Source organism: Phenylobacterium montanum (genome assembly GCF_018135625.1).
Classification (GTDB): Bacteria; Pseudomonadota; Alphaproteobacteria; order Caulobacterales; family Caulobacteraceae; genus Poindextera; species Poindextera montana.
Window position 1 is genome coordinate 3,366,158 of record NZ_CP073078.1, and the last position, 54,642, is coordinate 3,420,799.

Genomic DNA, 54,642 nt, shown 5'->3' on the forward strand with positions numbered 1-54,642 from the left:
CGGCGGGCGCGGTCCACGATCGCCGCGCGGGGCGGGGGCCGGGTTCAGCGCGGAATAGCGGACGGTCTCGCCCTGGCGCGGCGGGCGGTCGCCGAACCGGCCGCCGCCTTCCGGGCGGCCGCCTTCGCGCGGACCACGGGGCGGATAGCCGCCCTCGGGACGCGGGCCACGGGGGCCTTCGGGGCGGGGACCGCGATCAGGACGCGGGCCGCCTTCGGGGCGAGGCCCACGGCCGGCGACTTCGCCGCGCTGACCGAAATTGACGTTCTGCTGCGGGCGCTCGGGCCGGTAGGTGGTGGTCGAGCTGCGATCGTCACGGCGGTCGTCGCGGCGCGGCTGGTCACGGCCTTCCTGCCGCGGCGGGGCGGCGGAGGCGCGAACCGGTTCGGCCGGGCGCGGTTCCGGCGCCCGCTGCGGCGGCGGCTCAGGGGCGCGAGCCACCACGGGCGCCGGGCGCGGGGCCTCGGCGACGGGCGCAGGGGCCTGGGGCGCGGCAGGCGCAGGCTGAGCCGGCTGGGCGGCGGCCTGGGCGGCGCGCTCGGCGGCTTCCGCCTCGCGGCGACGGGCCTCGTCGGCGCGCCGGCGGGCGTCTTCCTCGGCGCGTCGAGCGGCGTCGCGGCGCTCCTGCTCGGCGCGGGCGGTTTCCAGCACGCGCTGGCGGGCGCGCAGCTCTTCCTGGCTGAGGTTCAGGCCGCCCTGGCCGCCGGCGGGGGCGGCCGGACGCGGGGCCTGGGGCTCACGCGGCCGGACATCCAGGGCGCCGCGCTTCTCGGCGGGCGAGGGGCCGGCAAGATTCGTCGGCGCCGGCGCATCCACGCGCCGCCGCTTGGTCTCGACCACCACGGTCTTGGACCGGCCGTGGCTGAAGCTCTGCTTGACCGTCCCGGCATTGACCGCGCCCTGCCTGGGTTTCAGGGTCAGGGGCGCACGTCCGCTGGTGTTGCGGCCATTTTCGTCGTCGTTCGCGTCGCTCATCCGCTCGCTTTACTGACATGCCGAGCCCGGTGGCGCGGCCTGTCCCTACCGTTGCAAATCCATAGCAGAACAGGCCATCGGCAGCCGAGGCGCCTGGCCCGTTCTCAAGGCTCCTCGCGCCAACTCTCAGGAAGGAGCGGACGGAAGCCAGAAAGACGCTCGACATCGATTGTCCAGCTCTTCGCGCCTCGTCCCGCAAGGAAGGCGAGGTGTATCACATTTCCAAGCCCCAAGGCCAAACTCAATTCTTGCGAATCGAACACGCCCAGAAGCCGGGGCGGGTGACCGGACCTGCGGCCGGCCTGCAAAAGCTTGCGCCGCCCGTCCGCAGCGCCGTCCGAGGCGTCGATCAGCCAGGCGGCCTTGCCCGCCAAAATCGCCTGAGAAACCCCGTCGAACCCCGAAATAAGCTCGCCAGCCCGCCGCGCAAGCCCCAGGCCCTGCAGAATCCGAAGCTTGAGCAGGGATTCAACCTGATCGGCCAGGTCCGCCGGCGCGGAGAGCTTGGTCTTGGCCGCCCGCGAGAAGCCGCCCTTCTTCGCCGCCGCCTCCACCGAAGCCCGATCCGCCGCGACCCACAGCCCCCGCCCCGGCAGCTTGCGCGCCAGGTCCGGAACCACCGAACCGTCCGGCCCGGCCACGAACCGCACCAGCCGCGCCTCGTCCATCACCTGGCCCGAAACCAGGTCCCGCCGCTGGCGGCTCGCCTCGGCGTGGGTGGCGGGGGATGGGGCGTCGGTCGTGGGGTGGCTCCATAGAAAAGCCCCTCCCCCTTGCGGGGAGGGGTTGGGGTTAGGGTGTCGGCGCGAGCTTTCGGGGTTGGAGGTTCACCCCCATCCCCTGCCCTTCCCCCACAAAGGGGAAGGGGTTCGGAAGGCTCAGCCCTCTTCGGCTTCGGCCTCGGCTTCTTCCGCCAGCTCCTCGCCTTCTTCCAGATATTCCTCTTCCGGCGCCGGCTCGACCCAGCCCATGGCCACGCGGGCGTTCATGATCAGGGCCTCGGCCGCCTCGGCCGACAGGCTGAAGCTTTCCAGGATGCCGGATTCGCGCACCCGCTCGCCATTCTTGACCTCGAACCAGCCGCGCAAGTCGTCAGGCACCAGGCCGGCCAGGTCCTCGACGGTCTTCACATCGCCTTCGCCCAGGGCCACGGCGATCGGCAGGGTCACGCCTTCGATCTCGAGCACGCCGTCCTCGACGCCCAGGGCCTTGCGCTTCTCGTCCAGTTCGGCGGCTTCCTTTTCCAGGAAGTCGCGGGCGCGGGCCTGCAGCTCCTCGGCGGTGTCCTCGCCGAAGCCTTCGATCGAGGCGATCTCGTCCGCCTCGACATAGGCCACGTCCTCGACGGTGGCGAAACCTTCGGTGACCAGCAGCTGGGCGATGACCTCGTCCACGTCCAGGGCTTCCTGGAACAGGGCGGTGCGCTCGGCGAACTCGCGCTGGCGGCGCTCGCTCTCCTGGCTTTCGGTCATGATGTCGATCTGCCAGCCGGTCAGCTGGCTGGCCAGGCGCACGTTCTGGCCGCGGCGGCCGATGGCCAGAGACAGCTGCTCGTCGGGCACGACGACCTCGACCCGCTCGTCCTCCTCGTCCATCACCACCTTGGTGACTTCGGCGGGCGCAAGCGCGTTCACCAGGAAGGTGGCCTCGTCCGGCGACCAGGAGATGATGTCGATCTTCTCGCCCTGCAGCTCGGCCACCACCGCCTGAACGCGGCTGCCGCGCATGCCGACGCAGGCGCCGACCGGGTCGATGGAGCTGTCGTTGGACACCACCGCCATCTTGGCGCGGCTGCCCGGGTCGCGGGCGATGGCGCGGATCTCGATCACCCCGTCATAGACTTCCGGCACTTCCTGGGCGAACAGCTTGGCCATGAAGCCGCCGTGGGCGCGGGAGAGCATGATCTGCGGGCCCTTGGCCTCGCGGCGGACGTCGTAGATGTAGCTGCGGATGCGGTCGCCGACCTGGAAATTCTCGCGCGGGATCGCCTGGTCGCGGCGCACGATGCCTTCGCCGCGGCCCAGGTCGACGATGATGTTGCCGTATTCGACCCGCTTGACCACGCCGTTGACGATCTCGCCCACGCGGTCCTTGAATTCCTCGTGCTGCCGCTCGCGCTCGGCCTCGCGCACCTTGCCGGTGACCACCTGGCGGGCCATCTGGGTCTGCACCCGGCCGATCTCGAACGGCGGCAGGATTTCTTCGTAGACCTTGCCGACAAAAGCGTCCTTGTCGTCGCGCTTGGCGTCAGACAGGCTCTTGAAGGCGTAATCGTTCTCGATCGGCTCTTCGTCGTCGACCACGGTGACGAAGCGCTTGATCACCGTCTCGCCGCTCTTGGGGTCCATGTGCACGCGGATGTCGTGCTCAGCGCCGTAGCGGGCGCGGGCGGCCTTCTGGATCGCCTCCTCGATCGCCTCGATCACCACTTCGCGCTCGATCGACTTCTCCCGCGCGACCGCCTCGGCGATCTGCAAGAGTTCCTGGCGGTTGGCGGAAACGCCGGTCAGGGCCATGGGGTCTACTCCTCGTCCGCGTCCGAAGACGCCTGTTCGTGTTCCAGCCGCGCCTGGCGTTGCTCGGCGCCGCGTTTCATCAACTCGTCGTTCAGCACCAGCTTGGCGTCGATGATCCAGGCGAAGGGGACCAGGGCGGTCTCCTCCTCGCCTTCCAGGTTGATGGCGACATTGTCGCCCTCGATCCCGGCCAGCTCGCCCTTGAAGCGCTTGCGGCCGTCGGCCAAGCGGTCCAGCTCCAGCCGCGCCTCCAGGCCCTCATAGGCCTCGAAGTCCTTCAGACGGGTCAGGGGGCGGTCGATGCCGGGACTGGAGACTTCCAGCAGGTAGTCGCCGGAGATGGGATCGGCCGCGTCGAGCACTTCCGACAGGGCGCGCGACAAACGGGCGCAGTCGTCGACGTTCATTTCGCCGTGAGCGTCCTCGGCCATCACCTGCAGCCGGCGCGACTGGGTCCCGCCCATCAGGCGCAGGCGCACGATCTCATAGCCCGCCGCCTCGGCCACCGGGTCGAGCAGTTCCAGCAAACTCCGGTCTTCCTGCGTCTTGCCGCGCAAGGGTCCCTCGAAAATCCAACAAAAAAGCGGCGGGCCTTCCGGCCGCCGCTCGAAAGCGCCATCCAGCGCAAACGATCGATGTGAGAGGGTTTATAGACGGGCCCGGAGCGTTTGTCAGCCCCTTTGCGGCATTCGCGGAGCATCTCGTTTTCCGCCCTTGGATTTTCCCTAGGCTGCTTGAAGGCGGGCTTTTGCAGTTGTCCGCCCCGCTCGATCCGGCGAATCGCCGGCGACTACATCCGAACTGGAGAGGTCAGAGCGAACGCCGCTGTGACCTGTGTCACTATTGCGTCCAGCAAGCTTTACCATGAATGTCGGCTCGGGCGGGCCATTGGGGTCCGACGGGGGCATGACATGATTTCAAGCTATTGCGCGGCCGGGCATGGCCGCGGTCGGCACGTGGCCGTCTCGAAGTCGGCTTGGCTGTTCGGACTGCTGGCGATGCTGGCTCTGGCGCTGTTCGCAGGCGCCGCCCGCGCCGGGGCTTTTGTGGATGCGGCGCTTCCAGATCTGAAGCCTGAGCAGAAGGTTGCGGTGAAGACCCCTCAGCCGGTGCAGCTGCTGTTCCAGTTCCAGACCAAGGGCGCCCCCAACGCCAAGGCGACCAAGTTCGTCCAGCAGCAGGTGGTCGACACCGTCAAGAGCAGCGGTCTGTTCTCTGAGGTCAGCGACGCCCCGACCGCCAATGGCGCCCTGCTCAGCGTGACCATCAACGATGCGCCTTCGCCGCAAGAGATGGACGAGGCCAAGGCCAAGGGTTTCGTCACCGGCGCGACCTTCTTCGTGGTCGGCAGCACGGTGCGCGAGGACTACATCTGCACGATCGACTACGTGCCCGGGCCCAATGCGCCGAAGATCAGCGCTTCGGCCAAGCACGCGATCTATATCCAGCTCGGCATGATCAACAGCGCGCCGCCCAACGCTGTAAAAGTGGATGGCGGGACCAGGGGCGCGGTCATGACCATGGTCCGCCAGATCGTCTCCAACCCGCTGAATGTCGTGGCCGCCGATCCGGGCTTCCAGCCGGCCGCCGCCGCCAGCACGCCGGCGACACCTGCGATTCCGGCCCCGGTTGCGACGCCTGACCAGGCCCCGGCCGCGCCGGCCCAGCAAGCTGCGCCGACGACGACGCCAGCCGCCCCCGCTCCGACCTCTCAGGCGGCGCCGGGGGCGACGCCTTCGGTGGCGCACTGATGCGTCGGACTCGCCTCGGGTTGCTGCTGACGGCTGCGCTGTGCGCCTCCGGATGCGCCATGACGCCCCTGCCGCCGCCCACCGCCAGCCTGGACAACGTCCAGGCGTTGCGCAGCGCCGGCTTGGCGCCGATGCGGACCGGGACCTTCGTTGCTGGCCCCGGCCGACCAACCGAGATGGACCACTCCATCGCGGTCCGCGCCGGCGTCCAGCCGGCGCCCGGCGGTTCGTTCGCCAAGTATCTGGGCGATACCTTGCAGGCCGAGCTGAAGGGCGCCGGTCGGCTCGATCCCAACGCCACCCTGGTCGTCAGCGGCGTCGTGACCGACACCCACGTCGACAGCGCCATGCCGACCGCCCATGCGGCGCTGGCGGCCAAGTTCACCCTGGTGCGCGACGGACGGCCGGTGTTCGAGAAGACCCTCCGGGTCGAGGATCACTGGGACTCCGACTTCATGGGCGCCGTAGCCATCCCGGATGCGTTCAATCACTATACGGGCCTGTTTCCCAAGCTGATCGGGGCGTTGCTGGCGGACGCCGACTTCAGGGCCGCCGCTAAGGCGGGATGATCAGAGGTCTTCAGATCCGGCCAAACTCCAGGAACACCGGCGCGCAGTCGCCCAGCGCCTTGGTCTCGTAGCGCGTGGTCAAATGGTCGGCCGGCGGCAGGCGCCAGTCGTCCGCCCGCTCCGCCAGCCATCGGAAGTCCTTCGACTTCAGCATCCGCTCCAGGGTCCAGGCGGCGTAGTCCTTCCAGTCGGTGGCGAAGCGCAGGCGACCGCCGCTCTTCAGGGCGCGGGCGAGGGCGGCGATGGTCTCTTCCTGGATCAGGCGGCGCTTGTGGTGGCGGGTCTTGGGCCAGGGGTCGGGGAACAGGATGAAGGCGCGGTCGAGGCTGGCGGGGGCGATCTGGGCCAGCACCTCCCGCGCATCGCCCTGATGGATGCGGACATTGGCAAGGCCCATCTCGTCCACATGGCGCAGCGCGCTGGCGACTCCGTTGAGGAACGGCTCCACGCCCAGGATCAGCACCTCCGGCCGGCGGGCGGCCTGGCCGGCCATGTGCTCGCCGCCGCCGAAGCCGATCTCGAGCCACGCCTCCGCGGCGCCAGTCTTCAACGAGCGGGGATCGAACGGGCCATCGGGGATGGCGATGTTTGGCGCCAGCGTTTCCAACAGCGCCGCCTGGCGCGGCTTGATCGGCCGGGCCTTGATGCGGCCATAGGAGCGCAGGACGCCGTGGGTCGGGTCGTCGGCGGTCATGGAACAGGTCTAACCACGAAGAACACAAAGCGCACGAAGAGCGCAGCGTAACCGCAGGCGCTTTTCCTTCGTGTTCTTCGTGAGCTTCGTGGTTCCTATTTTTCTCAGACCAGCCCCTTCAGTTCGCCGACCAGGTCCGTGGCTTCCCAGGAGAAGCCGCCGTCCGCGTCGGGGGTGCGGCCGAAGTGGCCGTAGGCGGCAGTGCGGGCGTAGATCGGGCGGTTCAGCTTCAGGTGCTCGCGGATCGCCCGCGGGGTGGCGCCGCCGATCAGTTCGGGCAGCACCTTTTCCAGCTTGGCCGGGTCGACGCGGTCGGAACCATGGAGGTCTACGTAGAAGCTCAAGGGCTTGGAAACCCCGATGGCGTAGCCGATCTGGATGGTGCAGCGATCGGCCAGGCCCGCGGCGACCACGTTCTTGGCCAAGTAGCGGCAGGCATAGGCGGCCGAGCGGTCGACCTTGGTCGGATCCTTGCCCGAGAAGGCGCCGCCGCCGTGCGGCGCCGCGCCGCCGTAGGTGTCGACGATGATCTTGCGGCCCGTCAGGCCGGCGTCGCCATCGGGCCCGCCGATGACGAAGTTGCCGGTGGGGTTCACGTGCCACTCGGTCTCGGGCGTGATGAAGCTCTCCGGCAGCACGGCACGGATATAGGGCTCGACCAGGGCATGGACGTCAGCCGGGGTGAAGCCTTCCTTGTGCTGGGTCGACAGCACGATGGAGGTGGCGCGCACCGGCTTGCCGTTCTGATACAGCAGGGTGACCTGGCTCTTGGCGTCCGGCTCCAACTCGGGGCGCTCGCCGGAATGGCGGGCGGCGGCCAGGCTCTTCAGGATATTGTGCGAATATTGCAGGGTCGCCGGCATCAGCTCCGGCGTCTCGTTGGTGGCGTAGCCGAACATGATCCCCTGGTCGCCCGCGCCCTCGTCCTTGTTCGAGGAGGCGTCGACACCCATGGCGATGTCGGCCGACTGCTCGTGCAGGAAGCAGTCGTAGGAGGCGTTCTTCCAGTGGAAGCCCTCCTGCTCGTAGCCGATGTCCTTGACCGCCGCGCGGACCTTGTCCTCCAGCCCCTCGATCACCCCGTGCGGCCCGCGAACCTCGCCGGCCAGCACGATGCGGTTGGTGGTCACCAGGGTCTCGCACGCCACCCGCGCATAGGGATCGGCGCCCAGGAACGCATCGACCACGGTGTCGGAGATACGGTCCGCGACCTTGTCCGGATGGCCTTCCGACACGGACTCGCTGGTGAACAGGTAGGAGGTACGGGCCAAGGGGACAGCTCCATGCGTGCGACGCCGCGCGCACCACTGCGCCCGGCGGTCCTGAATAGCGCCGGACCATATAAAGATATCTTTATATCCGCAAGTGACTGTCGGCCCTGGCGGCGCACAATCTCCAGCGCACGGCGCCAAAGCCGACGGCCGCGGTCATTCTGCGCCGATCAAAGTACCGCAGCGTCGCCTTCGTCGTTCTCGGCCAGCGAGCGGATCAGATCCACCAGGCGGCGGCGCACCCGCCGCTGAGGAATCTTGGGGAACAGGTTGGCCAGATCAGCGCCTTCCTGGGTCATCAGGAAGTCGTGAGCATAGCCTTGACCCACCGTCCCGGACGCCTCGCCGCGCCCCGCGGACGGGTCGCCCAGCCCATCGAAGAACCATCCGATCGGCACACGTAAGGTCCTGGCGATCTCATACAACTTGGAGGCGCTAATGCGATTCGCGCCCCGCTCGTATTTCTGCACCTGCTGAAAGGTCAGTCCCAACGTTTCCGCCAGCTTTTCCTGACTGATCTTCAGTTCCTTGCGCCTTAATCGCACCTGCAAGCCGACATGAACATCAATCGGGTTGGGTGAGCGGTCGCTTTCCATCCTATCATTCATCGCGCGACGGTCTTTCCGTTCTTGGGGTCTTGGGCGCCCGTGAATCGAATAGTTGAGCCAGTCGCTTCGACCTGTCGACCTAAATTCCTGATCTTTGCCCCAGATTGCGACGGTAAGATGCGGCGGCGGCCGCGACTGACACCGTTAGCATCATCCAGTACAGAGATCCGCCGTGTCTGAAGTAAGGGGTCGAAGTGAGCGCGGCCGGCAGCAACGTATCGGTCACCCCCATCTCGTCCTGGCCCAGTCTCGAGCCTGGAACGATGCGGCCATAGGCGTCTATGACCGCCGACACGCCGGTCGGCGTGGCCCTGACCAGGGGCAGGCCCTCTTCGATCGCGCGATAGCTGGCCAGGTTCAGATGCTGGACTGGGCCGTAGGTGTGGCCGAACCAGGCGTCGTTAGAGACATTGACGATCCAGCGCGCTCGCCCGCCCTCGGCCGCGCCTTCGCGGGTGAAGCCGGGGAACAGGCTCTCGTAGCAGATCAAGGGCTGGACCGGCGGCGCCCCCGCCGGGCGCAGGGGATGCGGCCTTGGGCCGGCGGTGAAGCCGTCGCCGACATGGACCAGGCTCTTGAAGCCGATGCGGCCCATCAGGCTGTCCATCGGCATGTACTCGCCGAACGGCACCAGGCGGAATTTGTCGTAGACCCCAGTGACCGCCAGGCCGTCGCGGCCCTCTCTCAGCGCCAGCACGGTGTTGTAGTAGATGGGCCGGTCAGGCGTTCCGGCGACGCGATAGGCGCCGTCGATCAGGGTCTGGCCGGGCCTCAGCGCGCCTTCGATCGCCGCCTTGGTCCAGGTCCCGTCGGCCAGGTAGTCGTTGACGGAATCGGGCACTGCGCCCTCCGGCCAGACCACGATGTCCGGCGTGCGAGCGGCGGGGCGGGCGGTCAGGGCGACATAGCGCTCGAGGATCGAGCGGAACATGCGCTCGTCGTACTTGCTCTCCTGCGCGACCCTGGGCTGGACCACCCGCACCAGCGGGGCGTCCTTGGGCGTGGCTTCGGCCCCGGCCAAGCGGTGATTTCCGTAGAGATAGAGGCCGCCGATCGAAGCGACGGAAAGGCCGGCGGCGGCCCAGGCGCGGCGGGACCTGCGCCCCCCCACCAGCATGGCGGGGGCGGCCCCGGCGGCGACCGTGATCCAGCCCAGGCCATAGGCGCCGACTACGGCGGCCATCTGCGAGGGCGCCGAGCCCGCCGCCCAGGTCTCGCCGGCGAGGTCCCACGGAAAGCCGGTCAGGATGTGGCCCCGCAGCCATTCCAGGCCGCAGAAAGCCCCGGCGAACACCAGGACACGCAGGGCGCCGCCCGGCCGCAGGGCGCGATAGAGGAGGGTCGCAACACCCCAGAAGAGGCCAAGACCCGCGGCCAGCAGAGCCACGGCGATCGGCGCCATCCAGCCCTGTTCCCGCGCGTCGACCAGGAAGGCTTCCGCAACCCACCAGGTCGAGATCAGGAAGAAGGCCAGTCCCGCCAGCCAGCCGCGCCAGAAGGCGCTGCGCAGGGGCCTCGCCGCGCCCTCCAGGTCGGCGAGCCTCATCAAGAGGCCATAGCCCAATAGGCCCGGCAGGAAGCCGAACGGCGGAAAGGCCAGGGCCGCCAGGGCGCCGGCCGCCAGGGACAGGGCCGAGGCCGGCAGGCCGCGCTCGGAAAGACGCAACGGGCGCGGCATCAGCCCTCGGCGATCTCGCCTTCCGGGGCGGGTTCGGCGGGGCCGGGCTCGGTGCGGCGGATGCGCAGCCGCTTGACCCGCCGCGGATCGGCGTCGGTGATCTCGAAATCCAGCCCGGCCGGATGGGCGATCACCTCACCTCGCTGCGGCACGCGGCCCGCCAGCGCGCTGACCAGGCCGCCGACCGTGTCGATGTCCTCGTCCAGTTCCTCGGGCGCCAGGGTCTCGCCGACCGCCTCTTCCAGCTCCTCCAGCGGCGCGCGGCCGTCGGCCTCGAACACCCCGCCGGCGCGGGCGACGATCTGGGCGGGGGCGGCCTCGTCGTGCTCGTCGTCGATCTCGCCGACCACCGCCTCGATCAGGTCTTCCAGGGTCACCACCCCGTCGGTTCCGCCGAACTCGTCGATCACCAGGGCCATGTGGATCCGGCTGGCCTGCATCTTGAGCAAGAGGTCCGCGGTGCGCATCGAGCCCGGCACATAGAGGATCTCGCGGCGCAGCCGGCCCAGCACCTGCTCGTCGGGCGAGGGCTTCAGCCGGTCGTCGATCAGCATCTTGAACACGTCCTTGACGTGGACCTGGCCGACCGGGTCGTCCAGGGTCTCGCGATAGATCGGCATGCGGGTGTGCTCGGCCTCGAGGAACCGGCCCAGAAGGTCCTCGAAGGTCGACGAGATCTCCACCGCCACGATGTCGGCGCGGGGGGTCATCACGTCGTCGACGCGCAGGGACTTGAAGGCCTCGGCCTGGTCAACGATGTCGACCGCGCCTTCGGGCGTCGCCGGCTCGGCCGGATCGCCGCGGCGGTGATGATGCTCGTGCTCGCCGCGTCGGCGCAGGCGGCGGAACCAGGCCCTCAAGCCCCGGCTGGGCCGCGGCCGATCGTGATCGCCGTGAGAGCGCCCGCCGTGGTCCTCGTCAGCCATGGCCGGCGTCGTCTCGCTCGCCGGCATAGGGATCAGGAACCCCCAGCCTCGCCAGGATGCGGCGCTCCAGCGCCTCCATCTCTTCGGCCTCCGAATCCATCTGGTGGTCGTAGCCTACAAGATGCAGCACGCCATGCGCCACCAGGTGTTGCAGATGGTGCGCCAGGGGCTTGCCCTGCGCCTCGGCCTCGCGCGCGCAGACGCCGAAGGCGAGCGCGATGTCGCCGATGTGGTCCTCGGGGTTTGGCGCGGCGGGAAAGGACAGCACGTTGGTCGGCCCGGCCTTGCCACGGAAATCGGCGTTCAAGGCCGCGACCTCGTCGTCGCCGGTCAGCAGGATCACGATGCCGCCGCCGGCCTGCTCAGCCTGCTCCAGCGCGGCCAGCGCCGCTCGCCGACTGAGATCCTCCGCGTCGACCAGGGCCTCGGCCCAGGCCTCGGTCTCGATCTCGACCTCGATGGTCACGATCGGTCTTTCGTCGCGTCGGCGTCGTAGGCCTTGACGATGCGCTCCACCAGCGGATGGCGCACCACGTCCGCAGCCTCAAAGCGGGCTATGGCCACGTCCTCCACGCCGTCCAGCAGGCGCACCGCGTGCGAAAGCCCGCTGTCGCGCGGATTGACTAGGTCGACCTGGCTGGGGTCGCCGGTGACCGCCATGCGCGCGCCTTCGCCCAGGCGCGTCAGCACCATCTTCATCTGCAGGCGCGAGGCGTTCTGGGCCTCGTCGACGATGACGAAGGCGTGGCTGAGGGTGCGGCCGCGCATGAAGGCGATTGGCGCGACCTCGATCTCGCCCTTCTCGCGGCGGCGGCGCAGCTGTTCGGCCCCCAGGATGTCGGACATGGCCTCCCAGACGGGGGCCATGTAGGGGTCGACCTTCTCGTTCATGTCGCCGGGCAGAAAGCCCAGCCGCTCGCCAGCCTCGACCGCGGGCCGGGTGACGATCAGCCGATCGACCTCGCCGCGCAGCAGCATGCCAGCGCCATGGGCCACGGCCAGGAAGGTCTTACCGGTGCCGGCGGGGCCCAGGCCGAACACCAGGGTGTGCTTGGCCAGCATCTCCAGATAGCGGGCCTGGGCCGCGGTCTTGGCCGAGATGGCGCCGCGGCGGCCCAGCGGCAGCTCGCCGCCCTTGGGCGAGGCCTCGCCGCGGCGGGCTGCGCCGGCGGCCAGGCGCACGTCGGCCTCGGCCACCTCGGCGCCGGCTTCGACCCGCTTGGCGATCGCCTGGATGGCGCGCTTGGCGCCGGCGCGGGCCTTGGAATCGCCCGCCAGGGACACGCCGCCGCCGGGGGTCTCCAGGAGCACGTGGAAGGCGTCCTCGATCAGGGCGGCATGGCGGCTGTTGGGGCCGGCGACGGCGCGCACGACCTCGTCCGGCAGCGGCAGGAACTCTCGGGTGTCGCGGCTCAAGCGAGCGCCATCGCCGGGTCTTCGGCCAGCGATCCCGTCAAGCTGCCCTTGGCGCTGGCGCTGATCGCCACCGGCGCGATCCGGCCGATCAGGCTTTGCGGCCCCTCGATGTGCACCGGCTGCAGATAGGGGCTGCGGCCGACCACCTGGCCGGCCTTGCGGCCAGGCCGTTCGAACAGCACCGGCAGGGTGCGTCCGACCTGCGCGGCGTTGAACGCCGCCTGCTGCTCGGACAGCAAGGCCAGGAGCCGGGCCAGCCGCTCCTCCTTGACCTCCTCGGCCACCTGGCCGGGCATGGCGGCGGCGGGGGTGCCGGGACGCTTGGAATATTTGAAGGCGAAGGCCGAGCCGTATTTGACCTCGGAGACCAGGTCGAGGGTGGCCTGGAACTCCTTCTCGGTCTCGCCGGGGAAGCCGACGATGAAATCGCCCGAGAGGGCCATGTCCGGCCGCGCGGCGCGGATCTTCTCCACCAGCTTCAGGTAGCTCGCCGCGGTATGGCCGCGGTTCATCGCCCGCAGCACCCGGTCGGCGCCCGCCTGCACCGGCAGATGCAGGTAGGGCATCAGGGCTTCCACCTCGCCATGGGCGGCGATCAGGGCCTCGTCCATGTCGCGGGGATGGCTGGTGGTGTAGCGGATCCGGTCCAGGCCATCGACCTGGGCCAGGCGGCGGACCAGGCCGGCCAGGCCGCCCTCGCCGGCATAGGCGTTGACGTTCTGGCCCAGAAGCGTGACCTCGCGCACGCCCTGGCGGGCAAGGTCCTCGGCCTCTGCGACGATGTCGCCCACCGGGCGGGAGAATTCGGCGCCGCGCGTATAGGGCACCACGCAGAAGGTGCAGAACTTGTCGCAGCCCTCCTGCACGGTCAGGAAGGCGGTGACCCCGCCGGCGTGGCGGGCCTTGGGCAGGGCGTCGAACTTTTCGTCCGCCGCGAACTCGGCCGACAGCCGCTCGCCGCGGGCCCGGTGGGCGCGGGCGATCAGCTCGGGCAACTGGTGATAGGCCTGGGGCCCGACCACCAGATCCACCGCCGGCTGGCGGATCATGATCTCCTCGCCCTCGGCCTGGGCCACGCAGCCGGCCACGGCGATGGTCATGGCCCCGCCGGCATCCGCCTTGCGCGCCTTCATCGCCTTGATCCGGCCGAGCTCGGAATAGACCTTCTCGGCCGCCTTCTCGCGGATGTGGCAGGTGTTCAGCACCACCAGGTCGGCGCCTTCGGCCTCCTCGGTGATGGCATAGCCCAGCGGGCGCAGGACATCGGCCATGCGCTCGCTGTCATAGACGTTCATCTGACAGCCATAGGTCTTGATGAACAGGCGCTTGCTGGGCGCGGTGTCGGTCATATCGGCCTTATGGGCGCGCGGGGCCGCGCATTCAAGGCGCCGACCGTTCCGGGCGTCTAGTTCTCGGTCTCGTCGGCCGGCACGCCGTAGAGTTCGAGCCGATGGTCGACCAGCCTGAAGCCGAGCCGCTTGGCGATGGCCGCCTGCAGCGCCTCGATCTCGGGGTCGACGAACTCGATCACCCGGCCGGAGCGCATGTCGATCAGATGGTCGTGATGCACGTCCGGCGCCTCTTCGTAGCGCGAGCGGCCGTCGCGGAAGTCGTGGCGCTCGATGATGCCGGCCTCTTCGAACAGGCGCACCGTGCGGTAGACCGTGGCGATCGAGATGTGCGGGTCCTGGGCGTGCGAGCGGCGGTACAGCTCCTCGACGTCCGGGTGGTCCTGGGCCTGGGAGAGGACGCGCGCCACCACGCGGCGCTGGTCCGTCATGCGCATGCCTTTTTCGATGCAGAGTTTCTCGATCCGGTCCAAAGCTCGTCTCCGGGGGCCTCCGGCCGCAACATAGGCCGTCGGCGTGTCTGGCAAAAGTGCGGGCGCCATCGCGACGCGGATGCAACTGACGTTCCCCCGCCCCCGCTCCTTCGGATTCGCGCCCAGATTGGGTGCGGGCCTGTCACCCGATCAGCTTGCCGTCGTCAAGCCCTCGCGGCCTTGATTTGCCTCAAGTCGGCGCATTCAGGCTGAGCCGATAGACCAGGGCGTCTATGGGCCCGCGCCCGCCGTGGGCGTAATAGCCGGGGCGAAGGCCGATCCGCTCGAAGCCGAGACCGCGATAGAGGGCCAGGGCCGGCGCGTTGTCGGCCGCCACCTCCAGAAACATGGTCTCGGCGCCGGCCGTGCGGGCAAGGCCCAGGGCCGCCTGCATCAACACCCGGCCCAGGCCCTGGCCGCGTGTCTCGGGCGCCACCGCCAGGGTCAGGACCTCGGCCTCGCCGACCACGACGCGGCAGAGGATGAAGCCGGCCGGGCTCCCATTGGCCGCCTCGATCACCAGGCCGAAGCCGCCCGGCCCGGCAAGCAGGTCGGCGATCTCCTGCGCGCCCCAGGGCGCTACAAAGCTCGCAGCGTGCAGGGCGGCCAGGGCCGGCGTGTCCTCGGGCAAGGCCGGGCGCAGGGTCACGGCGGGTCGATCCCACCCGGCAGCTTGGCGTCCGGCGGCCGCAGATAAAGCGGCCGCGGCGGCGGGAAGGGCTCGCGCGCAGCGGCGGCGATCTCGGCTATGGCCACAGGGTCCGCGGCGGCAGGCGTCAGGGTCTCGGTCTCGGCCAGCACGGGCGCCAGGAGGGGCGCCCCCGAGCCGACCAGCTTCGCCGGCCCGCCGGGCCACAGCTCGGCCAGCCGGGCGGCGGCGATCTCGACCGGCAGCACGTCGGGGGCCATCGCCGCCCGCCCGTCGATGAAGATCTGCAGGTAAACCTGCCCCCGCTTGGCGTCGAGGCAGGCGGCGACGAAGCCCTTGGTCCCCGCGCCTCGCGCCAAGGCTTCAAGCACGCCGACGCCGACGCAGGGCTTATCCAACGCCAGGGCCAAGCCCTTGGCGAAGGCGAGGCCGACCCGAAGGCCGGTGAACGAGCCCGGCCCTACAGTCACGGCGATGCGGTCCAAATCGCCGAAGCGCCAGCCGGCGCCGTCCATCAGCTCGGCGACCATGGGGGCCAGCCGCTCCTGGTGGCCGCGGCGCATCGGCTCGGTGATCGCGGCGACGACCGCGGCGTCAGTCCGCAGGGCGGCCGAGCAGGCGTCGAGGCAGGTGTCGAGGGCCAAGAGCTTCATCCGCGCCGCCTCAACCCTTGGCCTTCAGCGGCTTGATCGGCTTCCAGACGATGGCGCGCAAAAAGCCCTTGGCCCTGAGCAGCGAGTCCGGCGGGAACTCCATCGACTTCCAGCCCGGTATGGCGAAGACGAAGGTCACCGCCCCCTCGTTCGGCCGGGCGCAGACCATGGCGTCGCGGTCGCGGTCGGCGCCCAGCTCGCACTGGGAAAGGTCGAAGTGGGCGTCCTTCCAGCCCATGCCGATATGCTCGCCGTGGGGGCCGCGCACTGCACCGCCCACCAGCCGCACCGTACCGATCTTGGGGTCGTCCGTGCCCGGGAAATTGCCGAAGCCATCGACAATCTCCAGCATCTGGGCGCCGTCCTGGCTGACCGTGATCACCGAGCGGGTCTCGTCCTCGGAGATCTGCACCTCGCCGTCCTGGACGATGGCCTTGGGGAACAGCTCCTTGATCCGAGGGCTCTCGAAATAGGTGTCCCAGCGGATCGGCCCCACGCCCCAAGGCTCGGCGGTCAGCACGCCGCCCTCGTAGGGCGTCGCCGGGGGCGCCGGCGCCTCGACGTGACGGGGCGCACATCCGGCTACAAGCATCAGGAAGGCGAGCGCTGCGAACCGCGGGGTCATGACCCCTGGTTAGACGATCCGGCAAGCCTCTTCAAACGACAGGCGGGGCGAGCGGGGGAACAGGTTGTGCTCGGTCCCGTGACCGATCGAGCAAATGAAGTTCGACTTGATTCGCGTCCCGGCGAAGAAGGCCGCGTCCACCGCCGCGTTGTTGAACCCGGACATGGGGCCAGTGTCGTAGCCCAGTGATCGGGCGGCGATGATCAGATAGGCGCCCTGCAGGCTGGAATTGCGGAACGCGCCGCTCTCGCGCATCGCCGGATCGTTGAACCAGTTCTTGGCGTCCGGATTGTGCGGGAACAGCTTGGGCAGGGTTTCGGGAAAGTCGAGGTCGTAGCCGACGATCACAGTCGCCGGGGCCTGGCGGATCTTGGCTCCGTTGGTCTCGCTGGCCAGAGCCGCCAGCTTCTCCTTGCCCTCGGGCGTCACGCACCAGACGAAGCGGGCCGGGCTCATATTGGCCGAGGTCGGACCCATCTTGGTCAGGTCGTAGATCGCCCGCATGACCTCCTCGGCGATCGGCTCCTCCACCCAGCCGTTGCGGGTGCGGGCGCTGCGGAAGAGGACGTCCAGGGCGGCGTCGTCGAGGGCGTGGCTCAAGGTCGGATTCCCCAGTCTCTGATCAGGATCTGGCGCGCAGCCCTACAGCACCTGCTCCACCCGAGTCACCTCCGGCACGTAGTGCTTCAGCATGTTCTCGACCCCTGCCTTCAGCGTGGCCGAAGAAGAGGGGCAGCCTGAACAGGCGCCGCGCATGTGCAGCCAGACGACGCCGGTCTCGACCTCGAAGCGGTCGAACAGGATGTCGCCGCCGTCCTGGGCCACGGCCGGACGGATGCGGCTGTCCAGCAGGTCCTTGATCTCGGCCACAATCTGGGCGGTCTCGCCCGCATATTCGGTGTCGTCGTGGCCCTCACCGCCGCCGCCCGCCGCCGCGGCTTCGCGCAGCACCGGGGCGCCCGAGGTGAAGTGCTCCATGATCGCGGCCAGCACCGGCGCCTTCAGCTGCGGCCAGGACAGGCCCGCGCCGTCCTTGGTCACGGTCAGGAAGTCCGAACCCAGGAACACGCGCCGCACACCCTCCAGGGCGAAGATGGCCTCGGCCAGGGGCGAGGCCTCAGCCTCGTCGACGTTTCGAAACTCGCGCGAGCCCTCGCCCAGGACGTCGCGTCCGGGCAGGAACTTCAGCACGTCGGGATTGGGGGTGGTCTCGGTCTGGATGAACATGGCTGCAAAGAGGCTCCGCGAACGGCTCTCAGATGGCGCGTCCTGCAGCCGGGCGCAAGCTCAGTGAACGGGCGGGGCGCCGTCGGCGGCGATCTTGGCGCGGATGTTGAAGCTGACCGTGACCTTGCCGGCATGCTCGAACACCAGGGTGATCTCCTGCTGGCCGCCGTCGAGCAGCTTTTCCTTCAGGCCGGTCAGCATCAGGTGACGCCCGCCGGGATGGAAGGTGACCGAGCCGTGCGGCGGAATCTCCACCGGCCCGGCGTCGCCCATCATCATCATGCCCTTCATCTCCTGCATGGTGTGGATCTCGACCTTGTCGGCGCAGGCGCAGGAGGCCGAGACCAGCCGGTCGGGCGTGGAGCCGCCGTTGGCGATGGTCAGATAGGCGGCGGTGTTCGGCGTATGGCCGATGCTCGCCCGCACCGTGCGCGAAGCGATCACCAGAGATCCGGCCTTGACCTGGTGCGGGTCGGCATGGGCGGGAACCGCCAACAGGGCCAGGAGGGCGGCGAACGGGACCAGGCGACGCATGGGAACTCCTTTGGCGCAGGGCCAGAGGATTAGGACAGGCGCGGCCGGATGGCCAGGGTTGGGTCTCCGGCTCCTACTTCACCGCCCGCCAGAAACCCACGATCCGCCGCGTCTCCTCCAGGATCGGCTCGGCCACGGCGGCGGCGCGCTCCGCCCCGTCGGCCAGGATGCGGTCAAGTTCGGCCGGGTCGCCCAACAGCCGGCGCATCTCGGCGCCGATCGGGGCGATGGTCTCGACCATCAGCTCGGCCAGGGCCGGCTTGAAGGCGCCGAAGCCTTGCCCGGCGAAGCGGGCCAGCACCTCGGCCTTGGTCTGGCCGGCCAGGGCGCCGTAGATGCCCACCAGGTTGTCGGCCTCGGGCCGCGCCCTCAGCGCCTCCAGATCAGCCGGCAGCGGCTCGGGATCGGTCCGCGCCTTGCGCACCTTCTGGTCGATGGCGTCCTTGTCGTCCAACAGGTTGATGCGCGAATAGTCCGACGGATCGGACTTGCTCATCTTGGCCGCGCCGTCACGCAGCGACATCACCCGCGCGCCGGGGCCCTCGATCAGGGGCTCGGGCAGGGGGAAGAAGCCCGGCGCGGCGAAGTCGTTGTTGAACTTCTGGGCGATGTCCCGGGTCAGCTCCAGGTGCTGCTTCTGGTCCTCGCCCACCGGCACGTGGGTGGCCTTGTAGATCAGGATGTCGGCGGCCTGCAGCACCGGGTAGGTGTAGAGACCGACGCTGGCCCGCTCCTTGTGCTTGCCGGTCTTCTCCTTGAACTGGGTCATGCGGTCGAGCCAGCCGAGGCGGGCGACGCAGTTGAAGATCCAGGCCAGGTCGACATGGGCGCGCACGGCCGACTGCGGGAATATGGTCGCGACCTTGGGGTCGAGGCCCGAGGCGAGATAGGCGGCGGCGATCTCTCGCGTCTGGGCGGCCAGCTGCGCCGGCTCCTGCCAGACGGTGATGGCGTGCTGGTCGGCGACGAAGATGAAGCACTGCATGCGGTGCTGCAGGTCGACGAACTTCTTCAGCGCGCCCAGGTAGTTGCCCAGGTGCAGGGCGCCGGAGGGCTGCACGCCGGACAGGACGCGCTCGGGGCCGGCATAGGCGGCGGGGGCTTGGTCGGTCATGGGAAGGCTCGAACTTGGAGGAACGGTCTTATAGCGCACGCAGACGCGCACGCCGGGGCGTCGTCAGAAGCGCGCGCCGCGCCATCGCCGGAGATTGCAATCCAAGCTGGCCATGGCCAGGGCTCTAGACCGAAGTGGTTTTGAGGGCAAGCTTTCGGGGCCGATCAACCCCGGCGGCGGGTCGCCGCCCGCATCTCGGCCAGGGTCAGGCCGCCCGAGGCGAACAGCAGGAACGGGTAGGCGGCGCCGGCCAGGACCAGCACCGCGAGAATGGCGATCTCCTTGGCGTGGCGTCCCGCGATCGGCAGATGGCCAATCACCGCCTCGACCAGCGGCCGCTCGTGAGAAACGGCGCCCAGGAGCAGCCCGAGGGCTACGCTGGCGGCGAGGATGCGGGCGAGCTTGGACCAGGCGCGGCCGGTCGGCGAATAGTCGCCGCGCTGATGCAGGGTCCAGGCCATCATCAGCACATTGACCCAGGAGGCCAGGCTGGTGGCCGCGGCTATGCCCTGGACGCCGATGAAATGGAACAGGGTCACGCCGGCGGCGATGTTCACCACCACCGAGACGATGGCGTAGCGCATCGGCGTCCGGGTGTCCTGGCGGGCGAAGAAGGCGCGGGTGACGATCTGCGACAGGACAAAAGCCGGCACGCCCCAGCCATATTGCCTCAGCGCCAGGGCCACCTGATGGGCGTCGCTGACGTGGAAGGCGCCGCGGGTGAACAGGCCGTCGATCAGGAAGAAGGGGATGGCGAACAGGGCGGCCGCCGCCGGCAGGGTCAGGGCCATGGCGAAGGTGATGGCCTCGTCCATGGCCGAGCGGGCGCCCGGATGATCCTCGGCCTGCACCGCGCGCGACAGCCGGGGCAGGAGCGCGACGCCGATCGCCACGCCCACCAGCCCTTGCGGCAGCTGATACAGACGATCGCAGACCGACAGCCACGAGCGAGCGCCGTTGATCGGCGAGACCAGCACCCCGGAGACAAACACGTTGATCTGGCTGACGCTGGCGGCGATGGCGCCGGGCACGGCGAGCGCGATCAGCTTCCTGATCTCCGGCGTCAGCCGCGGCCAGCGCCAGTCGACCCGCGCCCCGGACCTGTTCACGCCCCACCAGAGCAGCCCGGCCTGGGACACCCCGGCCAGGATCACCCCGATCGAGGCCGCCTTGGCCGCCGCCACCGGCGTCGTCGCCGGCAGTACGGTGACCAAAGTCCAGAGGTTCAAAAGGATCGGCGCCGCGCCCGACAGGACGAAGCGGTTCCTCGCATTCAGCACCCCCGACAGGTGGGCGTAGATCGCCATGCACGGCAGGTAGGGCATGGTGATCTGGGTCAGGAAGATGGCCAGCTTGAACTTGGCCGGATTGGCGGCGAAACCCGGGGCGATCAGGAACATCAGCCAGGGCATGGTCAGCTCGGCGAACACCGTCAGGGCCAGCGTCGCCGCGGCGAGGGTGGCCATGGCGTCGGCGGCCAGGATGTCGGCCACCTCCTCGCCGTCCCGCTCCAGCGAGCGGGCGTAGGCCGGCACGAAGGCGGCGGCGAAGGCGCCTTCGGCGAAGATGCGCCGGAACAGGTTGGGGAAGGCGAAGGCGGTGTTGAAGGCGTCGGCGGCGAAGGTCGCGCTGGCCCCCATGCGATAGGTGATGGCCAGGTCGCGCGCGAAGCCCATCACCCGGCTGACCAGGGTCAGGCCGGAATAGATCATCGAGGAGCGGATCATGCCCGAGCGGCCCGAACGGACGGGCGAGGCGGGATCGGCTTTGGCGGCGGGGGCGGCGTCGGGTTCGGCGGTCACGGGCGGTGCGCTACGATGGCGCAGGGACAAGGTCAAGGCGGACGGGGGCGCGGCCAATAGGCTAGACCCTGCGGCGGGGCGCGTAATCTGGAGTGAGCATGAGAGCCAGGCTCCTGTCCCTCGCGGCCGCCATCGGCTTGGCCGCCGCCTGCTGCCAGGCCCCCGCCCAGGCCGCCCCCAGCGAGGGCAATGTGCTGGCCTGGATCAACTGGGCCAGGGCCCATCCGGCCGAATATGCGGACATGCTGCGCGAGTACCGCAGCTGGTTTCAGGGCCGCGTGGTCCATGCGCCGGGCGACGAGACCGGCGTGGCGACGGTCGAGGGCGTCGCCGCGGTGGACGAGGCCATCGCCTATGTCGAGCGGCAAAGGCCGCTGCCGCCGCTCGAGCAGAACGATCGTCTGACGCGGGCCGCCGAAGCCTATGCGGGGGCGACCGGTCCATCTGGCCGGGTGGGCCACGTCGGCCCCCATGGCGAGACCCTGATGCAGCGGATTCGCGCCGTCGGCGTCCTGCCGAGCTCGGCCGGGGAGGTGATCGCCTACGGCCCCGACACCTCCGAGGCGGTGGTGCGCCAGTTGATCATCGACGACGGCGTGCCCAGCCGCGGCCACCGCATGGAGATCTTCGACCCCGGCTATCGTGTCGCCGGCGTCGGCTGCGGCCGTCATCGGGTGTACCGCACCATGTGCGTCGTGGATTTCGCCGGCGCCCTGGCGGAACGCTAGGCGCTCCGGACCGTCAAGGCTCGGCGACCGCTTTCTTCCGTACAGGCTCCAGGCTGTGCAGGAACGCCTTGAGCGCAGCGACCTCGTCCTCGTCGAGCGCGAGGTGCGGCATGCGCGGGTGATAGCGCGACGAGCCCTCTTCCGAGCGATCCGCCGGCGCAAGCATGCCCTCGCTGAGCAGCGCGTCGAGCCCGCCCGGGCCATAGCGGCGATGAAGGTCCCGAAACGGCGGGGCCGCCGCGTTGGGACTGCGCCCTGCACCGATGGCGTGGCATGCGCCGCAATTGCGCTGGGCGATGCGGCGGCCGAACGCGACATCCGCCGGCTCGCTCCGCACCAGGCCGGCGCAAGCGAAAGCCGCCACGGCGATCATCAGGCCTGCAAAACGCTTCATGCCGCGAGCATCGCCGAGCGCGCGCCCGCCGTGCATTGATCCAGCACAAGCCCGCATCCCCTCACCGCCTCGCGTCGAAAATTGCGGTGCGGTCAATCATTCGTTCGCGTGTTTCGTTGGAGGCTTTTCGCTGAAGCCGCCGAATGAGACCATCCGCTGTCGAGGGGGCGCTCCATCCGATGTCGCGACAGGCCGATAGCCATACGCCGGAACTCTTCAGGCCGCTGGTGCGCGGCTACGCCTTCACGGCGGCGGCCTATTTCGCGGCCCTGGCCCCAGTTCACTTCGCCTACCACCCGCTGCGGGTCGCGCTTGTGCTTGCGGCGAACGCCCTGTTCGACGCTGTGGTCTGCGCCTGGTGCGGCATGCGCCTGCGCCGGCCACAGCCGTCGCGGCGATCGCTGGAGCTGTCGGCCTTCCTCCTCAACCTGCTGTTCGCCACCAGCCTGCTGCTGAGCCTCAAGCTGGCCTACACGGCCCAGGACCTCGTCTACCTGCCGGTCTTGGCCCTGGGCTTTGCGATCGCCAGTCCCAGTCCGCGGGTGTTGTTCGCCAGCCTAGGCCTCCTGCTCGTCTTGCTCATCGGTGTTGGGCATTGGCCGGACGTGGCGCGCTACGCCTTCGTATTCGCTGTTTCCGCCTACGGAGCCAGCGCGGCCTCGCTGCTGATCCACGGCGCTGTCCGCCGGCAGACGCAAGCCCGGCTACAGGCCGAAACCCTGGGGATAGAACTCGAAAAAGAATCGGCCACGAACCGCGCGCTCGCTGTTGAGGCCCAGGCGGCCAGCACGGCCAAGTCGGACTTCCTGGCCAATATGAGCCATGAGCTCAGGACGCCGCTGAACGGGGTGATCGCTGTCGCAGACATGCTGGCCTCGACCCGACTGGACGCTAAGCAGCGCGAACTCGTCGATCTGATCTCGGAATCCGGGCGAATGCTCGAGGTGCTGCTCTCGGACCTGCTGGACATCTCCAAGATCGAGAGCGGCAAGATCGTGCTCGATTCCGAGCCGTTCAATCTGCGCCGGGCGGCGGTCTCGGTCTGCGAACTGTTCCGCCAGCGGGCGGAAGCCAAGGGCCTGGCCTTCGAGGTCGCGGTCGCACCGGAAACCGACCGGATCTTTCTCGGCGACGAACTCAGGCTGAAACAGATCCTGGCCAATCTCGTCTCGAACGCGATCAAGTTCACCGAGGCCGGAGCCGTGCGGATCGAGGCCGTGATCGGTGACGGCGCGAATGGCGAGGCCGATCTCGACATCTCGGTCAGCGACACCGGAATCGGCTTCGACGAAGCTCTTCGTGCGCGCTTGTTCGAGCGCTTCGAGCAGGCGGACCAGTCGATCAGCCGCCGGTTCGGCGGCGCCGGCCTGGGCCTGGCCATCACCGCCTCGCTGGTCGAGCTGATGGGGGCGACGATCCAGGTGCAATCCGCGCCCGGCGACGGGTCCCGCTTCTCCATCAGGGCGCCCCTCCGGCCGGCGAGTCCGGAAGCCGAAGCGGCGCGCGCGGAAGCCAACCAACGCCGGACCTCGCCCGATCATGCCCAGCAGAGCCAGCTGATGGCCCTGGTCGCCGAGGACAACCTGACGAATCAGCGGGTGATCCAGCTCCTTCTGGAGGCTGCCGGGGTAGGCTTCCGGATCGTCGAAAATGGGCGTCAGGCGGTGGCGGCCTGGCGCGACGAGCCGTTCGACTTCGTGCTGATGGACATGCAGATGCCGATCATGGACGGCCTGACGGCGGTGCGCGAGATTCGCGCGATCGAACAGGCGCGCGGAAACGGGCGGATTCCCATCGCCATGGTCACAGCCAACGCCATGCAGACTCACCTGGAGGCCGCGATCGAAGCGGGCGCCGACACGGTCATCGTCAAGCCGATGACGGCCGAGTCGTTCCTCTACGGCCTGTCCCAAATCCTGCCCGAGGTTTAACGGCCCCGCTCTACCGCGCCACGCTGGCCCGCGCGCGGGAGAGCCGCGGCCGGCCAGCCTGGGCTTCGCCGGACTCCTGATCCAGGACTTCGGTCAGCACCGCCTTCAAGCCCGCGACGCGCCGGGGGTCGGTCAGCTTCTGGCCGTCCTCGCCGCAGACATAGAAGGCGTCCACGGCCCGCTCACCGTAGTTGTCGATGTGGGCCGAAAGGATCGAAAGGCCCGCGTCGGTCAGGGTGTGGGCCAGGGCGCCCAGAAGGCCAGGGCGGTCGCGGCCCGAGACCTCGATCACGCTGGCGTCCTCCGAGGCGTCGTTGTCGACCGTCACCGTCGGGATGATGGTGAAGGCGGCGGCGCGGCCGAGGTCGCGCGGACGTTTGGGCTCACCGGTATGGGTCTCGCCGCGGCCGGCGGCCTCCAGCGCCTCGACCAGCCGTTCCAGGGTCCTGGGCGCCTCACAGCCATAGGCCTGGCCGGCCACGTCCTGGACATAGAACACGTCCAGCGCCTCGGCCCCCTGGATGGTGAAGGCCCGCGCCCCGACCACATTGGCGCCGAAGCCGGCGATCACCGAGGCCAGGTCGGCGAACAGGCCCCGGCGGTCGGGGGCGATGACGGTGATCTCGGCGGCGTTGCGATCGCTGCGGATCTGAGCCTTGGCCGCCGCCCCGCCGGCCTCGTGCGCTCGTCGCGCCAGGGCGGCGTGCGCCAGGTGGTCGGCGGCCTCGAAACCGGTGAAATAGGCGTCCTCCATCACCGCGGCCCAGTCGGCTGCGGCCGGGTCGGCGGCGACCAGGGCGGCGCGGGCCTGGCCGGCCTCGGCGTGCAGGTGGCGGGCGAAGGTCGCGGCCGGATCGCCGCCGCGCCCGCCGCGGAAGATGGCCTCGGTCGAGCCGAACAGCTCGCGCAGCAGCTGGCCCTTCCAGCCGTTCCACACGCCCGGCCCCACGGCGCGGATGTCGGCCACGGTCAGCACCAGCAAGAGGCGCAGGCGCTCGGGGTTCTCGACGATGCGGGCGAAGGCGGTCACGGTATGCGGGTCGGCGACGTCGCGCTTTTGAGCGAAATCGCTCATCACCAGGTGATGCTCGACCAGCCAGGCCACCAGCTCGATCCGCTCGCGCTCCAGGCCCAGCCGCTCGCAGGCCTGGCGCGCCGCCCGCGCCCCGGCCTTTTCCTGCCCGCCGACGCCGCCCTTGCCGGTGTCGTGCAGCAGCATGGCCAGGAACAGGGCCTCGCGGTCCTCGATCAGGGGGTAGGTCTGCACAGACAGGGGATGGTCGACCGAAAGGTCGCCCCTGGCGATGTCGGCGATCAGGCCGACCGCCCTCAGGGTGTGCTCGTCCACCGTGTACGAGTGGTACATGTTGAACTGCATCTGGGCGACGATGTGCCCGAACTCGGGGATAAAGCGGCCCAGGACTCCGGTCTCGTTCATCAGGGTCAGGGTGGCCAGGGTACGCTTGCCCCGCGCCAGCACGTCCAGGAAGGCCTTGGCCGCCTCCGGGTCGCGCCGCAGCTTCGAAGTGATCAGCGGCAGGGACCGGGTGACCAGGGTGAAGGCGTCCGGGTGCAGGTCCATGTTGCGCCGGTCGGCGACGACGAACAGGCGGATGAGGTTGACGGGATCGCGCTCGAAGGTCTCCGGCCCGTCGACGGTGAGTCGACCGCCGTCCTCGGCGAAGCCCTTGACGTCCAATGGCTTGCGCGAGCCGCGCCGGGCGCCCAGGAAGCGGGAAAGGCCCTGCGGCTTCTTCTTGGCCTGGTCGGCCTCCAGCTTGGCGCAGAACTGGCGGGTCAGGACCCCGACCTCGCGGGCGATCAGGAAATAGCGGCGCATGAACCGTTCGACCGCAGGCGTGTTGTCGCCGTCCTTCCTCGGGCGGTCGAAATAGCCCATCCGCCGGGCGATCTCGGGCTGCAGGTCGAAGCTCAGCCGCTCCTCCGGCCGGCCGGTGACGAAGTGCAGGTGGCTGCGCACCGCCCACAGGAAATCGAAGGCGCGGATGAAGGCCCGCACCTCCCGCCGGTCGAACATGTCCAGGCTCAGGGCCTGGTCGGGCGAGTCCAGGGGGTGCAGGTACTGGGCGATCCAGAACAGGGTGTTGAGATCCCTGAGCCCCCCCTTGCCCTCCTTGATGTTGGGCTCGACCAGGTAGCGCGAGGCGCCGGCTCGGGCCTGCCGCTCGTCGCGCTCCTTCAGCTTGGCGGTGACGAACTCGGCGCCGGTGCCCTTGATAACCTCGTCGCGGAACCGCTTCTTCAGCTCGCTGGCCAATTGCTCGTCGCCGGTCAGCCGCCGCGCCTCCAGGATCGAGGTCCGGATGGTGAAGTCTTCCTTGGACAGCTTCACGCACTCCTCGACGGTGCGCGAGGCGTGGCCGACCTTGAAGCCCAGGTCCCACAGGGCATAGAGCATGAACTCGATCACGCTCTCGGCGTGCGCCGTCTGCTTGTAGGGACGCAGGAACAACAGATCGAGGTCGGAGAAGGGCGCCAGCGTGCCCCGGCCGTAGCCACCCACCGCCATCACCGCCAGCCGCTCGCCCTCGGTGGGGTTGCGGGCGCGGAACACATGCACGGTGGTGAAGTCGTAGAGGGCGGTGACCACCTCGTCGGTGACGCCCGAGAGCAGGCGCGCGGTCTCGATGCCGCCGGCGCCGTTCTCCAGCCGCTCCTTGGCGATCATCCGGCCGCGGAACAGGGCGGCTTTGAGGATCTCCAGCGCCCGCCGGCGCTGCTCGGCCTCGTCGCCGATCGCCGAGAGGGCCGCAGCGGTCAGTTGCGAGCGAAGCTTGATCCCGTCGACGACATATTCGATGCGGGTCGGGCGAAGGCGAGGAGGCATGGGTCCTATATAGCGAGGCCCGGCCGGTTTGTGCGAGTGCGTTGCGCGGCCAAGTCCGATCAGCCCTGGTTCTGCTTCGGTTTCGAGATCGCCCAGGAATAAATCGCGCCCGAGACGGGCGGTACAACCGCGCAGGCCAGCACCAGGGGTGTCAGGGCCTTGGGGTCGGGGCGGATCAGGCCGATGGCGACCAGACCGAGGCCGCCCAACAGCATCAAACGGCCGGTGAAGCGCTGGGTGCGGTCCCAGACCTCGGCGTCCATCAGGGTCCAGGGGGTTCGCACGCCCATGAACTCGTTCTGGCGCACCTTGCCCATGTAGTTGCCGAGCACAGCCAGCAGCACGCCGACCCCCGGGATCATCAGGCGTGTGACATCCAGATGTCCGCCCAGGGCGCGGCTGACGATCGCCGCCTGGCCAAGCAGGAGGATGGCGCAGCCGCCGATCATGGCCAGGCCATAGGGTGTAGCCGCCTTGGCCATAGCCTCGGGACGACGGGAGATCCGGGGAAGGAGCATAAGGAGCAGCCACAGGCCCGCGCCCACGACCGGCCCGAACAGCAGCCCCTGGGCCTTGGGCATCCAGCCGTTGGGCTCGCCGTCAGCGCCGAAATGGGTGGCGATCACCGCGTCCGGCGGCAGTCGCATCCAGGCCCACCAGGCGTGGCCCGCCATGGCCAGCACCAGGCCAAGCGCGATCAGGGCGAACGGGGCGAGCTTCATCGCCGGTCTCCGTCAGTGGATGTGGGGCGTCCGAGGCCGAAACCCTCCATCAGCGCCATCAAGGCTTCTTCCAGCACCGAGAGGTTCAAGCGATAGGTGATGGTGGTTCCCGAGCGCTCCGGGTCGATCAGGCCGGCCTGCTTCAGCACGGCGAAATGGCCGGACAGGGTGGGCTTGGCCAGGTCGAACTGCGCGGCCAGTTCACCCGCGGTCATGGCCCGCGTCCGCAGCAATTGCAGGATGCGGCGGCGGGTTGGGTCGGCCAGGGCTCTGTAGACTTCGGACAAGGGAAATTCCGTATTTCGCTAAATTACGAATAATAGAACCGCCAGGTCCGGACAAGACTATTTCGGCGGTTCACGAATTACGCCGCCTGGGCCATCGCAAGTTCGCTCCGCGCGGTCTCGGACAGGATTTCAGCCAGGCGGCGGGCGGCGGCGGATCGCGCGCCGCTTGTCCAGACCAGGCTGACCTCGACAGTCTGCGCGGGCGGCAGTCCGAGTTGGGGGGCGACGACGGCGAGGCTGTCGGGCAACCCAGGCTCCAGCCTCAGGGTCACGCCGAGCCCGGCCGAGACCCCCGCCCACAGGCTGGCCAGGCTGGAGGTGGTGAAGGCCACGCGCCAGGCGAGGCCGGCCCGGTCCAGGACCTCGATCGCCGCCCGTCGGAAGAAGCAGGGCTCGTGATAGACCGCCAGGGCCAGGGGCGCGGTGATCGCGGCGAGGTCGGCCGGCCCGATCCAGCGCATGGGCAGGGTGGCGAGGCGCTCCGCGTCCGGCCTCGTGGTCACACCCAGAACCAGGGCCAGGTCAAGCTCGCCCCGGTCCAACCGCTCCAGCAGGGCGCGGTTGCGGTCGACCAGGGCCTCGATCCGGGCCTCGGGGTGAGCGCGCCGGAAGCGGCCCAGCACCGCCGGCAGCCAGGTCTCGGCGAAATCGCCGGCCATGCCGAAACGGACCACGCCCTCCACCCCGGAGCCCCGCGCCGCCATCACCGCCTCATCGTTCAGGGCCAGGATGCGGCGGGCGTAGGAGACCATCGCCGCCCCGGCCTCGGTCAGGGCCAAGCCGCGGCCCTCCTTGCGGAACAAGGGCTCGCCCACCTGGTCCTGCAGCTTCTTCAGCTGCTGGCTGACCGCCGATTGCGAGCGCCCGACCCGGCCGGCGGCGCGGTTCAGCCCGCCGAGATCCTGGGCGGCGACCAGGGTCCGGAGGGCGTCCATGTCGAGGTTGGCGGACGAAATCATGCCGATTTTCCGAATGGATATATAAGAACAACGCGATTTTCTTATTGAAAATCGCCGCTAGGGTCCATGCGCCTTGCACCGAGGAGCTTTCGCCATGCCCGTTCGTCCAACCCGTCGGATCGCCGCCGCCCTGGCCTTGGCCTTCGCCACCGCGCCTGTCGCCGCCCACGCGGCCGGGCCGGACCTTGCCGGCGCCTGGACCCTGGTGCGGGCCGACAACATCGCACCGGACGGGACCCGCACCGCCCTCTATGGGCCGGCGCCAGAGGGCTCGCTGATGTTCGACGGCCAGGGCCGCTATGCGATCCAGATCGCCCGGCCGGGCCGCCCGGCCTTCGCCGCCGGCGACAAGGCCAAGGGCACGGCCGAGGAGTATCGGGCCGCCAGCCTCGGTTACAACGCCCACTTCGGACGCTATGAGATCGTCGGAAAGGTGCTGACCTTCCGCATCGAGCGCGCCTCCTTTCCCAACTGGGAGGGCCAGGTCCAGGCGCGCGACTTCAGCCTGCAGGGCGACAGGCTGACTTATCGCGTGCCGGCGCCGACTAGCGGAGCCGGAGCGGTCGGAGAAGTGGAGTGGTGGCGAGTCCGTCCTGATTGAGCACTAAAAACAAGCTCTACAGTTTCAAGATATATTTGCTACTGACAGTTCCGGTCGTTGAGTGGCTTTCGTCACAATAGACTTGGCTAATTTGCGGTATAAGCGTGAAGATAATTCAACGCCTGATCAGCTCAGCTTGATCATGGCGGCTAATGGCGGCCGTTCGCCGCCGGCGTCCATCGCCCGTTGGCGATGATTTCTGCGTCCTCGCGTTCAACCCCGCTCCTGGGAGAGCCGTCATGTCACGCCTGAAGCTCGGTCGCCTGCATCGCACCTACGACGCCCGCATTCCGCACATGAGCGCCCTGGTCGCCGGCCAGACCCTTCCCCCGCCGCCACCCTCAGTCGACTGGACTAGCGGCATGCCGCGCAACCTCGGCATGATGCTGAACGACACCCTGGGCGACTGCACCTGTGCGGCGGTCTATCACGCCATCCAGGTCTGGAGCTTCAACGCCGTCCAGAAGATGGACACCGAGGGCGACAACGATGTGGAGAAACTCTACATCCAGGCCTGCGGCTACAATCCGCGCGTCCCCGGCGAAGGCCCCGGCGGCAACGAACAGCACGTCCTGACCTACCTGCTCAAAAAGGGCGCTCCGATGGGGCCCAAGGGCAAGACTCGGCACAGGATCACCGCCTTCGTCGAGGTCGATCCGCGCAACCAGGACGACGTCAAGCGCGCGATCAACGACTGCGGCCTGGCCTATATCGGCTTCAACGTGCCGGCCTTCATCACCCCCGACAACGCCCCGCCGCCGGACATCTGGGACGTGCAGAACACCGACACCAACATCGTCGGCGGCCATGCCGTGGTGCTGGCGGGCTATGACGCCAATGGCGCGCGGGTGATCTCCTGGGGCCAGTATTACACCATGACCTGGGCCTTCTTCGCCCAGTATGTCGACGAGGTCTACGCCATCGCCGACCCCGACTGGATCGAGGCCAAGGGCACCACCCCGGGCGGCCTGACCCTCGACGAACTCGAGACCCAGATGCAGGCGATCTCCCAGGCGGCGTGAACTTTCAGGCGGGTGCGCGCCGGCGATCCGGCGCTCACCCGTCTCCCAGCACGATATCGAACCGGCACAGCGCCGCGCCCGGCTCCAGGGTCGAGCCCCCGGGCGTCAGGGCGCCGAAGATGTTGGCCGGCATGGGGTTGGTGTGGCCAAAGAGGTCGTGCTTCAGGACCTTGTCCTGGCCCAGCAAGGGCTCGTTCGGATAGTACATCTGGGTGACCAGGCGGGTGTAGCGCCCCTGGACGTCGAAATGGACGTGAGGCGAGCGCATGAAGCTCCCGGCCGGATAGGCGCCCGGCTTGACCGTCAGAAAACGGAAGCGGCCCTGATCGTCGGCCTCCTGCAGCGCATAGCCCTGGAAGTCGGGATCAGGCTGAATGGTGTCGTGACCGTCGCCATGGTGGTGGTAGCGGCCGAAGCTGTTGGCCTGCCAGATCTCGATCTTGGCCCTCGGGACCGGGGTCCCGTCGTGGGCCAGGATCCGCCCGGTCAGCTCGACCACCTGCCCCTGGGCCCGCTTGGCGTGGCCGTCCAGGCGGGTCAGGTCGGCGTCGCTCTCCAGCGGCTTCTCCACGGGGTAGAAGGGGCCGAGATCCATGGGCCAGCTGGGTTCCAGGGTGGCGGCGGATGCGAGGCGCGGTGAGACGAAGCCGGCGCCGAGGCCGAGCGCTGCAGCTTGCATGAGCCAGGCGCGTCTGGACGTGTTGGACATCAAAAGTCCTCCCCCTTGATCGGCCGCCCGAGCAGCCGGCGCGGGTAGAGGTTAGGCTCGCGGGAAATCGCGGCAAGCCAGCCGAAAAAGTTGGTCAATAATGTTCAGGCAGGTGGGGCCAAGCCGCTCCGCTCTCAGCGCATCTTGCGACCCCGTTTCACGGGCTCTGTGACCCCGACTGTAATTCCCGGCTCGGCGGTATAGGTTGGCCGTTCGATCCAACCTTTGCAGGAATCTTGAATGCGCAGACCGATCCTGATCGCCAGCCTCGTCGCCTTCATCGCGCCGACTATCGCCATGGCCGACCCGCCGGCCTGGGCTCCGGCTCATGGCCGGCGGGCCAAGGAGGCCGCGATCTATGATAGCCGCGGCCGCTACGTCGATCCTCGGCCGATCAGCCAGGACGAGCGCATCTGGCGCGGTTCGGATGGGCGCTACTATTGCCGACGCTCCAATGGCAGCACCGGCCTGGTGATCGGCGCAGTCGCCGGCGCCGTGGTGGGCAACCAGTTGGCAGGTCGCGGCGACAAGACCTTGGGCACCGTGCTGGGCGCGGCCGGAGGCGCCTTGCTTGGCCGCGAGATCGACCGCAGCCATCTGCACTGCCGCTAGGGCCCGAGGCCTTCAGCCCATCATCCCCTTCAGCCGATAGAGCGCGTCCATCGCCTCGCGCGGGCTCATGCCGTCGAGGTCGAGGTCGCCTAGCGCCGCCTCCACCTTGCTGGGTTCCGCGGCATGGGCCACGGGCGTCGGGGCGGTAGCGGCGAACAAGGGCAGGTCGTCCAATCTCGCTGGCGAAGCAGTCTGGCTTTCCAGGCGGTCGAGCACCTCGCGGGCCCTCGCCACCACCGCGGGCGGCACGCCGGCCAGCTTGGCCACCTGGACGCCGTAGGAACGATCGGCGGGGCCGGGGCCGGCCTCGTGCAGGAAAACGAGGTCGCCGTTCCACTCCTTGGCGCGCATGGAGAGGTTGCCGACATGGGCCAGGCGCCCCTCCAGCCGGGCCAACTCGTGATAGTGGGTGGCGAACAGGGCGCGGCAGCGGTTGACGTCGTGCAGGGCCTCGGCGCAGGCCCAGGCTATGGCCAGGCCGTCATAGGTGGCGGTGCCGCGGCCGATCTCGTCCAGGATCACGAACGAGCGCGGGGTGGCCTGGGTCAGGATGGCGGCGGTCTCGACCATCTCGGCCATGAAGGTCGAGCGGCCGCGCGAAAGGTCGTCGGCGGCGCCCACCCGGCTGAACAGGCGATCGACCACCCCCAGCTTCAGCCGTCGCGCCGGCACGAACGAGCCGGCCTGGGCCAGGATGGCCAAAAGCGCGTTCTGGCGCAGGAATGTGGATTTACCGGCCATGTTGGGGCCAGTGACGATGGCCAGGCGCGGTCCGATCGCGGCGCCCGCCCCGTCCAGGCGGCAGTCGTTTGGGGTATAGGGCTTTCCCTCGCGGCGGGTGGCGGCCTCGACCACCGGGTGGCGGGCCGCCTCGGCGTCGAAGTCCAGCGAGCGGTCGATGATGGGCCGCGTGGCCTGGGCGTCCTCGGCCCATTCAGCGAGGCCCGCGGCGACGTCCAGGCGCGCCAGGCTCTCGGCGGCGGCCTGGATCTCGGCGGCCAGGCCCACGGCCTCGGCGCGCCAGGCCTCGAAGGTCTCGACCTCGATGGCCAGGACCCGCTCGGCCGCCTGGGCGATGCGGGCGTCCAGCTCAGCCAGCTCGACGGTGGTGAAGCGGGTCTGGCTGGCCAGGGTCTGGCGGTGGATGAAGGTCGTGTTGAACGGCGCCTGAAACAGCGGGTCGGCCTTGGCCGCCGAAATCTCGACAAAGTAACCCAGGACGGCGTTGTGCTTGATCTTCAGCGGCAGGCTGGTCTCGGCCTGCAGCCGGCCCTCCAGCTGGGCGATCACCCGGCGGCTGTCGTCGCGCAGGAGGCGCACCTGGTCGAGTTCGGGCCGGACCTCGGGCGCGACGAAACCGCCGTCGCGCGCCAGGGCCGGCAGGTCGGCGCCGAGGCCCTGGTTCAGCAGCGCCAGGAACGCCGCCAGCGCCGGATGGGCCGAGGGGGTCAGGGCGATCGCCGCCTCGGCGATCTCCAGCGGCGCGCCGCCGGCCAGGTCCCGCTCGGCGGCGACCAGGGCGGCGGTGGTCTCGCCGCAGGCAAGACCGGCGCGCAGCACGCCGAGGTCGCGCGGGCCGCCGCGGCCCAGGGCCAGGCGCGACAGCGCCCGGGCCATGTCGCCGGCGCCTTTCAGGCCCTCGCGCAGGCGCCGGCGCAGGTCGCGGCGCTCCAGCATCCATTCCACCGCATCCAGCCGCGCCTCGATCCGCGCAGGATCGAGCAGGGGCCGGCTGAGGCGGCTGGCCAGCAGGCGCGCGCCGCCCGAGGTCAGGGTGCGATCGATGGCGGCCAAGAGTGAGCCCTCGCGGCCGCCCGATTGGGTGCGGTCGATCTCCAGGCTGGCGCGGGTGGCCGGGTCGATCGCCATGGCGTCAGCCTCGCCGGCCCGGCGGGGAGCGTTCAGCACCGGGACCTTGCCGGCCTGGGTGGTCTCCAGGTGCGCCGCGATCAGGCCCAGCGCCGAGATCTCGGCTCCGCCGATGTCGCCGAAGCCGTCCAGGGTGGAGACGCCATAGAGCCGCTTCAGCCGCGCCTCGGCGGCGGAGGGCTCGGCCAGGGCGCTGGCCATGGGCTGGATCAGCCCGCCGACCGCCTTCAGGGCCGCGGACAGGCCCTCGTCGGCGAACAGCCGGTCGGGCACCAGGATTTCGGAGGGCTGGAGGGCGGCCAGGGCTGCGGCCACTCCATCCTTCGAACCTGCCACCACCTCGACCTCGCCGGTGGACAGCTCGACGCTGGCCACCGCCGCCTGGCCAGCGCGCACGGCGATGGCCGCCAGGCGATTGGCCCCGCGGGCGTCCAGAAGGCCGTCCTCGGTCAGGGTGCCGGGGGTGACCACCCGCACCACGTCGCGACGGACGATCGACTTCGAGCCGCGCTTGCGAGCCTCGGCCGGGTCCTCCATCTGCTCGCAGACCGCGACCTTGAAGCCGGCGCGGATCAGCTTGGCCAGATAGGCCTCAGCCGCATGCACCGGCACCCCGGCCATGGGGATCGGCTCGCCGGCGTGGGTCCCGCGGGCGGTCAGGGCGATGCCGAGGGCGGCGGCGGCCTTCTGGGCGTCCTCGAAGAACAGCTCGTAGAAGTCGCCCATGCGGAAGAACACCAGGGCGTCCGGCTGGCGCGCCTTGGCTTCGAAGAACTGGGCCATCACCGGCGTGGCGTCGGCGGGGATGGCGAGGGCGGCGTCGGGCGGGGTGGCGGCGTTCATCGCTGTCCAGCCTACAGAAGCCGCCTGAGTCGCGTCAGCCCTTGACGAAGGTTTCCCCACGCCCAAGGGTCACAGGATGCAGAGCGAACTGGCCATCGCCATCGTCCCCGCCGGCCCCTCGGACGCGGCCGAACTGGCGCGCGTGCACGTGCAGGCCTGGCGCGAGACCTATCCCGGGATCCTGCCCCGCGGCTATCTGGAGCGGATGAGCGCGCCGCTGCACGCCCGCCGCTGGCGCGCGCGGCTGATGCGGATGAACGAGATCACCCTGGCGGCCGAGGGGCCGGACGGGCTGGTGGGCTATGCCTCGGGCCAGTGGTCGCGCCGCGGCGGCGAATACGAGGGCGAGGTCACCACCCTCTATGTGCTGAAGGCGGCGCAGGGGAGCGGCCTCGGCCGCGCGCTGCTGGTCGGCGTCGCCCGCGCCCTGGCCGACGAGGGCGCCCGCTCGCTAGTGGTCTGGGTCCTGCGCGAAAACAGCCGCGCCCGCGCCTTCTACGAACGCCTGGGCGGCGTGGCGCAAGAGACCCGCGCCGAACAGGTCGCCGGCGGGGCGGTGCCGGCGGTGGCCTATCGCTGGCCGGACATCGGGACGCTGGCGCGGCGGTAAGCGACACGCCTAGGTGTCCACCGCAATCCACACCTCCATCCCCCCAAGCCCGGTCGCCGGGTCAAAGTTCCTCCCGTGGCGTTCGAGGCCCGCGGCTTCGGCCGGGGTGAGGCCGAAATCGGCGAGGCCGCCGTTCCAGATGGCGGCGTAGGTGCGGTTCAAGGCCGAGACGTGTTGGGCGTGGTCGAAGACGGCGTAGGTCGCGGCCGGGATCGGCCAGCATTCGATATGCGCCGGAACGCCCCGGAAGCTTTCGACCTCCGCCGCACAGAGATAGGCGAAGGCGCCCTCCTCGGTCGGGGTCGAAACCACGCCCACGGGGATCAGCGCGGTGCGGTTCGGCATGGCGGCGAACTCGGGCATGAAGCGCCGCCACAGCGTTGGAATGGCCTCGGTGGCGTCGAAGGCGAAGACGCCGCTGAGGCCCGCGGCATTGATCGGACGCGAGGGGATCAGGCGCGGCGCCGTCAGCGGCCAGGCGGGCGCTTCGATCCATTGCAGTGGCGCCAACAGGGGCAGGGCGCCCGTCGAGCCGGCCTCGCGCACGCCCTGCGGGGCCTGGCCAAACTCGGCCTTGAAGGCTCGGGTGAAGGCCTCGTGCGAGCCGTAGCCGCTCTCCAGGGCCAGATCGAGGATGTCACCGGCGCCGCGGGCCAGGGCTTCGGCGGCTTCCGAGAGCCGCCGGCGGCGCACATAGGCCATCACCGGCAGGCCGGTCGCGGCGGCGAAGGCGTGGGCCAGGTGATGGCGGCCAACGCCCAGGGTTTCGGCGAGACCGGGCAGGGTCAGTTCGCCGCCCAGATTGCGGTCGATGATCCAGAGCGCGCGGTTGACCAGGGACATGACGGCTTTCGAACAGCAGGGCGCAACCGCGATCAAGCACGGCCCGATCCCCGCGGCTAGCGTGCCCGCGACAACCGAGGGAGCAAGCAATGGACTACCTGGACGCCCACGACACCCTGGCCGAGCTGGAGGCGGGCCGCGTCTCGGCGATGGAGCTGGCCGAGGCCGCCATCGCCCGCATCGAGGCGCGGGACGGCGAGATCAACGCCGTGGTGGTGCGCGACTTCGAGCGCGCCCTGGAGGCCGCCGGCGCCGCCGACGCGGCCAGGGCCCGCGGCGAGCGCCGCCCGCTGCTCGGCCTGCCGATGACGGTCAAGGAGGGGTTCAACATCGCGGGCCTGCCGACCACCTGGGGCCTGCCGGGGACCGAGGGCCTGCCCGTGCCGGAGGACGCGGTGGGGGTGCGGCGGCTGAAGGCGGCCGGGGCGGTGGTCCTCGGCAAGACCAACGCTCCGACCATGCTCAGCGACTGGCAGACCGCCAATCCCGTCTATGGCCTGACCCGCAACCCGTGGGATCTGGAACGCACGCCGGGCGGCTCCTCCGGCGGCGGGGCGGCGGCGCTCGCGGCCGGGTTCACGTCGCTGGAGTTCGGTTCGGACCTGGCCGCCTCGCTGCGCGCGCCCGCGGCCTTCTGCGGGGTGTTCGCGCACAAGCCGAGCCATGGCCTGGTCCCCCAGCGCGGCTTCGCTCCGCCCGGCGCACCGGCCTTTTCGCCAGCCCCGGCGATCGACCTGGCGGTGGTCGGCCCCATGGCCCGCAGCGCCCGCGACCTCGCCCTGGCCCTGGATGCGACCGCCGGCTCGGACGAGCGCGAGGCGGTGGGCTATCGGCTCGCCCTGCCGCCGCCGCGGCATGAGCGGCTCGGCGACTACCGCGTGCTGGTCGTGGACGCCCACCCCCTGCTGCCCACCGAGCCGGGCATCCGCGCCCGGCTGCATGAGGTCGCGGGCGCGCTGGAGCGGGAAGGCTGTCGTGTAGTGCGGGACTCGAAGCTCTTGCCGGACCTTTCCGCCCTGAGCGAACTGTTCATGACCCTGCTGATAAGCCAGATCTCGGCCGACATGCCAGCGGAGGCCTTCGCCGGGGCCCAGGCGGCGGCTGCGGGCCTGCCCGCGGACGTGCGGGGCGTCGAGGCGGCGGGCCTGCGCGGCCGCGCCCTCAGCCACCGCGACTGGATCGCCGCCGACCGCCAGCGGGCCGGCTTCGCCCGGGCCTTCACTGAGCTGTTCGGCGATTTCGACGTGGTGCTCTGCCCCTCCATGCCGGTCGCCGCCTTCCGCCATCGCGCGCCCGAGGACGAGGGCGGCACGATCCTGATCGACGGGACGCGGGTCTCCTATTTCAGCCTGCCGCTCTGGTGCGTCCTGGCTTCGACCACCGGCAATCCGGCGACCTGCCTGCCCGTCGGCCTGGATGCGGCAGGTCTGCCGATCGGCGTACAGGTGGTCGGTCCGTTCCTGGAGGACCGGACCTGCCTGAGGTGCGCCAGCCTGCTGGAGAAAGTCATCGGCGGCTTTCAAAGGCCGCCGGGGTGGTGAGCTACGACGCCCGCGCCTCTGTTCCGGTGATGTCGTCCCAGAACCGCTTGGCCTTGTTGAAGAAGCCGGCGGATTGCGGGTGTTGGCGCTCGCTGCACAGGCCGGCGAATTCGCGCATCAGCTCTTTCTGGCGGGCGGTCAGGCCGGTCGGCGTCTCGACGAACAGCTCGACGACCAGGTCGCCGCGCTCGCGCGAGCGCAGGGACGGCATGCCGCGGCCCTTCAGCCGCACCGTGCGGCCGGTCTGGGCGCCCTCGGGCACCTTGACCTTGATCTTGCAATTGCCGTCGCAGTTCTCACCGCCCATCAGGCAGGGCGCGTCGATTTCGCCGCCCAGGGCCGCGGTGCACATCGGCACCGGCACGCTGCACAGAAGGTCCAGGCCGTCGCGCTCGAACAGCTCGTGCGGCTTGACCGAGAGGAAGATGTACAGGTCGCCGCGCGGGCCGTTGCGAGCCCCGGCGTCGCCCTCGCCGGCCAGGCGGATGCGGGCGCCGTCGTCGACCCCGGCGGGAATGCGCACCGAAAGCGTGCGCTCGACCCGGGTCTGGCCGTTGCCGCGGCAGGTCTGGCAGGGCTCCAGCACCAACTGGCCGACGCCGCCGCAGCGCGGGCAGGTGCGCTCGATGGAGAAGAAGCCCTGGCTGGCGCGCACGCGGCCCATGCCGTTGCAGCTGTTGCAGGTCACCGGCTTGGTGCCCGGCTTGGCGCCGGTCCCCTCGCAGGGCTCGCAGGTCATGGCCGCGGGAACGTTGATCTCGACCTCTGAGCCGGCGAAGGCCTGTTCGAGGCTGATCTCCAGGTCGTAGCGCAGGTCCTGGCCGCGGGCGGGGCCGTTCTGGCGCTGGCGCCCGCCGCCGCCGAACATGTCGCCGAAGGCCTGGCCGAACACTTCGTTGAAGATGTCGTGCACGTCGGCGAAGCCGGCGCCGCCGCCAGGGCCGCCGCCGTTCATGCCGTTGACGCCGGCGTGGCCGAAGCGGTCGTAGGCCGCGCGCTTCTGCGCGTCAGACAGCACCGAATAGGCTTCGTTGAGTTCCTTGAAACGCCCGGCGGCCTGCTCACACCCGCCATTGCGGTCGGGGTGGTGCTCCATCGCCTGCTTGCGGAAGGCCGATTTCAGCTCGGCCTCGCTGCAGGTGCGGCTCACGCCGAGGATCTCGTAATAGTCGCGCTGCATAGAAGCGTCGGGTCCTTGCTGGATCGCGTCCTGAACTATCGACCGGCGGCGTTAACCACCGATGGACATGGGCGAGAACGAGCGACCGTGCAACCCGCCTCCAAACCGATCGTTCGAAGGCGGGCTGCGACGGATCATCACGCAGACTTGTGGCCGTCGTCGACTTCTTCGAATTCGGCGTCGACAACGCCATCGTCGGGCTTGGCTTCGGCGGTAGCGCCGCCTTCGGCCTGGGCCTTGTACATGGCCTCGCCCAGCTTCATCGAAGCCTGGATCAGGGCCTGGGTCTTGGCCGAGATCGCCTCGGCGTCGTCTCCTTCAAGCGCCGACTTCAGGTCGGCCAGGGCGCTTTCGATGGCGCCCTTTTCTTCGGCCGAAACCTTGTCGCCATGCTCCGCCAGGGCCTTCTCGGTGGAGTGGACCACCGCGTCGGCCTGGTTCTTGGCCTCGACGGCCGCCTTGCGCTTCTCGTCCGCGGCCTTGTTGGCCTCGGCTTCCTTGACCATCTTGTCGATGTCCGCGTCGGAGAGGCCGCCGTTGGCCTGGATGCGGATCGACTGTTCCTTGTTGGTGGCCTTGTCCTTGGCGCCGACATTGACGATGCCGTTAGCGTCGATGTCGAAGGTCACCTCGACCTGCGGCACGCCGCGCGGGGCGGGCGGGATGCCCACGAGGTCGAACTGGCCAAGCAGCTTGTTGTCCTGGGCCATGGGCCGTTCGCCCTGGAACACCCGGATGGTCACCGCCGACTGGTTGTCGTCGGCCGTTGAGAAGGTCTGCGAGCGCTTGGTCGGGATGGTCGTATTGCGCTCGATCAGGGGCGTGAAGACGCCGCCCAGGGTCTCGATGCCGAGGGTCAGGGGGGTGACATCCAGCAAGAGCACGTCCTTGACGTCGCCTTGCAGCACGCCGCCCTGCACCGCGGCGCCCAGGGCCACGACTTCGTCCGGGTTGACGCCCTTGTGCGGCTCGCGGCCGAAGAAGGTCTTCACCGCCTCGACGACCTTGGGCATGCGGGTCATGCCGCCGACCAGGACCACTTCGTCGATGTCGCTCTTCTTCAGGCCCGCATCCTTCAGCGCCTGCTCGCAGGGGCCGATGGTCTTGGCCACCAGGTCCTCGACCAGGGCTTCCAGCTTGGCGCGGGAGAGCTTGATATTCAGGTGCAGCGGGCCGGAGGCGTTCATCGAGATGAACGGCAGGTTGACCTCGTACTGGGTGGTGGAGCTCAGCTCCTTCTTGGCCTTTTCCGCCTCTTCCTTCAGGCGCTGCAGGGCCAGCTTGTCCTTGCGAAGGTCGACCGAGGTCTCCTTCTTGAACTCGTCGGCCAGGTAGTCGACCACGCGCAGGTCGAAGTCCTCGCCGCCCAGGAAGGTGTCGCCGTTGGTGGACTTCACCTCGAACACGCCGTCGCCGATCTCCAGGATCGAGACGTCGAAGGTGCCGCCGCCGAGGTCATAGACGGCGATCTTCTTGCCGTCGTTCTTCTCCAGGCCATAGGCCAGGGCCGCCGCGGTGGGCTCGTTGATGATGCGAAGGACTTCCAGGCCCGCGATCTTGCCGGCGTCCTTGGTCGCCTGGCGCTGGGCGTCGTTGAAATAGGCGGGGACGGTGATGACGGCCTTCTCGACCTTTTCGCCCAGGTGCGCCTCGGCGTCCTGCTTGATCTTCTGCAGGATGAAGGCCGAGATCTGCTGGGGCGAATAGTCCTTGCCGTGGGCGCGCACCCAGGCGTCGCCGTTCGGACCCTTGACGATCTCATAGGGCACCATGCCCTTGTCCTTGGCCACCACGGGATCGTCGAAGTTGCGGCCGATCAGGCGCTTGATGGCGAAGAAGGTGTTGGCGGGATTGGTCACCGCCTGGCGCTTGGCGGGCTGGCCTACGAGGCGCTCGCCGTCGTCCTGCACGCCGACCACCGAGGGGGTGGTGCGTACGCCCTCGGCGTTCTCGATCACCTTGGGCGATTTGCCGTCCATGATGGCCACGCACGAATTGGTCGTGCCGAGGTCGATGCCGATAATTTTGCTCATCGCGTCGCTCAAACTCTCTTTTCTGGCGGGCGGACCCGCGGCCTCCACGAGCGCCGCATATGTCCGTCCCCACGGGGGTTCGGTCCTACAAATCGGAATTCGGGACCCCGCTTAGCGCAGGACCCGTTTCCTTAGCTAGGCTTTACGTTGAGGGAAAGCCCGGCGTTGTGGACTAGATGGGCGCCAAAACGCCCGCCGCAAGGGGCTTTCGGGGCCGAAAGCCGCCAGGGCGGCGGTGGCGCGCACAAGGGGGCTGATTTATATCAAGTCCATGGAGAGCAATGGTTTTCGCATGATCCCGGGAGCGCTGGACGCAGAGGCGCAGGCGCGCCTCCTGGCCTGCGTCATGACGGCGCTGGAGGAAGCCCCGCCCTATCGGCCCATGACGCCTTGGGGAAAGCCGATGTCGGTCGAACAATCGAGTTTCGGCCCCTTGGGCTGGATCACCGACGCCAAGGGCTATCGCTATGAGCCGCTGCATCCTGTCACCGGGCGCCCCTGGCCGGCGATGCCCGAGGCGCTGTTGGCCCTCTGGTCGCGCCATGCCGGCTATTCGACCGTGCCGGATTCCTGCCTGATCAACCTCTATCGCGGCGACGCGAAGATGGGGCTGCACCAGGACGCGGACGAGGCGAACATGGCCGCGCCGGTGCTGTCGATTTCGCTGGGCGATGTGGCGGTGTTCCGCCTGGGCGGGGCGGCGCGGGGCGATGCGTCGAAGACGGTGCGGCTGAGCTCGGGCGACATCTGCGTGCTGGACGGCGCCGCGCGCCGCTTCTTCCACGGGGTGGACCGCATCCTGGCCGGCTCCTCGCGGCTGGTCCCCGGCGGCGGGCGCATCAACCTGACGCTCCGGCGCGCGGCGGCTTAGCGGCTGAGCTTTTTGACAGCGCGGCGCGTTCGGCTTCAGGATGCCGCAACCACGCGAGGAAAGCCCATGACCCTCCTGACCCGCCCCGACGGCTCCCGACCCGAAGACTTCCACCTGTCGCGCCGTGGCCTGGTGGGCGCGACCTTTTTCTCCGGCTATGCGGTCGCGGCCCTCGCCGCCGACGCCGAGCCGATCCATACCGACGAGCAGGGGCTGAAAACCGAGACGGTGATGATCCCCAGCCCCGACCGGCCGTTGCCGGCCTATCTGGCCCGGCCCGACGCCCCCGGCAGACACCCGGCGGTGATCGTCGCCTCCGAGATCTTCGGCGTGCACGACTACATCAAGGACATCTGCCGGCGCCTGGCCAAGCTGGGCTATGTGGCCATCGCCCCGGCCTTCTTCATCCGCACAGCCGATCCGGCGCCCTTGAGCGACATGGGCGCGATCATGAAGATCGTCGCCGCCGCCTCGGACAAGCAGGTGATGGGCGACGTGGGCGCGGCGATCAAGTTCCTGCAAGGCGCGCCCTATGCCGACGCCGGCCACATGGCCATCACCGGTTTCTGCTGGGGCGGCAAGGTGGTGTGGAACGCCTGCGAGACCTTCCCCGAACTCAAGGCCGGCGCCGCCTGGTACGGGCACATGGCGCCGGCCAAGGACTCCCTGCCCGACCTCAGCCGCATCTGGCCGCTAGAGCACGTCGCGGACCTGAAAGCCCCGGTGCTGGGCCTCTACGGCGGCCTCGACAAGGGCATACCGACCGAGGAGATCCAGGCCATGCGCAAGGCGCTGGAGGTCAACCACAAGCAGGGCAGCCTCATGATCGTCTATCCCGACGCCCAGCACGGCTTCCACGCCGACTACCGCGCCAGCTACAACGCCGCCGACGCCAAGGACGCCTGGGACCGCATGCTGGCCCACTTCAAGAAGAACGGGGTGGGGTAGGGGCTCAAGGCCGGGTCGGTCCGGCCAGGCGTTCGACGACCAGTTCCATCAGCGCCCGCAATCGCCGCAGCCGCCGCAAATCGCGGTGATAGCCGACGAAGGTGTCGCGCCCTGGCGGCGGCTCGCCCAGGTCGACCTGGACAAGGCCCGGCGTCGTATCGCCGAGCGGCCGCGGCAGCACTGCAAGGCCGCCGCCGAGGGCGCAGAGCCGCGCCTGGACCTCGCGGTTGTTGCTGCGGGCGGCGACAATGGCGTTGGGCAGCATACGCCCGATCCAGGTGACGTCGGGCATGCCGCCGAAAGCGCTATCCATTACGACAAGGCGACAGCCGGCCCCATCACCTGGCGCGGGCTGGGGGGTGCCGGCCGGCAGATAGGCGGCGTAGGGGATGTGCAGCAGTCGCCTGGAGACGACTTCGGTCTCGTCGAACGGCGTAATGCGGAAGGCGATGTCCGCTTCCCGGCGCGGGAGGCTGTAGAGCCGCGAATCGGTCAGCAACTCCACCACGACCCGCGAATGAAGGCCGCCGAATTCGGCCAGCACCGGCGCCAGAACGGTCACGCCGAACCAGTCCGAGCAGGATATCCTCAGGACGCCGTCGAGCGCAGCGTCAGACCCGGCCAATTCGCGGCCCAGCGCCAGCGCTTCCTCCTCCATGCGCTCGGCATGCGCCAGCACAGCCTGGCCCTCGTCGGTCAGAACGAACCCGTCGCGGGTCCGCTGGAACAGGGCGCAGCCCAGGGCTAGTTCCAGGGCGCGCAGCCGCCGGCCCATGGTCGGCTGGGTCTGGCCGACCAGCCGGGCCGCCGCGCCCAGCGTGCCTCCACGGGCGATGGCCAGGAATATCCGCAGGTCGCTCCATTCCATGGGGTCGCATTCAAACATAAATGCATGGATATTGTGCGATCTATTTCATCGCCATGCGATCGGGTGGGGCGCATCTGGAGGCCGCAGATAACAGGAGCCCCCTATGACCGCCCAAGCTTCGATGCGAGCGCTGTTTGTCGATGCGCCCGACGCGCCTTTCCGCAGCGCCACGGTCGCGCGCCCGGTTCCCGGCCATGGCCAGGCGCTGGTGCGCATCCAGGCGAGCGGGATCAACCCGCTCGACCTCAAGATCCGCGCCGGCGCAGCGGCCCATGCGCGCCAGCCCCTGCCGGCGGTCCTGGGCCTGGATCTGGCCGGTGTGGTCGAAGACGTCGGACCGGGCGTGACAGGACTCAAGGTGGGCGACGAGGTCTACGGCATGGTGGGCGGCGTCGGCGGCCTGCAAGGAACCCTGGCCGAATTCGCTGCGGTAGACGCAGACCTGCTGGCCAGGAAGCCCGCGAGTTTGTCCATGCTCCAGGCGGCGGCCTTGCCGCTGGTCACTGTCACCGCCTGGGAGGGCCTGGTCGAGCGCGCCAGGGTCCAGCCCGGACAGAGCGTCCTGGTGATCGGCGCGGCGGGCGGTGTCGGCCATGTGGCCGTGCAGATCGCCCGCAGCCTGGGCGCCGAAGTCTACGGCGTCGACCGGGCCGCTCGGGGCGAGGTTCTGCGAGGACTTGGCGCAACGCCGATCAATGCAGACACCGACGTGCAGGCCTATGTCGCCGAACATGGCGGCGGGCGCGGCTTCGACGTCGTCTACGACACGGTCGGCGGCGCCGGCCTGGACGCCGCCTTCCGGGCGGTCAAGGCCCGCGGGCACGTGGTCAGCAGCCTGGGCTGGGGGACGCACGCGCTGGCCCCCCTCTCCTTCAAGAGCGCCAGCTATTCCGGCGTGTTCACGCTCGACCCCCTGCTCACCGGCGAAGGCCGCGCGCGGCAAGGCGATATCTTGCGCCGGGCGGCGAGGCTCGCCGATGAAGGCCGGCTGACGCCGAGGCTCGATCCCCGGCGCTTCACCCTGGAGAGCGTGGCCGAGGCCTACGACGCGATCGGCCGCCGCACCGCGGAGGGCAAGCTGGTGGTGTCGATCGACTGAGCCTGGCCGACCCTAGGCCTTCCTGTCCACGGCCGCCCCCGCGCCGTCCTCGCCGGCCTCGGGATGGGCGTAGGGGTTGTTGACCGCGGCTTCGACATTGGGCGCGGGCTCGGCCGGGCCGGAGCCCTTGGCGGCGACCACAACCATGGCCGGGCGCACGATGCGGCCGAACAGCTCGTAGCCGACCTGCATCACCTGGACCACGCCGCCGCCGGCGACTTCGCTGGAGGGCTGTTCCATCACCGCCTGGTGCTGGTGCGGGTCGAACTTGGCGCCCTTGGCCGGGTCGACGCGCTTGAGCCCATTGCGTTCGAAGGCGGCCAGAAGCTCCTTCTCAGTCATCTCCAGGCCGATGGCCAGGTTCTTGACCAGGGGATCCTCGGCGTCGCGCGGCGCGTGCTGCATGGCGCGGGCCAGGTTGTCGGCCACGCCCAGCAGGTCTCTGGCGAACTTCTGGATGGCGTAGGCGCGCGCGTCGTTGGCCTCTTTCTCGGCCCGGCGGCGCACGTTCTCACCTTCAGCGGCGATGCGCAGCATCTGGTCCTTCAGCTGGGCGATCTCGGCGCGCAGGGCGGCTTCGACCTCTTCCGCGGTCTGCGGGGCGGGATCCTGGCCGGCGGTCTTGGTTTCGTCTTGATCGGCGGCCGGGGCGGCGTCGTCGGTCATGGCTCTCTCTACTTCCTTCAGGCGTCCAACAATCGCCCGAGCACCCGCGCCGTATAGTCGACCAACGGGATCACCCGGGCATAGTTCAGACGGGCCGGCCCGATCACGCCGATCGCGCCCAGCACCTTCTGTCGGCCCGTCATATAGGGCGCCGCGATCACGGCGGAACCCGAAAGTGAAAACAGGCGCGTTTCGGCGCCGATGAAAATACGCACGCCCTGCGCGTCCCGGACGTGGTCCAAAAGGCCGATCAGCTGCTGCTTGTGCTCCAGGTCGTCGAACAGGCGGCGCACCCGCTCCAGGTCCTCGGCGGCGCGGGCGTCGCCCAGAAGGTTGGCGCGGCCGCGGACGATCAGGCTGCGGTCCAGGTCCTCGCCCCCGCTCCAGGCGGCCAGGCCATCCTCCACAAGGCGGGCGGCGGCGGCGTCCAGTTCGCGCCGGGCGAGGGCCAGCTCCTGGTCCATCTCGCCCTTGGCCTCGGCCAGGGTGCGCCCGGAAAGCCGGCTGTTGAGGAAGTTCGAAGCCTCCTGCAGGGCGGCGGGGGTCAGGCCGGCCGGCGGGCGCATCAGGCGGTTCTCCACCTGACCATCTTCGAACACCATGATCGCCAGGGCCTGCTCGGGGCCCAGGCTGACGAACTCCACATGCTTGACCCCGGCCTCGCGCACCGGGGTGACCACGATCCCGGCCCCGCCGGCGAGGCCCGACAGGAGCGCGCTGGCCTCGTCCATCACCTCGGCGAAGCCTCGGCCGCGGGCGAACAGCCGCGCGTCTATGTCGCGCCGCTCGGCCTCGCCCAGGTCGCCGATCTCCATCAGTCCGTCGACGAACAGGCGCAAGCCCGCATGGGTCGGCACCCGCCCGGCGCTGACGTGCGGCGAATCCAAAAGACCCAGCTCGGCCAGGTCCTGCATGGTGTTGCGGATCGAGGCGGGCGACAGATGCACGCCCCCCTTGGACAGGGTGCGCGAGCCGATTGGCTCACCCGTCTCAAGATACCCCTCGACCACCCGGCGGAAGATGTCGCGGGCGCGTTCATCGAGCTCGGCCAGGCTGGGCGAGCGGGCGGTGGGGTGGATCAGGCTGTTCATCGTCTCGTGACGAGGACCTTTCGCGAAGGGCGGGGCATGGACGCCGGGCCTTCGATCTAGGATAAGCGCGCCGCCGCCGTGCGCAAGGTCGCGCCGCCTCAAGGAGACTTCGCCATCATGCGCCCGTCCGAACGCCTCGCCGACGTCCTGCGCCCCGTGACCCTGGAGACCAAGGTCAACCGCTATGCCGAGGGCTCGTGCCTGGTCACCTTCGGCCACACCAAGGTGCTCGTCACCGCCAGCCTGGACGAAGGCGTGCCGCCGTTCCTGCGCGGCAAGGGCCAGGGCTGGGTCACCGCCGAATACGGCATGCTGCCGCGCGCCACCCACACCCGCGGCCGGCGCGAGGCCGCACAAGGCAAGCAGTCTGGCCGCACCCAGGAGATCCAGCGCCTGATCGGCCGCTCCATGCGCGCCGTGGTCGACCTGAAGGCCCTGGGCGAGCGGCAGATTTCCATCGACTGCGATGTGCTGCAGGCCGACGGTGGCACCCGCACCGCCGCCATCACCGGCGCCTGGGTCGCCCTCAGACTGGCCACCCGCTACATGCTGGACGAGGGCCTGATCACCAAGGACCCGATCCTGGACCAGGTCGCCGCCATCTCCTGCGGCGTGTTCGAGGGGGTTCCGGTGCTGGACCTGGAATACGAGGAGGACAGCAACGCCGAAGCCGACGCCAACTTCGTCCTGACCGGCTCGGGCGACATCGTCGAGATCCAGGCCACGGGGGAGAAGCGTGGCTTCACCCGGGCCGAGTTCGAGACCCTGTTCGACCTGGCGCGCAAGGGGATCGGGGAGTTGGTGGAGCTGCAGAAGGCGGCGGTAGGGTAGGGGTAACTCAAAACCCCTCCCCCCCCTTGCGGGGAGGGGTTGGGGTGGGGGGAGTCAGCGCCCAAGTCGGCCGAAACTGAGGTTCACCCCCATCCCCTGCCCCTTCCCCGCAAGGGGGAAGGAATTTCACTCCTCCCCCTCGCCATAGTCCCCAGGCGGCCCCGGCTCGAACACCACCAGCTCCCCCGGCTGGCAGTCCAGTTCGCGGCACAGGGCCTCCAGGGTGGAGAAACGGATCGCCCTCGCCTTGCCGGTCTTCAGGATCGACAGGTTGGCGATGGTCACGCCGACCCGGTCGGCCAGCTCGGTCAGGGACATGCGGCGTTCGAGCAGGATGCGGTCCAGGCGCACGCGGATCGGCATGGGTTCGGCGTCTCCCGCGGGCTCAGATGGTCAGCTCGGCTTCGCGCCGCAGGCGCGCGCCCTCGCGGAACACCTCGGCCAGGACGAACACCACCAAGACGGCGAACCAGGCGGTCGGATTGGGGCTGAACGAGACGCCGTCCATGTCGGGCATCAACAGCACCTTGGCCACGGCCAGGGGGTAGCGGCCGAGCTCAAGGGCGATCAGCATCACGCCGATCCACCTCAGGCGGCCTACATTGTCGGGATGGAAGGGATCGCCAGCGGTCAGGGTGGCGAAGATTTTGCGCAGTCGCTCGACGATGATCAGCACCGCGATGACATAGGCGGTGAAGGCGGTGGCCACCATGGTCAGGGTGGCGGGGGTCTCGTTTGGGTCGAGGTTGAGCTTGATCGCCTTGCCCAGGAGCTTGGGATCGAAATCGAAGACATAGAGGGCCAGGGTCCCGACGACGCCGGCGATGGCCGCCACCCAGAAGGCGACATAGACGACGTCGAGGATGATTTTCAGAAAGCTCGATACTGAGCCCGGCCCCAGGGCGCGCATTCGGGGGATCCTTGCAGGGTGGGTCGGAGGCATAAGGCCGCCGACGGCCGCGAACTAGAGTGTCGGACCGTCGGCGAACATGCCCCGCCGGCCGCGCCTTGCAAAGCCGATCACGCGCCGAACAGGTGGCTGGCGGAGATCATTTGCGTCATCGAGGGGGCGGCCGCGAACAGGACGGCGGTCAGGCCGATGGCGGCGGCGATGTTGGCGGCGCGTTCCAGGGTCTTGAGGAAGGAAGTGGTCATGTGGGTCTCTCCGTCGGATTTGTGCACCGCAGCGAAGATCCGGACCATTCCGATTTCGCCTTGGTTGTCTGGGGGGCGTTGACGCCCTCTCCATGGCGATAATCGATACGCCCACATCGTTTTTCGATCAAATTACATATCGATTATCAATATTACATTTTCGCAATGCAAAAATGACGGCGCTTTGGGAAGGATCATACGGATTGACTACGGCCCTGACGGTTTATCCGTGGCTCACAGAAATTGTCACCGACCCTGAATTTTCATTCCAGGGGTGTGGGGGTATTTTGTTGTTCTAGCGCAGCCGATCGGATAGCGCCGAACGGCAACTTTCTGCGCGGGACCCAGAGGTCGAAAACGACCCAAGGCGGAAATGGAAGCCGACGCTATGTAAGCTCGAATATCCTATAAAAAAGAAGGGGCGGATTGTGGTAAGGGGTAGCGCAAACTCAGATGTGATCATCCTATTGGCGAGTATATTCTTGCTGGCAAATTCTGCTTTTAGTCTGATAATGGGCAGTATTAGTTTTCCCTATAGGTCTGTGAAGCGATCCGAAAGTCCTTTTTTATTTTGGATCTATTTTTTTGCTCAGACGGCATTGGGTGTGGCGGGATTGGCAGTTTATATTGTGCGGTAAGGCGGCCGCTCCCCAACCGGAAGCAAGCTGTCCAGTTGTATGCCTTCGTTTCGAGGAAGCGTTATCACCGTTGCGGCCTCTGACGGCCGAATAAACTCGGCTCGTTCGGCCGCCGCTTCGTCACCTGCCGGCAAGACGAGTACCGCCGCTAGGACAACAAAATACCCCCACACCCCTGGAATGAAAATTCAGGGTCGGTGACAATTTCTGTGAGCCACGGACAAACCGTCAGGGCCGTGGTCAATCCGTATGATCGTTCCCAGCTTACTGTGGGGCATTAGCCGTTGTCACTGGCCGGTAGCCGAGGGCCCACGGCAACACCGAGCGTCCCCGCTCGCCTGCGGACCGCCCGACGCCCAGGCCCTCTACTCGCCAAGCTCACAAGGCCCGAAAGGTCGCACGACCCCGGGCCAGACTTCGGGGAAAGACCAAGGAGTGAGGCCGGGGCCGGCCACCCGAACGGGTTCAGAATCCAAGATCGCTCAACGATGGATGATCGTCCGGGCGCCGGCCCAGCGGCCAATGATATCTGCGCTCACTCTCATGGATGGGCGCGTCATTGATGGAGGCGAAGCGGCGGCGCATGAGGCCGTGCGCGTCAAACTCCCAATTCTCGTTGCCGTAGGAACGAAACCAATTGCCGCTGTCGTCGCGCCACTCATAGGCGAAACGCACCGCCATCCGATTCTCACGAAACCCCCACAGTTCCTTGACGAGGCGATAGTCCAGTTCACGCCGCCATTTGCGGGTGAGAAAGGCGACGATCTCCTCGCGTCCCCGCACGAACTCGGCCCGGTTCCGCCAAAAGCTATCGACGGTATAGGCGAGCACGACCTTTTCGGGGTCGCGGCTGTTCCATCCGTCCTCGGCCATGCGAACCTTCTCGGTTGCGGTCTCCAGTGTGAAGGGGGGCAGCGGCGGCCGCTGGGTGCTCATTTTGGCTCTCCTGTGTCGTTGAGGCCGTTGCGAAGCGGGCGCACGGTTTCGGCGATCTCGCTTTCGGTGAAGCGATCGAATTCGCGGCGCCCTTTCAAAGCCTGCCAGATGCGGTCGGCGCCCATGCTGGCCTGCACCGCCCAGACGCTCGGCGTTACCGCGATGTCGAGAAATCCATAGGACACGTCGCCCTCCTATCATGGCCGAGCGTGGGGTTGGCGGAAAGCCGCCAACCCCCTCTGGTCAGGCCGCTTCGCTGACCTTCACGACCGGAAAGTCGATGTCAGTTTCGGCGACGACGTTGAGCAGATTGGTGAAGATGTTCTCGGCGGTGACCGCGAGAATTTCCACGATCTGGGCATCGCTGTAGCCGGCATCGCGGACCGCCATGACATCGGCGTTGCTGACATGGCCGCGTTCGCGCACCACTTTGGCCGCGAAATGGACGGCGGCGTTCGCCTTCGGGTCGCCGGACCGCCCCTTGCGATTGAGGGCGATCTCCTCCGGGCTGATCTTGGCGAGGTTGAGGCCGAGATAGCTGTGTGCGGAGAGGCAGTAGTCGCAGCCATTCACCTGCGCGACGGCGAGCGCTATCCGCTCACGGGTCTTTACGTCGAGCGTCTTGCCGAGCGCGCCGTTGTTGGCGGCGAAACCCTGCAACGCGGCCGGGCTCTGGGCGATCAGGCGAAACATGTTGGGGACGACGCCGAGTTGCTTGTTCACGGCGTCCAGGGCCGTGCGGCGATCGGACCCGTCGCCAAAACAGGTTCGCGTCCCTTTCTCTTAACCTTGATTTCAGCGCGCGACGGCTAGCGTCGAAACGCGGAGGGCGGACATGGTTGAAGAGGCAGGCAATCCGCCGTTCGGCATGGATCCGGCGCTGCCGGCGTTCCATCGGGCCCGGCGGATCGCCGAGGCGCTGTTTTCCGGGGCCGAAGCCAGCGTTGTCCTGGTCGACGGCGAGCGCGTCTGGCGCTGTGGCGGCAGCCTGGTCGGAACCGAGGCGCCGGCCACCGGCGTCCGGGCCGCGATCGAGCGAGGCAAGGCGATCTGGATCGCCGATATCCCGCCCGATTCTCGCCTGACAGGTCACGGCGATTTGCCGGCCATGCGGTTCTGGGCCGGGGCCCCCGTACGCCTGGCCGATGGATCGGCCATAGGCGTCCTGACCGTGAGAGGCCCGGAGCCGCGCGCCTATGACAAGGCGCTGGCTCTGCGCCTGCAGGATCTGGCCGATAGCCTCGCCGACGAATGCGACCGCGCCCGCGACGCAGGGATTGCGGCCCTGCGCGATCGCGAGCTTCGGGCCGCCCGCAAGGTGATGTCCGCCTTCGTCTCCACCGTACCCATCGAGTCGGTGATGACCGACCGTGATTTCCGGGTGCTGACGGCTACGCCGCGCTGGCTGGAGACCATGGGCGTCAGCGAGGCCGAAGCCGTCGGCCGCCGCTTGCAGGACCTCGCCCCCGACGCCTTCGCCTATTTCAAGGACCAGTTCGAGCGCTGCCTCTCGGGCGAATTCGTCAAGGAGCCTCGGGTTCGGGCGATGTCCAGGGACGGCAAGCGCCGCTGGATGGACCTGGAGATGACGCCGTGGCGCGACGAGACCGGCGAGATCGCCGGCGTCGTCAGCGCCGCTCACGAAATCACCGAGTCCGTCCAGGCGATGCTCAGCCTGGAGCGTACTCAGCAGCGGCTGCAGCTGGCGACGGAGATGGCCAACCTCCAGGTCTACGACGTCGACTTCAAGCGCCGCTCGATCGTCAGCGCCGGCAAGGCGCTGTTCGCCACCAGCAAGGCCGAGAGCGAGGCCGTGGCTGAAGCGGTGTTCTCCGGCACGACGGACCAGTTCGTCGATCCGCGCGATCGGGCGTTGGTCGCGGAAGCCTCGCGCCGCTTTCACAGCCGGGAAGCGCCCTACGAGGTCGAATATCGCGTGCTGCGCGGCGAGAATGAAGAATTCTGGATCGCCGAGGTCATGCACGCGGTCCGCGGCGAAGACGGCTCCACGCGCCGGATCATCGGCGCCATGCAGAACATCACGGCGCGCAAGCAGGCCGAGCTGGCCCTGATCCAGGCCAAGGAGGAGGCTGAAGCCGCCAACCGCGCCAAGAGCGCGTTCCTGGCCACCATGAGCCACGAGATCCGCACGCCGCTCAACGGCGTGCTGGGCATGGCCCAGGCGATGGCTGCAGGGCCGATGGAGCCGGAACAGCGCGATCGGCTGGAGGTCATCCGCCAATCCGGGGAGACCCTGCTCGGCGTCCTGAACGACGTGCTGGACCTCTCCAAGATCGAGGCCGGCCGACTGGAGCTGGAGGAGGCGGAGTTCGACATCGCCGCCGTCGCAGCGAGCGCCCATGCCGCCTTCGCTGCGGTGGCCGCCCAGAAGGGCCTCACCTTCGACCTGACCGTGACCCGCGCCGCCGCCGGCCCCTATCTCGGCGATGCGACCAGGGTTCGCCAGCTGCTCAACAATCTGATCTCGAACGCCCTGAAGTTCACCGAGGCGGGCGGCGTCACGGTGACCGTCGGCCGCCGCGGCGGCGCGCTCGCCCTGACCGTCGCCGACACCGGCATCGGAATGACGCCTGCGCAGCAGGCGGCGCTGTTCGAAAAGTTCGCCCAGGCGGACGCCTCGACCACCCGCAGGTTCGGCGGGACGGGCCTGGGCCTGGCCATCTGCCGCGAACTCGCCGAACTGATGGGCGGCCGGATCGAGGCCAGAAGCGTCGAGGGGCGGGGCTCGACCTTCGAGGTCGTTCTGCCGCTCCGCCGCCTTGAACGCCGCAAGGACGGCGCCGCATCGGCCGCGCCCGCGCAAGCCCGATCGGAGCAGGCCGGCCAGGCCGACTTGCGGCTGCTCGCCGCCGAGGACAATCCCGTCAATCAGCTGGTCCTGAAAACCCTGCTCTCGCAGCTCGGGGTCGAGGTGGTGATGGTGGGCGATGGCGTCGACGCCGTGGCGGCCTGGGAATCGGGTGACTGGGACATCATCCTGATGGATGTGCAGATGCCGCGCATGGACGGCCCTACCGCCACGCGGTTCATCCGCGAGCGCGAGCGTGCGCAGGGCCGCCGCAGAACGCCGATCGTGGCCCTCACCGCCAACGCCATGACCCATCAGGTAAGCGAATACCTGGCCGCAGGCATGGACGACTTCGTGCCCAAGCCGATCGAGATCCCTCGCCTGGTGGCCGCGCTGGAAGCGGCTCTGGCCGGCCCTGCGCCCCTGGCGACGAACGCGAGCTGAGGCTGAAGGGATCGGAACCCCTCCCCTTGCCAGACCAGGCGGGACGCGGAACAACGGCGGCCGGACCCAAGGTTTCAAGTGGAGCGACGAGAATGGCCCTGATGCTCGAGCCGGGCGCGCGCCTGGTGGCCGCGACCCACAATCCGGGCAAGGCGCGCGAGCTGGCGGCGCTGATGGACGGGCTGTTCGAGATCGTGGCGGCGGGCGAGCTGGGCCTGGCCGAGCCGGACGAGACCGAAACCACCTTCACCGGCAATGCGCTGCTCAAGGCCCGCGCCGCGGCCGAAGCCAGCGGCCTGATCGCCCTGGCCGACGATTCAGGCCTGTCGGTGCGGGCGCTCGGTGGGGCCCCCGGCATCTATTCGGCGCGCTGGGCCGGGCCGGACAAGGATTTCTCCGTCGCCATGGCCAAGGTCGAGCAGCGGCTGGCGGAAATCGACGGCGACGACAGCTTCGCCTGGTTCACCAGCGCCCTGGCCGTCGCCTGGCCGGGCGGGCCAGCGGTGGTGGTGGAGGGGCGGGTCGACGGCCACATCAGCTTTCCGCCACGGGGCGAGAACGGGTTCGGCTACGACCCGATCTTCACCCCGATCGGCTACCGGCAGACCTTCGGCGAGATGACCCACGCCGCCAAGGACGCCCTCAGCCACCGCACCCGCGCTTTCGAGAAGCTGAAGGCGGCGCTATTTGACTGAGCCGGCGCCGCTCGCGGTCTATGTTCATTGGCCCTATTGCGCCAAGGTCTGCCCCTATTGCGATTTCAACGTGCTGCGCGACCGCGGCCAGGCCGAGCAGGCGGCCCTGGCCGAGGCGATCGTCGCCGACCTCGCCGGCCAGGCGGCGCTGACCGGCCCGCGGCGGTTGATCTCGGTCTTCTTCGGCGGCGGCACGCCTTCGTTGATGCACCCTGCCTGGGCGGCGGCGATCCTGGATGCGGCCAAGCGGCTCTGGGCGCCGGCGGAGGACCTCGAGGTCTCGATGGAGGCCAATCCCACGGACGCCGAGGCTGAGCGCTTCGCAGCCTTCGCCGCGGCGGGGGTGAACCGGCTGTCGCTCGGCCTGCAGTCGCTGGACGACGACGCCCTGCGCTTCCTGGGCCGCAACCACGACGCCGCCGAGGCTCGCCGGGCGGCGGCCCTGGCGGCGCGGGCCTTTCCGCGCCTGTCGCTGGACCTGATTTACGCCCGACCCGGCCAGGCCGCGGACGCCTGGGCCGATGAACTGCGCGCGGCCCTGGACCTGGGGCCCGAGCACGTCTCCCCCTACCAGCTGACCATAGAGCCCGGCACCGCCTTCGACCGGGCGGTGGGGCGCGGGCGTATCGTCCCGCCGGGCCACGACCTCGCCGCCAGCCTCTACGAAACCACCCAGGCGGTGCTGGAGGGCGCCGGGTTCGAGGCCTACGAGGTCTCCAACCACGCCCGGGGGCCGGCCGCCCGGTCGCGCCACAACCTCGCCTACTGGACCGGGCTCGACTATGTGGGCGCAGGCCCCGGCGCGCACGGGCGCCTGACCGCGGAGGGCGATCGTCTCGCGACTGAGGCGGAGCGGCGGGTCGGTGACTACATCGCCAAAGTAAGGACGACTGGCGTGGGGTTCGCCGAGCGCGAGACGCTTTCGCCGCGGGAGGCTGCGATCGAGCGGCTGCTGATGGGGCTTCGCATCGACGCCGGCGTCGCCTGGCCGGAGATCGCCGCCCTGGGCCTCGATGCCGAAACGCCAGC

Annotated in this window: 56 protein-coding genes (2 of these 56 only partly in view); 16 read left to right on the top strand and 40 right to left on the bottom strand. The window is 69.1% G+C overall.

What is annotated here, in order from left to right; translation table 11 throughout:
* The 4 genes from infB to rimP form a co-directional block, all read right to left on the bottom strand.
* Positions 1-975, bottom strand: partial view of a translation initiation factor IF-2 gene (infB, locus tag KCG34_RS15115; RefSeq protein WP_211936473.1) — the beginning only. It extends 2,091 nt beyond the left edge of the window; only the first 975 of its 3,066 coding nucleotides appear in the window; it begins with the start codon at positions 973-975; the stop codon falls past the left edge of the window.
* 104 nt (positions 976-1,079) lie between these two features.
* Positions 1,080-1,643 carry an RNA-binding protein gene (locus KCG34_RS15120; RefSeq protein ID WP_249138036.1) on the bottom strand — a complete coding sequence of 188 codons (564 nt, stop codon included), beginning with the start codon at positions 1,641-1,643 and terminating at the stop codon, positions 1,080-1,082.
* Positions 1,644-1,853: 210 nt separating this feature from the next.
* On the bottom strand, positions 1,854-3,491 hold the full coding sequence (gene nusA, locus KCG34_RS15125) for a transcription termination factor NusA (RefSeq protein WP_211936474.1): 1,638 nt from the start codon (positions 3,489-3,491) through the stop codon (positions 1,854-1,856).
* Between the two features lie 5 nt (positions 3,492-3,496).
* Positions 3,497-4,048 (bottom strand): ribosome maturation factor RimP, encoded by a 552-nt coding sequence (gene rimP, locus KCG34_RS15130; RefSeq protein ID WP_211936475.1) that lies wholly within the window; start codon positions 4,046-4,048, stop codon positions 3,497-3,499.
* A gap of 354 nt (positions 4,049-4,402) precedes the next feature.
* Here rimP and KCG34_RS15135 point away from each other — a divergent pair, with 354 nt between their 5' ends.
* The gene (locus KCG34_RS15135; protein ID WP_211936476.1) at positions 4,403-5,242 is read left to right on the top strand and encodes a hypothetical protein; all 840 of its coding nucleotides are present in this window, start codon (positions 4,403-4,405) and stop codon (positions 5,240-5,242) included.
* Complete coding sequence (locus tag KCG34_RS15140) at positions 5,242-5,811, top strand: hypothetical protein (protein WP_211936477.1); 570 nt, start codon at positions 5,242-5,244, stop codon at positions 5,809-5,811. Before KCG34_RS15135 ends, KCG34_RS15140 begins: the two co-directional genes overlap by 1 nt.
* A gap of 10 nt (positions 5,812-5,821) precedes the next feature.
* On the opposite strand, the gene trmB is transcribed toward KCG34_RS15140, so the two are convergent.
* From trmB to murJ, 17 genes are all read right to left on the bottom strand, one after another.
* Entirely contained in the window at positions 5,822-6,505 is a 684-nt protein-coding gene (trmB, locus tag KCG34_RS15145) for a tRNA (guanosine(46)-N7)-methyltransferase TrmB (RefSeq protein ID WP_211936478.1), read from the bottom strand.
* Between the two features lie 104 nt (positions 6,506-6,609).
* Positions 6,610-7,776: a methionine adenosyltransferase gene (gene metK / locus KCG34_RS15150; protein WP_211936479.1), complete on the bottom strand. Its 1,167-nt coding sequence runs from the start codon at positions 7,774-7,776 to the stop codon at positions 6,610-6,612.
* A gap of 170 nt (positions 7,777-7,946) precedes the next feature.
* Entirely contained in the window at positions 7,947-8,384 is a 438-nt protein-coding gene (locus tag KCG34_RS15155; RefSeq protein ID WP_211936480.1) for a helix-turn-helix domain-containing protein, read from the bottom strand.
* Positions 8,385-8,463: 79 nt separating this feature from the next.
* Entirely contained in the window at positions 8,464-10,062 is a 1,599-nt protein-coding gene (lnt, locus tag KCG34_RS15160; RefSeq protein WP_211936481.1) for an apolipoprotein N-acyltransferase, read from the bottom strand.
* Positions 10,062-10,988 carry a hemolysin family protein gene (locus KCG34_RS15165; RefSeq protein WP_211936482.1) on the bottom strand — a complete coding sequence of 309 codons (927 nt, stop codon included), beginning with the start codon at positions 10,986-10,988 and terminating at the stop codon, positions 10,062-10,064. The genes lnt and KCG34_RS15165 overlap by 1 nt, the downstream gene beginning before the upstream one ends.
* Positions 10,981-11,457: an rRNA maturation RNase YbeY gene (gene ybeY, locus KCG34_RS15170; RefSeq protein WP_211940836.1), complete on the bottom strand. Its 477-nt coding sequence runs from the start codon at positions 11,455-11,457 to the stop codon at positions 10,981-10,983. Before ybeY ends, KCG34_RS15165 begins: the two co-directional genes overlap by 8 nt.
* Positions 11,451-12,404, bottom strand: a complete 954-nt coding sequence (locus tag KCG34_RS15175) for a PhoH family protein (protein WP_211936483.1) — start codon at positions 12,402-12,404, stop codon at positions 11,451-11,453. The genes ybeY and KCG34_RS15175 overlap by 7 nt, the downstream gene beginning before the upstream one ends.
* The gene (gene miaB / locus KCG34_RS15180; protein WP_211936484.1) at positions 12,401-13,753 is read right to left on the bottom strand and encodes a tRNA (N6-isopentenyl adenosine(37)-C2)-methylthiotransferase MiaB; all 1,353 of its coding nucleotides are present in this window, start codon (positions 13,751-13,753) and stop codon (positions 12,401-12,403) included. Before miaB ends, KCG34_RS15175 begins: the two co-directional genes overlap by 4 nt.
* 56 nt (positions 13,754-13,809) lie before the next feature.
* On the bottom strand, positions 13,810-14,226 hold the full coding sequence (locus tag KCG34_RS15185) for a Fur family transcriptional regulator (protein ID WP_211936485.1): 417 nt from the start codon (positions 14,224-14,226) through the stop codon (positions 13,810-13,812).
* A 190-nt stretch (positions 14,227-14,416) separates the two neighbouring features.
* Entirely contained in the window at positions 14,417-14,875 is a 459-nt protein-coding gene (gene rimI, locus KCG34_RS15190; RefSeq protein WP_211936486.1) for a ribosomal protein S18-alanine N-acetyltransferase, read from the bottom strand.
* The gene (gene tsaB, locus KCG34_RS15195) at positions 14,872-15,528 is read right to left on the bottom strand and encodes a tRNA (adenosine(37)-N6)-threonylcarbamoyltransferase complex dimerization subunit type 1 TsaB (RefSeq protein WP_211936487.1); all 657 of its coding nucleotides are present in this window, start codon (positions 15,526-15,528) and stop codon (positions 14,872-14,874) included. The genes rimI and tsaB overlap by 4 nt, the downstream gene beginning before the upstream one ends.
* A 10-nt stretch (positions 15,529-15,538) precedes the next feature.
* Positions 15,539-16,153, bottom strand: a complete 615-nt coding sequence (locus tag KCG34_RS15200) for a DUF1131 family protein (RefSeq protein WP_211936488.1) — start codon at positions 16,151-16,153, stop codon at positions 15,539-15,541.
* 9 nt (positions 16,154-16,162) lie between these two features.
* Complete coding sequence (locus KCG34_RS15205) at positions 16,163-16,753, bottom strand: malonic semialdehyde reductase (protein ID WP_211936489.1); 591 nt, start codon at positions 16,751-16,753, stop codon at positions 16,163-16,165.
* A 42-nt stretch (positions 16,754-16,795) separates the two neighbouring features.
* Positions 16,796-17,380 (bottom strand): NifU family protein, encoded by a 585-nt coding sequence (locus tag KCG34_RS15210; RefSeq protein ID WP_211936490.1) that lies wholly within the window; start codon positions 17,378-17,380, stop codon positions 16,796-16,798.
* 60 nt (positions 17,381-17,440) lie between these two features.
* A complete protein-coding gene (locus KCG34_RS15215; RefSeq protein ID WP_211936491.1) occupies positions 17,441-17,914 on the bottom strand; it encodes a copper chaperone PCu(A)C in 474 nt (157 codons plus the stop codon).
* 73 nt (positions 17,915-17,987) lie between these two features.
* Complete coding sequence (gene trpS, locus KCG34_RS15220) at positions 17,988-19,028, bottom strand: tryptophan--tRNA ligase (RefSeq protein WP_211936492.1); 1,041 nt, start codon at positions 19,026-19,028, stop codon at positions 17,988-17,990.
* Positions 19,029-19,192: 164 nt separating this feature from the next.
* A complete protein-coding gene (gene murJ / locus KCG34_RS15225) occupies positions 19,193-20,830 on the bottom strand; it encodes a murein biosynthesis integral membrane protein MurJ (RefSeq protein ID WP_367576001.1) in 1,638 nt (545 codons plus the stop codon).
* Between the two features lie 98 nt (positions 20,831-20,928).
* On the opposite strand from murJ, the gene KCG34_RS15230 reads away from it, so the two are divergent.
* Positions 20,929-21,558 (top strand): CAP domain-containing protein, encoded by a 630-nt coding sequence (locus tag KCG34_RS15230; RefSeq protein WP_211936493.1) that lies wholly within the window; start codon positions 20,929-20,931, stop codon positions 21,556-21,558.
* A 13-nt stretch (positions 21,559-21,571) separates the two neighbouring features.
* On the opposite strand, the gene KCG34_RS15235 is transcribed toward KCG34_RS15230, so the two are convergent.
* Positions 21,572-21,952 carry a c-type cytochrome gene (locus KCG34_RS15235; RefSeq protein WP_211936494.1) on the bottom strand — a complete coding sequence of 127 codons (381 nt, stop codon included), beginning with the start codon at positions 21,950-21,952 and terminating at the stop codon, positions 21,572-21,574.
* A 143-nt stretch (positions 21,953-22,095) separates the two neighbouring features.
* Here KCG34_RS15235 and KCG34_RS15240 point away from each other — a divergent pair, with 143 nt between their 5' ends.
* Complete coding sequence (locus KCG34_RS15240; protein WP_211936495.1) at positions 22,096-23,883, top strand: ATP-binding protein; 1,788 nt, start codon at positions 22,096-22,098, stop codon at positions 23,881-23,883.
* 10 nt (positions 23,884-23,893) lie between these two features.
* Here KCG34_RS15240 and KCG34_RS15245 read toward each other — a convergent pair whose 3' ends face one another.
* From KCG34_RS15245 to KCG34_RS15260, 4 genes are all read right to left on the bottom strand, one after another.
* Positions 23,894-26,731: a [protein-PII] uridylyltransferase gene (locus KCG34_RS15245; protein ID WP_211936496.1), complete on the bottom strand. Its 2,838-nt coding sequence runs from the start codon at positions 26,729-26,731 to the stop codon at positions 23,894-23,896.
* A gap of 59 nt (positions 26,732-26,790) precedes the next feature.
* Positions 26,791-27,453, bottom strand: a complete 663-nt coding sequence (locus KCG34_RS15250) for an SdpI family protein (RefSeq protein ID WP_211936497.1) — start codon at positions 27,451-27,453, stop codon at positions 26,791-26,793.
* Entirely contained in the window at positions 27,450-27,740 is a 291-nt protein-coding gene (locus KCG34_RS15255; RefSeq protein ID WP_211936498.1) for an autorepressor SdpR family transcription factor, read from the bottom strand. Before KCG34_RS15255 ends, KCG34_RS15250 begins: the two co-directional genes overlap by 4 nt.
* 77 nt (positions 27,741-27,817) lie before the next feature.
* A complete protein-coding gene (locus KCG34_RS15260; protein WP_211936499.1) occupies positions 27,818-28,699 on the bottom strand; it encodes a LysR substrate-binding domain-containing protein in 882 nt (293 codons plus the stop codon).
* 94 nt (positions 28,700-28,793) lie between these two features.
* On the opposite strand from KCG34_RS15260, the gene KCG34_RS15265 reads away from it, so the two are divergent.
* Positions 28,794-29,300 carry a lipocalin-like domain-containing protein gene (locus KCG34_RS15265; protein ID WP_211936500.1) on the top strand — a complete coding sequence of 169 codons (507 nt, stop codon included), beginning with the start codon at positions 28,794-28,796 and terminating at the stop codon, positions 29,298-29,300.
* A gap of 239 nt (positions 29,301-29,539) precedes the next feature.
* Positions 29,540-30,322 carry a C1 family peptidase gene (locus KCG34_RS15270; protein ID WP_211936501.1) on the top strand — a complete coding sequence of 261 codons (783 nt, stop codon included), beginning with the start codon at positions 29,540-29,542 and terminating at the stop codon, positions 30,320-30,322.
* Between the two features lie 34 nt (positions 30,323-30,356).
* On the opposite strand, the gene KCG34_RS15275 is transcribed toward KCG34_RS15270, so the two are convergent.
* A complete protein-coding gene (locus KCG34_RS15275) occupies positions 30,357-31,031 on the bottom strand; it encodes a dioxygenase family protein (protein WP_211936502.1) in 675 nt (224 codons plus the stop codon).
* Positions 31,032-31,271: 240 nt separating this feature from the next.
* Here KCG34_RS15275 and KCG34_RS15280 point away from each other — a divergent pair, with 240 nt between their 5' ends.
* Positions 31,272-31,643 carry a glycine zipper 2TM domain-containing protein gene (locus KCG34_RS15280; protein ID WP_211936503.1) on the top strand — a complete coding sequence of 124 codons (372 nt, stop codon included), beginning with the start codon at positions 31,272-31,274 and terminating at the stop codon, positions 31,641-31,643.
* A 12-nt stretch (positions 31,644-31,655) separates the two neighbouring features.
* Here the strand turns inward: KCG34_RS15280 and mutS are convergent, their stop codons facing one another.
* A complete protein-coding gene (mutS, locus tag KCG34_RS15285; RefSeq protein ID WP_211936504.1) occupies positions 31,656-34,355 on the bottom strand; it encodes a DNA mismatch repair protein MutS in 2,700 nt (899 codons plus the stop codon).
* Between the two features lie 76 nt (positions 34,356-34,431).
* On the opposite strand from mutS, the gene KCG34_RS15290 reads away from it, so the two are divergent.
* Positions 34,432-34,965: a GNAT family N-acetyltransferase gene (locus tag KCG34_RS15290; protein WP_211936505.1), complete on the top strand. Its 534-nt coding sequence runs from the start codon at positions 34,432-34,434 to the stop codon at positions 34,963-34,965.
* A 9-nt stretch (positions 34,966-34,974) separates the two neighbouring features.
* Here the strand turns inward: KCG34_RS15290 and KCG34_RS15295 are convergent, their stop codons facing one another.
* Positions 34,975-35,808 carry an AraC family transcriptional regulator gene (locus KCG34_RS15295; RefSeq protein ID WP_211936506.1) on the bottom strand — a complete coding sequence of 278 codons (834 nt, stop codon included), beginning with the start codon at positions 35,806-35,808 and terminating at the stop codon, positions 34,975-34,977.
* An 89-nt stretch (positions 35,809-35,897) separates the two neighbouring features.
* Between KCG34_RS15295 and KCG34_RS15300 the strand changes: the two genes are divergently transcribed.
* On the top strand, positions 35,898-37,349 hold the full coding sequence (locus KCG34_RS15300) for an amidase (protein WP_211936507.1): 1,452 nt from the start codon (positions 35,898-35,900) through the stop codon (positions 37,347-37,349).
* 1 nt (position 37,350) lies between these two features.
* On the opposite strand, the gene dnaJ is transcribed toward KCG34_RS15300, so the two are convergent.
* The gene (gene dnaJ / locus KCG34_RS15305) at positions 37,351-38,529 is read right to left on the bottom strand and encodes a molecular chaperone DnaJ (protein ID WP_211936508.1); all 1,179 of its coding nucleotides are present in this window, start codon (positions 38,527-38,529) and stop codon (positions 37,351-37,353) included.
* Positions 38,530-38,666: 137 nt separating this feature from the next.
* Positions 38,667-40,562, bottom strand: a complete 1,896-nt coding sequence (dnaK, locus tag KCG34_RS15310; RefSeq protein WP_211936509.1) for a molecular chaperone DnaK — start codon at positions 40,560-40,562, stop codon at positions 38,667-38,669.
* Positions 40,563-40,854: 292 nt separating this feature from the next.
* Here dnaK and KCG34_RS15315 point away from each other — a divergent pair, with 292 nt between their 5' ends.
* A complete protein-coding gene (locus KCG34_RS15315) occupies positions 40,855-41,433 on the top strand; it encodes an alpha-ketoglutarate-dependent dioxygenase AlkB (RefSeq protein ID WP_249138038.1) in 579 nt (192 codons plus the stop codon).
* A gap of 66 nt (positions 41,434-41,499) precedes the next feature.
* Positions 41,500-42,381, top strand: a complete 882-nt coding sequence (locus tag KCG34_RS15320) for a dienelactone hydrolase family protein (RefSeq protein ID WP_211936511.1) — start codon at positions 41,500-41,502, stop codon at positions 42,379-42,381.
* Between the two features lie 4 nt (positions 42,382-42,385).
* On the opposite strand, the gene KCG34_RS15325 is transcribed toward KCG34_RS15320, so the two are convergent.
* On the bottom strand, positions 42,386-43,249 hold the full coding sequence (locus KCG34_RS15325; RefSeq protein ID WP_211936512.1) for a LysR family transcriptional regulator: 864 nt from the start codon (positions 43,247-43,249) through the stop codon (positions 42,386-42,388).
* A gap of 103 nt (positions 43,250-43,352) precedes the next feature.
* Between KCG34_RS15325 and KCG34_RS15330 the strand changes: the two genes are divergently transcribed.
* Complete coding sequence (locus KCG34_RS15330; RefSeq protein WP_211936513.1) at positions 43,353-44,348, top strand: zinc-dependent alcohol dehydrogenase family protein; 996 nt, start codon at positions 43,353-43,355, stop codon at positions 44,346-44,348.
* A gap of 12 nt (positions 44,349-44,360) precedes the next feature.
* Here the strand turns inward: KCG34_RS15330 and grpE are convergent, their stop codons facing one another.
* Both grpE and hrcA read right to left on the bottom strand, forming a co-directional pair.
* Positions 44,361-45,014, bottom strand: a complete 654-nt coding sequence (gene grpE / locus KCG34_RS15335) for a nucleotide exchange factor GrpE (protein ID WP_211936514.1) — start codon at positions 45,012-45,014, stop codon at positions 44,361-44,363.
* Positions 45,015-45,031: 17 nt separating this feature from the next.
* Positions 45,032-46,105, bottom strand: coding sequence for a heat-inducible transcriptional repressor HrcA (hrcA, locus tag KCG34_RS15340; RefSeq protein WP_211936515.1), 1,074 nt, complete (start codon positions 46,103-46,105; stop codon positions 45,032-45,034).
* 117 nt (positions 46,106-46,222) lie between these two features.
* On the opposite strand from hrcA, the gene rph reads away from it, so the two are divergent.
* Entirely contained in the window at positions 46,223-46,936 is a 714-nt protein-coding gene (rph, locus tag KCG34_RS15345; protein WP_211936516.1) for a ribonuclease PH, read from the top strand.
* Between the two features lie 126 nt (positions 46,937-47,062).
* Here the strand turns inward: rph and KCG34_RS15350 are convergent, their stop codons facing one another.
* From KCG34_RS15350 to KCG34_RS15375, 6 genes are all read right to left on the bottom strand, one after another.
* Positions 47,063-47,299: a helix-turn-helix domain-containing protein gene (locus tag KCG34_RS15350; RefSeq protein ID WP_211936517.1), complete on the bottom strand. Its 237-nt coding sequence runs from the start codon at positions 47,297-47,299 to the stop codon at positions 47,063-47,065.
* 22 nt (positions 47,300-47,321) lie between these two features.
* On the bottom strand, positions 47,322-47,846 hold the full coding sequence (locus KCG34_RS15355) for a DUF2975 domain-containing protein (RefSeq protein ID WP_211936518.1): 525 nt from the start codon (positions 47,844-47,846) through the stop codon (positions 47,322-47,324).
* Positions 47,847-47,956: 110 nt separating this feature from the next.
* Positions 47,957-48,139 carry a hypothetical protein gene (locus KCG34_RS15360; RefSeq protein ID WP_211936519.1) on the bottom strand — a complete coding sequence of 61 codons (183 nt, stop codon included), beginning with the start codon at positions 48,137-48,139 and terminating at the stop codon, positions 47,957-47,959.
* 1,055 nt (positions 48,140-49,194) lie between these two features.
* A complete protein-coding gene (locus tag KCG34_RS15365; RefSeq protein WP_211936520.1) occupies positions 49,195-49,665 on the bottom strand; it encodes a nuclear transport factor 2 family protein in 471 nt (156 codons plus the stop codon).
* Positions 49,662-49,850 (bottom strand): hypothetical protein, encoded by a 189-nt coding sequence (locus KCG34_RS15370; protein WP_211936521.1) that lies wholly within the window; start codon positions 49,848-49,850, stop codon positions 49,662-49,664. Before KCG34_RS15370 ends, KCG34_RS15365 begins: the two co-directional genes overlap by 4 nt.
* Positions 49,851-49,908: 58 nt before the next feature.
* Positions 49,909-50,388 carry a carboxymuconolactone decarboxylase family protein gene (locus KCG34_RS15375; RefSeq protein ID WP_249138039.1) on the bottom strand — a complete coding sequence of 160 codons (480 nt, stop codon included), beginning with the start codon at positions 50,386-50,388 and terminating at the stop codon, positions 49,909-49,911.
* A gap of 112 nt (positions 50,389-50,500) precedes the next feature.
* Here KCG34_RS15375 and KCG34_RS15380 point away from each other — a divergent pair, with 112 nt between their 5' ends.
* From KCG34_RS15380 to hemW, 3 genes are all read left to right on the top strand, one after another.
* Positions 50,501-52,918, top strand: coding sequence for a GAF domain-containing hybrid sensor histidine kinase/response regulator (locus KCG34_RS15380; protein WP_211936522.1), 2,418 nt, complete (start codon positions 50,501-50,503; stop codon positions 52,916-52,918).
* Between the two features lie 92 nt (positions 52,919-53,010).
* Entirely contained in the window at positions 53,011-53,613 is a 603-nt protein-coding gene (gene rdgB, locus KCG34_RS15385; protein ID WP_211936523.1) for an RdgB/HAM1 family non-canonical purine NTP pyrophosphatase, read from the top strand.
* Positions 53,606-54,642: the 5' portion of a radical SAM family heme chaperone HemW gene (gene hemW / locus KCG34_RS15390; RefSeq protein WP_211936524.1), read on the top strand. It continues 115 nt past the right edge of the window; 1,037 of the gene's 1,152 nt are visible here — the first part of the coding sequence; the start codon lies at positions 53,606-53,608; its stop codon lies off the right edge, out of view. The genes rdgB and hemW overlap by 8 nt, the downstream gene beginning before the upstream one ends.

What these genes read in the sequence shown, in the direction of transcription:
- KCG34_RS15330 (WP_211936513.1), top strand. Translation starts at nt 43,353, where the DNA reads ATGACCGCCCAAGCTTCGATGCGAGCGCTGTTTGTCGATGCGCCCGAC.
- miaB (WP_211936484.1), bottom strand. Translation starts at nt 13,753, where the DNA reads ATGACCGACACCGCGCCCAGCAAGCGCCTGTTCATCAAGACCTATGGC.
- KCG34_RS15295 (WP_211936506.1), bottom strand. Translation starts at nt 35,808, where the DNA reads ATGTCCCTGGTCAACCGCGCGCTCTGGATCATCGACCGCAATCTGGGC.
- KCG34_RS15250 (WP_211936497.1), bottom strand. Translation starts at nt 27,453, where the DNA reads ATGAAGCTCGCCCCGTTCGCCCTGATCGCGCTTGGCCTGGTGCTGGCC.
- KCG34_RS15245 (WP_211936496.1), bottom strand. Translation starts at nt 26,731, where the DNA reads ATGCCTCCTCGCCTTCGCCCGACCCGCATCGAATATGTCGTCGACGGG.
- KCG34_RS15380 (WP_211936522.1), top strand. Translation starts at nt 50,501, where the DNA reads ATGGTTGAAGAGGCAGGCAATCCGCCGTTCGGCATGGATCCGGCGCTG.
- dnaK (WP_211936509.1), bottom strand. Translation starts at nt 40,562, where the DNA reads ATGAGCAAAATTATCGGCATCGACCTCGGCACGACCAATTCGTGCGTG.
- KCG34_RS15120 (WP_249138036.1), bottom strand. Translation starts at nt 1,643, where the DNA reads ATGGACGAGGCGCGGCTGGTGCGGTTCGTGGCCGGGCCGGACGGTTCG.
- KCG34_RS15155 (WP_211936480.1), bottom strand. Translation starts at nt 8,384, where the DNA reads ATGAATGATAGGATGGAAAGCGACCGCTCACCCAACCCGATTGATGTT.
- KCG34_RS15315 (WP_249138038.1), top strand. Translation starts at nt 40,855, where the DNA reads ATGATCCCGGGAGCGCTGGACGCAGAGGCGCAGGCGCGCCTCCTGGCC.
- KCG34_RS15235 (WP_211936494.1), bottom strand. Translation starts at nt 21,952, where the DNA reads ATGAAGCGTTTTGCAGGCCTGATGATCGCCGTGGCGGCTTTCGCTTGC.
- KCG34_RS15215 (WP_211936491.1), bottom strand. Translation starts at nt 17,914, where the DNA reads ATGCGTCGCCTGGTCCCGTTCGCCGCCCTCCTGGCCCTGTTGGCGGTT.
- KCG34_RS15210 (WP_211936490.1), bottom strand. Translation starts at nt 17,380, where the DNA reads ATGTTCATCCAGACCGAGACCACCCCCAATCCCGACGTGCTGAAGTTC.
- KCG34_RS15265 (WP_211936500.1), top strand. Translation starts at nt 28,794, where the DNA reads ATGCCCGTTCGTCCAACCCGTCGGATCGCCGCCGCCCTGGCCTTGGCC.
- KCG34_RS15300 (WP_211936507.1), top strand. Translation starts at nt 35,898, where the DNA reads ATGGACTACCTGGACGCCCACGACACCCTGGCCGAGCTGGAGGCGGGC.
- KCG34_RS15365 (WP_211936520.1), bottom strand. Translation starts at nt 49,665, where the DNA reads ATGAGCACCCAGCGGCCGCCGCTGCCCCCCTTCACACTGGAGACCGCA.
- hrcA (WP_211936515.1), bottom strand. Translation starts at nt 46,105, where the DNA reads ATGAACAGCCTGATCCACCCCACCGCCCGCTCGCCCAGCCTGGCCGAG.
- nusA (WP_211936474.1), bottom strand. Translation starts at nt 3,491, where the DNA reads ATGGCCCTGACCGGCGTTTCCGCCAACCGCCAGGAACTCTTGCAGATC.
- KCG34_RS15200 (WP_211936488.1), bottom strand. Translation starts at nt 16,153, where the DNA reads ATGACCCCGCGGTTCGCAGCGCTCGCCTTCCTGATGCTTGTAGCCGGA.
- KCG34_RS15260 (WP_211936499.1), bottom strand. Translation starts at nt 28,699, where the DNA reads ATGATTTCGTCCGCCAACCTCGACATGGACGCCCTCCGGACCCTGGTC.
- KCG34_RS15280 (WP_211936503.1), top strand. Translation starts at nt 31,272, where the DNA reads ATGCGCAGACCGATCCTGATCGCCAGCCTCGTCGCCTTCATCGCGCCG.
- KCG34_RS15355 (WP_211936518.1), bottom strand. Translation starts at nt 47,846, where the DNA reads ATGCGCGCCCTGGGGCCGGGCTCAGTATCGAGCTTTCTGAAAATCATC.
- mutS (WP_211936504.1), bottom strand. Translation starts at nt 34,355, where the DNA reads ATGAACGCCGCCACCCCGCCCGACGCCGCCCTCGCCATCCCCGCCGAC.
- KCG34_RS15240 (WP_211936495.1), top strand. Translation starts at nt 22,096, where the DNA reads ATGAGACCATCCGCTGTCGAGGGGGCGCTCCATCCGATGTCGCGACAG.
- KCG34_RS15140 (WP_211936477.1), top strand. Translation starts at nt 5,242, where the DNA reads ATGCGTCGGACTCGCCTCGGGTTGCTGCTGACGGCTGCGCTGTGCGCC.
- KCG34_RS15135 (WP_211936476.1), top strand. Translation starts at nt 4,403, where the DNA reads ATGATTTCAAGCTATTGCGCGGCCGGGCATGGCCGCGGTCGGCACGTG.
- KCG34_RS15290 (WP_211936505.1), top strand. Translation starts at nt 34,432, where the DNA reads ATGCAGAGCGAACTGGCCATCGCCATCGTCCCCGCCGGCCCCTCGGAC.
- tsaB (WP_211936487.1), bottom strand. Translation starts at nt 15,528, where the DNA reads ATGAAGCTCTTGGCCCTCGACACCTGCCTCGACGCCTGCTCGGCCGCC.
- trpS (WP_211936492.1), bottom strand. Translation starts at nt 19,028, where the DNA reads ATGACCGACCAAGCCCCCGCCGCCTATGCCGGCCCCGAGCGCGTCCTG.
- dnaJ (WP_211936508.1), bottom strand. Translation starts at nt 38,529, where the DNA reads ATGCAGCGCGACTATTACGAGATCCTCGGCGTGAGCCGCACCTGCAGC.
- lnt (WP_211936481.1), bottom strand. Translation starts at nt 10,062, where the DNA reads ATGCCGCGCCCGTTGCGTCTTTCCGAGCGCGGCCTGCCGGCCTCGGCC.
- rph (WP_211936516.1), top strand. Translation starts at nt 46,223, where the DNA reads ATGCGCCCGTCCGAACGCCTCGCCGACGTCCTGCGCCCCGTGACCCTG.
- KCG34_RS15350 (WP_211936517.1), bottom strand. Translation starts at nt 47,299, where the DNA reads ATGCCGATCCGCGTGCGCCTGGACCGCATCCTGCTCGAACGCCGCATG.
- rdgB (WP_211936523.1), top strand. Translation starts at nt 53,011, where the DNA reads ATGGCCCTGATGCTCGAGCCGGGCGCGCGCCTGGTGGCCGCGACCCAC.
- KCG34_RS15320 (WP_211936511.1), top strand. Translation starts at nt 41,500, where the DNA reads ATGACCCTCCTGACCCGCCCCGACGGCTCCCGACCCGAAGACTTCCAC.
- KCG34_RS15360 (WP_211936519.1), bottom strand. Translation starts at nt 48,139, where the DNA reads ATGGTCCGGATCTTCGCTGCGGTGCACAAATCCGACGGAGAGACCCAC.
- KCG34_RS15230 (WP_211936493.1), top strand. Translation starts at nt 20,929, where the DNA reads ATGAGAGCCAGGCTCCTGTCCCTCGCGGCCGCCATCGGCTTGGCCGCC.
- grpE (WP_211936514.1), bottom strand. Translation starts at nt 45,014, where the DNA reads ATGACCGACGACGCCGCCCCGGCCGCCGATCAAGACGAAACCAAGACC.
- KCG34_RS15275 (WP_211936502.1), bottom strand. Translation starts at nt 31,031, where the DNA reads ATGTCCAACACGTCCAGACGCGCCTGGCTCATGCAAGCTGCAGCGCTC.
- KCG34_RS15270 (WP_211936501.1), top strand. Translation starts at nt 29,540, where the DNA reads ATGTCACGCCTGAAGCTCGGTCGCCTGCATCGCACCTACGACGCCCGC.
- KCG34_RS15325 (WP_211936512.1), bottom strand. Translation starts at nt 43,249, where the DNA reads ATGGAATGGAGCGACCTGCGGATATTCCTGGCCATCGCCCGTGGAGGC.
- KCG34_RS15165 (WP_211936482.1), bottom strand. Translation starts at nt 10,988, where the DNA reads ATGGCTGACGAGGACCACGGCGGGCGCTCTCACGGCGATCACGATCGG.
- trmB (WP_211936478.1), bottom strand. Translation starts at nt 6,505, where the DNA reads ATGACCGCCGACGACCCGACCCACGGCGTCCTGCGCTCCTATGGCCGC.